At 62.8% G+C, this 56635-nt stretch carries 50 protein-coding genes and 1 pseudogene (1 of these 51 cut by a window edge); 24 read left to right on the top strand and 27 right to left on the bottom strand.

Annotation, left to right across the window (positions count from 1 at the left end; translation table 11 throughout):
- From AC0L3D_RS23195 to AC0L3D_RS23175, 5 genes are all read left to right on the top strand, one after another.
- Window positions 1–123: the end of a trimethylamine methyltransferase family protein gene (locus tag AC0L3D_RS23195; protein ID WP_023798939.1), read on the top strand. It extends 1452 nt beyond the left edge of the window; 123 of the gene's 1575 nt are visible here — the last part of the coding sequence; its start codon lies off the left edge, out of view; the stop codon is at window positions 121–123.
- An 89-nt stretch (window positions 124–212) separates the two neighbouring features.
- Complete coding sequence (locus AC0L3D_RS23190; protein WP_473645917.1) at window positions 213–902, top strand: hypothetical protein; 690 nt, start codon at window positions 213–215, stop codon at window positions 900–902.
- Between the two features lie 109 nt (window positions 903–1011).
- Window positions 1012–1572, top strand: coding sequence for an RNA polymerase sigma factor (locus AC0L3D_RS23185; protein ID WP_473627260.1), 561 nt, complete (start codon window positions 1012–1014; stop codon window positions 1570–1572).
- 2 nt (window positions 1573–1574) lie between these two features.
- Window positions 1575–1976 carry a hypothetical protein gene (locus AC0L3D_RS23180; RefSeq protein ID WP_473645915.1) on the top strand — a complete coding sequence of 134 codons (402 nt, stop codon included), beginning with the start codon at window positions 1575–1577 and terminating at the stop codon, window positions 1974–1976.
- A 99-nt stretch (window positions 1977–2075) separates the two neighbouring features.
- On the top strand, window positions 2076–3824 hold the full coding sequence (locus tag AC0L3D_RS23175; RefSeq protein WP_473645914.1) for a vWA domain-containing protein: 1749 nt from the start codon (window positions 2076–2078) through the stop codon (window positions 3822–3824).
- A 109-nt stretch (window positions 3825–3933) separates the two neighbouring features.
- On the opposite strand, the gene bmt is transcribed toward AC0L3D_RS23175, so the two are convergent.
- Complete coding sequence (gene bmt / locus AC0L3D_RS23170) at window positions 3934–4950, bottom strand: betaine--homocysteine S-methyltransferase (RefSeq protein WP_473627266.1); 1017 nt, start codon at window positions 4948–4950, stop codon at window positions 3934–3936.
- 83 nt (window positions 4951–5033) lie between these two features.
- Window positions 5034–5876, bottom strand: a complete 843-nt coding sequence (locus tag AC0L3D_RS23165) for a helix-turn-helix domain-containing protein (protein WP_027154489.1) — start codon at window positions 5874–5876, stop codon at window positions 5034–5036.
- A 228-nt stretch (window positions 5877–6104) separates the two neighbouring features.
- Between AC0L3D_RS23165 and AC0L3D_RS23160 the strand changes: the two genes are divergently transcribed.
- Together AC0L3D_RS23160 and AC0L3D_RS23155 are read left to right on the top strand one after the other, a co-directional pair.
- Window positions 6105–7115 carry a fatty acid desaturase gene (locus AC0L3D_RS23160; protein ID WP_473627267.1) on the top strand — a complete coding sequence of 337 codons (1011 nt, stop codon included), beginning with the start codon at window positions 6105–6107 and terminating at the stop codon, window positions 7113–7115.
- A gap of 85 nt (window positions 7116–7200) precedes the next feature.
- A complete protein-coding gene (locus AC0L3D_RS23155; protein WP_473645919.1) occupies window positions 7201–8001 on the top strand; it encodes a phosphate/phosphite/phosphonate ABC transporter substrate-binding protein in 801 nt (266 codons plus the stop codon).
- Window positions 8002–8007: 6 nt separating this feature from the next.
- On the opposite strand, the gene AC0L3D_RS23150 is transcribed toward AC0L3D_RS23155, so the two are convergent.
- The 3 genes from AC0L3D_RS23150 to AC0L3D_RS23140 form a co-directional block, all read right to left on the bottom strand.
- Complete coding sequence (locus AC0L3D_RS23150) at window positions 8008–9375, bottom strand: M24 family metallopeptidase (RefSeq protein ID WP_473627269.1); 1368 nt, start codon at window positions 9373–9375, stop codon at window positions 8008–8010.
- Window positions 9376–9445: 70 nt separating this feature from the next.
- A complete protein-coding gene (locus AC0L3D_RS23145) occupies window positions 9446–12031 on the bottom strand; it encodes a GcvT family protein (protein WP_473627270.1) in 2586 nt (861 codons plus the stop codon).
- 178 nt (window positions 12032–12209) lie between these two features.
- On the bottom strand, window positions 12210–13787 hold the full coding sequence (locus AC0L3D_RS23140) for a trimethylamine methyltransferase family protein (RefSeq protein ID WP_473627271.1): 1578 nt from the start codon (window positions 13785–13787) through the stop codon (window positions 12210–12212).
- A gap of 228 nt (window positions 13788–14015) precedes the next feature.
- Between AC0L3D_RS23140 and AC0L3D_RS23135 the strand changes: the two genes are divergently transcribed.
- Window positions 14016–15884: a phospholipase D-like domain-containing protein gene (locus AC0L3D_RS23135; RefSeq protein ID WP_473645912.1), complete on the top strand. Its 1869-nt coding sequence runs from the start codon at window positions 14016–14018 to the stop codon at window positions 15882–15884.
- Between the two features lie 124 nt (window positions 15885–16008).
- Window positions 16009–17169, top strand: coding sequence for an MFS transporter (locus AC0L3D_RS23130; protein WP_473627274.1), 1161 nt, complete (start codon window positions 16009–16011; stop codon window positions 17167–17169).
- On the opposite strand, the gene AC0L3D_RS23125 is transcribed toward AC0L3D_RS23130, so the two are convergent.
- Window positions 17166–17723 carry a hypothetical protein gene (locus AC0L3D_RS23125; protein WP_473645910.1) on the bottom strand — a complete coding sequence of 186 codons (558 nt, stop codon included), beginning with the start codon at window positions 17721–17723 and terminating at the stop codon, window positions 17166–17168. The two genes, AC0L3D_RS23130 and AC0L3D_RS23125, sit on opposite strands and share 4 nt — an antisense overlap.
- 141 nt (window positions 17724–17864) lie before the next feature.
- On the opposite strand from AC0L3D_RS23125, the gene AC0L3D_RS23120 reads away from it, so the two are divergent.
- The 3 genes from AC0L3D_RS23120 to AC0L3D_RS23110 are packed head-to-tail and all read left to right on the top strand — an operon-like array spanning window position 17865 to window position 21533.
- Window positions 17865–19934, top strand: coding sequence for a prolyl oligopeptidase family serine peptidase (locus AC0L3D_RS23120; protein WP_473645908.1), 2070 nt, complete (start codon window positions 17865–17867; stop codon window positions 19932–19934).
- Between the two features lie 45 nt (window positions 19935–19979).
- A complete protein-coding gene (locus tag AC0L3D_RS23115) occupies window positions 19980–20102 on the top strand; it encodes a capsid protein (protein ID WP_419693647.1) in 123 nt (40 codons plus the stop codon).
- A gap of 51 nt (window positions 20103–20153) precedes the next feature.
- Window positions 20154–21533 (top strand): aspartate aminotransferase family protein, encoded by a 1380-nt coding sequence (locus AC0L3D_RS23110; RefSeq protein ID WP_473627277.1) that lies wholly within the window; start codon window positions 20154–20156, stop codon window positions 21531–21533.
- 107 nt (window positions 21534–21640) lie between these two features.
- Here the strand turns inward: AC0L3D_RS23110 and AC0L3D_RS23105 are convergent, their stop codons facing one another.
- Window positions 21641–23665 (bottom strand): ABC transporter ATP-binding protein/permease, encoded by a 2025-nt coding sequence (locus AC0L3D_RS23105; RefSeq protein ID WP_473627309.1) that lies wholly within the window; start codon window positions 23663–23665, stop codon window positions 21641–21643.
- A 347-nt stretch (window positions 23666–24012) separates the two neighbouring features.
- On the opposite strand from AC0L3D_RS23105, the gene AC0L3D_RS23100 reads away from it, so the two are divergent.
- Entirely contained in the window at window positions 24013–24888 is an 876-nt protein-coding gene (locus tag AC0L3D_RS23100; RefSeq protein WP_128166855.1) for an SMP-30/gluconolactonase/LRE family protein, read from the top strand.
- A 414-nt stretch (window positions 24889–25302) separates the two neighbouring features.
- On the opposite strand, the gene mmsB is transcribed toward AC0L3D_RS23100, so the two are convergent.
- Both mmsB and AC0L3D_RS23090 read right to left on the bottom strand, forming a co-directional pair.
- Window positions 25303–26187 carry a 3-hydroxyisobutyrate dehydrogenase gene (mmsB, locus tag AC0L3D_RS23095; RefSeq protein WP_128173830.1) on the bottom strand — a complete coding sequence of 295 codons (885 nt, stop codon included), beginning with the start codon at window positions 26185–26187 and terminating at the stop codon, window positions 25303–25305.
- Between the two features lie 303 nt (window positions 26188–26490).
- Window positions 26491–27660: an isobutyryl-CoA dehydrogenase gene (locus tag AC0L3D_RS23090; protein ID WP_473645906.1), complete on the bottom strand. Its 1170-nt coding sequence runs from the start codon at window positions 27658–27660 to the stop codon at window positions 26491–26493.
- Between the two features lie 151 nt (window positions 27661–27811).
- Between AC0L3D_RS23090 and AC0L3D_RS23085 the strand changes: the two genes are divergently transcribed.
- Both AC0L3D_RS23085 and AC0L3D_RS23080 read left to right on the top strand, forming a co-directional pair.
- The gene (locus AC0L3D_RS23085; protein ID WP_473627278.1) at window positions 27812–28426 is read left to right on the top strand and encodes a dimethylsulfonioproprionate lyase family protein; all 615 of its coding nucleotides are present in this window, start codon (window positions 27812–27814) and stop codon (window positions 28424–28426) included.
- Window positions 28426–29898, top strand: a complete 1473-nt coding sequence (locus tag AC0L3D_RS23080; protein WP_473627280.1) for a cobyric acid synthase — start codon at window positions 28426–28428, stop codon at window positions 29896–29898. Before AC0L3D_RS23085 ends, AC0L3D_RS23080 begins: the two co-directional genes overlap by 1 nt.
- Here AC0L3D_RS23080 and AC0L3D_RS23075 read toward each other — a convergent pair.
- The 3 genes from AC0L3D_RS23075 to AC0L3D_RS23065 all read right to left on the bottom strand — a co-directional run bounded on the left by AC0L3D_RS23075 (window position 29895) and on the right by AC0L3D_RS23065 (window position 31506).
- Window positions 29895–30317 (bottom strand): VOC family protein, encoded by a 423-nt coding sequence (locus AC0L3D_RS23075; RefSeq protein WP_473627281.1) that lies wholly within the window; start codon window positions 30315–30317, stop codon window positions 29895–29897. The two genes, AC0L3D_RS23080 and AC0L3D_RS23075, sit on opposite strands and share 4 nt — an antisense overlap.
- Window positions 30318–30401: 84 nt before the next feature.
- Window positions 30402–31235 carry a helix-turn-helix domain-containing protein gene (locus tag AC0L3D_RS23070; RefSeq protein ID WP_473645904.1) on the bottom strand — a complete coding sequence of 278 codons (834 nt, stop codon included), beginning with the start codon at window positions 31233–31235 and terminating at the stop codon, window positions 30402–30404.
- 100 nt (window positions 31236–31335) lie between these two features.
- Window positions 31336–31506 carry a hypothetical protein gene (locus tag AC0L3D_RS23065; RefSeq protein ID WP_023798964.1) on the bottom strand — a complete coding sequence of 57 codons (171 nt, stop codon included), beginning with the start codon at window positions 31504–31506 and terminating at the stop codon, window positions 31336–31338.
- A 472-nt stretch (window positions 31507–31978) separates the two neighbouring features.
- On the opposite strand from AC0L3D_RS23065, the gene AC0L3D_RS23060 reads away from it, so the two are divergent.
- On the top strand, window positions 31979–32410 hold the full coding sequence (locus AC0L3D_RS23060) for a TerB family tellurite resistance protein (protein WP_023802995.1): 432 nt from the start codon (window positions 31979–31981) through the stop codon (window positions 32408–32410).
- A 22-nt stretch (window positions 32411–32432) separates the two neighbouring features.
- Here the strand turns inward: AC0L3D_RS23060 and AC0L3D_RS23055 are convergent, their stop codons facing one another.
- The 5 genes from AC0L3D_RS23055 to AC0L3D_RS23035 all read right to left on the bottom strand — a co-directional run bounded on the left by AC0L3D_RS23055 (window position 32433) and on the right by AC0L3D_RS23035 (window position 39026).
- Window positions 32433–34073 carry an ABC transporter ATP-binding protein gene (locus AC0L3D_RS23055; RefSeq protein WP_473627283.1) on the bottom strand — a complete coding sequence of 547 codons (1641 nt, stop codon included), beginning with the start codon at window positions 34071–34073 and terminating at the stop codon, window positions 32433–32435.
- Window positions 34070–34939: an ABC transporter permease gene (locus AC0L3D_RS23050; RefSeq protein ID WP_091598282.1), complete on the bottom strand. Its 870-nt coding sequence runs from the start codon at window positions 34937–34939 to the stop codon at window positions 34070–34072. Before AC0L3D_RS23050 ends, AC0L3D_RS23055 begins: the two co-directional genes overlap by 4 nt.
- Window positions 34936–35883, bottom strand: a complete 948-nt coding sequence (locus AC0L3D_RS23045; protein ID WP_128176797.1) for an ABC transporter permease — start codon at window positions 35881–35883, stop codon at window positions 34936–34938. The genes AC0L3D_RS23050 and AC0L3D_RS23045 overlap by 4 nt, the downstream gene beginning before the upstream one ends.
- A gap of 256 nt (window positions 35884–36139) precedes the next feature.
- Window positions 36140–37615: an ABC transporter substrate-binding protein gene (locus tag AC0L3D_RS23040; protein WP_473645902.1), complete on the bottom strand. Its 1476-nt coding sequence runs from the start codon at window positions 37613–37615 to the stop codon at window positions 36140–36142.
- Between the two features lie 130 nt (window positions 37616–37745).
- Window positions 37746–39026: an acetylornithine deacetylase/succinyl-diaminopimelate desuccinylase family protein gene (locus tag AC0L3D_RS23035; protein WP_473627286.1), complete on the bottom strand. Its 1281-nt coding sequence runs from the start codon at window positions 39024–39026 to the stop codon at window positions 37746–37748.
- A 229-nt stretch (window positions 39027–39255) separates the two neighbouring features.
- On the opposite strand from AC0L3D_RS23035, the gene AC0L3D_RS23030 reads away from it, so the two are divergent.
- Window positions 39256–39684 carry a L,D-transpeptidase gene (locus tag AC0L3D_RS23030; protein ID WP_023802989.1) on the top strand — a complete coding sequence of 143 codons (429 nt, stop codon included), beginning with the start codon at window positions 39256–39258 and terminating at the stop codon, window positions 39682–39684.
- Here the strand turns inward: AC0L3D_RS23030 and AC0L3D_RS23025 are convergent.
- Both AC0L3D_RS23025 and AC0L3D_RS23020 read right to left on the bottom strand, forming a co-directional pair.
- Window positions 39681–40343, bottom strand: a complete 663-nt coding sequence (locus tag AC0L3D_RS23025; RefSeq protein WP_473627287.1) for a hypothetical protein — start codon at window positions 40341–40343, stop codon at window positions 39681–39683. The two genes, AC0L3D_RS23030 and AC0L3D_RS23025, sit on opposite strands and share 4 nt — an antisense overlap.
- Window positions 40344–40346: 3 nt before the next feature.
- Window positions 40347–41750 (bottom strand): selenium-binding protein SBP56-related protein, encoded by a 1404-nt coding sequence (locus AC0L3D_RS23020; RefSeq protein WP_473627289.1) that lies wholly within the window; start codon window positions 41748–41750, stop codon window positions 40347–40349.
- A gap of 246 nt (window positions 41751–41996) precedes the next feature.
- On the opposite strand from AC0L3D_RS23020, the gene AC0L3D_RS23015 reads away from it, so the two are divergent.
- The 3 genes from AC0L3D_RS23015 to AC0L3D_RS23005 all read left to right on the top strand — a co-directional run bounded on the left by AC0L3D_RS23015 (window position 41997) and on the right by AC0L3D_RS23005 (window position 46193).
- A complete protein-coding gene (locus tag AC0L3D_RS23015) occupies window positions 41997–43079 on the top strand; it encodes a substrate-binding domain-containing protein (protein ID WP_091598261.1) in 1083 nt (360 codons plus the stop codon).
- A gap of 83 nt (window positions 43080–43162) precedes the next feature.
- A complete protein-coding gene (locus AC0L3D_RS23010) occupies window positions 43163–45418 on the top strand; it encodes an ABC transporter permease (protein ID WP_473627290.1) in 2256 nt (751 codons plus the stop codon).
- Complete coding sequence (locus tag AC0L3D_RS23005; protein ID WP_091598255.1) at window positions 45411–46193, top strand: ATP-binding cassette domain-containing protein; 783 nt, start codon at window positions 45411–45413, stop codon at window positions 46191–46193. The genes AC0L3D_RS23010 and AC0L3D_RS23005 overlap by 8 nt, the downstream gene beginning before the upstream one ends.
- 56 nt (window positions 46194–46249) lie before the next feature.
- Here the strand turns inward: AC0L3D_RS23005 and AC0L3D_RS23000 are convergent, their stop codons facing one another.
- Window positions 46250–46552, bottom strand: a complete 303-nt coding sequence (locus AC0L3D_RS23000; protein ID WP_091598252.1) for a LysR substrate-binding domain-containing protein — start codon at window positions 46550–46552, stop codon at window positions 46250–46252.
- Between the two features lie 103 nt (window positions 46553–46655).
- On the bottom strand, window positions 46656–47861 hold the full coding sequence (locus tag AC0L3D_RS22995; protein ID WP_473627291.1) for an MFS transporter: 1206 nt from the start codon (window positions 47859–47861) through the stop codon (window positions 46656–46658).
- Window positions 47862–47956: 95 nt separating this feature from the next.
- Between AC0L3D_RS22995 and AC0L3D_RS22990 the strand changes: the two are divergent.
- Window positions 47957–48852: pseudogene (locus tag AC0L3D_RS22990) on the top strand (LysR family transcriptional regulator).
- Between the two features lie 206 nt (window positions 48853–49058).
- Here the strand turns inward: AC0L3D_RS22990 and AC0L3D_RS22985 are convergent.
- Complete coding sequence (locus AC0L3D_RS22985; RefSeq protein ID WP_473627292.1) at window positions 49059–49652, bottom strand: SDR family NAD(P)-dependent oxidoreductase; 594 nt, start codon at window positions 49650–49652, stop codon at window positions 49059–49061.
- Between the two features lie 120 nt (window positions 49653–49772).
- Here AC0L3D_RS22985 and AC0L3D_RS22980 point away from each other — a divergent pair, with 120 nt between their 5' ends.
- Window positions 49773–50396 carry a TetR/AcrR family transcriptional regulator gene (locus tag AC0L3D_RS22980; RefSeq protein ID WP_473627294.1) on the top strand — a complete coding sequence of 208 codons (624 nt, stop codon included), beginning with the start codon at window positions 49773–49775 and terminating at the stop codon, window positions 50394–50396.
- Window positions 50397–50525: 129 nt separating this feature from the next.
- Here AC0L3D_RS22980 and AC0L3D_RS22975 read toward each other — a convergent pair whose 3' ends face one another.
- From AC0L3D_RS22975 to AC0L3D_RS22955, 5 genes are read right to left on the bottom strand one after another with little or no spacing between them, the layout of a single operon-like run.
- Entirely contained in the window at window positions 50526–51521 is a 996-nt protein-coding gene (locus AC0L3D_RS22975) for a lipid A biosynthesis lauroyl acyltransferase (RefSeq protein ID WP_473645900.1), read from the bottom strand.
- 38 nt (window positions 51522–51559) lie between these two features.
- Entirely contained in the window at window positions 51560–52588 is a 1029-nt protein-coding gene (locus tag AC0L3D_RS22970) for a zinc-binding dehydrogenase (protein ID WP_128166819.1), read from the bottom strand.
- 35 nt (window positions 52589–52623) lie between these two features.
- Window positions 52624–53895, bottom strand: coding sequence for a beta-ketoacyl-ACP synthase (locus AC0L3D_RS22965; protein ID WP_287257841.1), 1272 nt, complete (start codon window positions 53893–53895; stop codon window positions 52624–52626).
- 19 nt (window positions 53896–53914) lie between these two features.
- The gene (locus AC0L3D_RS22960; protein WP_473645898.1) at window positions 53915–55102 is read right to left on the bottom strand and encodes a beta-ketoacyl-ACP synthase; all 1188 of its coding nucleotides are present in this window, start codon (window positions 55100–55102) and stop codon (window positions 53915–53917) included.
- 53 nt (window positions 55103–55155) lie between these two features.
- Complete coding sequence (locus AC0L3D_RS22955; RefSeq protein WP_023802974.1) at window positions 55156–55437, bottom strand: acyl carrier protein; 282 nt, start codon at window positions 55435–55437, stop codon at window positions 55156–55158.
- A 216-nt stretch (window positions 55438–55653) separates the two neighbouring features.
- On the opposite strand from AC0L3D_RS22955, the gene AC0L3D_RS22950 reads away from it, so the two are divergent.
- Window positions 55654–55923, top strand: coding sequence for a hypothetical protein (locus AC0L3D_RS22950; RefSeq protein WP_287257844.1), 270 nt, complete (start codon window positions 55654–55656; stop codon window positions 55921–55923).
- Window positions 55907–56350 (top strand): hypothetical protein, encoded by a 444-nt coding sequence (locus AC0L3D_RS22945; protein WP_473645896.1) that lies wholly within the window; start codon window positions 55907–55909, stop codon window positions 56348–56350. The genes AC0L3D_RS22950 and AC0L3D_RS22945 overlap by 17 nt, the downstream gene beginning before the upstream one ends.
- Window positions 56351–56635 lie beyond the last annotated feature (285 nt).

Here is a 56635-nt window from a genome sequence, read left to right as displayed (position 1 = left end):
AACGAACTCGCTCGCCGCTGGCTGGAAAGCTACGAGGCGCCGCATCTCGATCAGGGCATCGACGATGGGCTGAAGGACTTCATCGCCAGCAAGAAGGCGTCGATGGCCGACGCCTTCACCTGAAAGGAGCCCGAGTCAGGCGGGGCTAAAGTCGCCAACATCATCCACAAGGAAGTCTGGCGGAGCGCCTTCTCCGAGCCGGACAGCAAGGGATGATCCTTGAGCGCAGCATGGTCGAAGATATAGCGGCGGCGCTTTCCGCCCACGGCCTCATCCTGCGCGGCGGCTTCAATTTTGCAGGCGGTGAGGAAACACCCTCCGGTCTCTCCGGCGCTGCCGCCAGATCCGTCCTGCTGGTGGGGCAGGCGGGCGCCGCGCCGTGGCCGCATTTTCTGCGCTGGCGGGAAGGCCAATCGCAAACTGTTGCGGATCCGCTCGATGCATGGTCGCGCGAAGTGATCGGCGCAGTGGCGAAGAAATTCGGCGCGCGCGCCGTGTCGCCGTCCGACACGCCTTATCTGCCGTTCCAGCAATGGGCGATGCAGGCGGAGGGTCTGAAACCGTCGCCGCTCGGCATCCTCATGCATCCGCAATACGGGCTGTGGCACGCCTATCGCGGCGCGCTGCTGTTCGAGGACGAGATTGCGTTTGGGGAAACTCGCGAAGTGGTTCACCTTTGCGATGCATGTGTCGACAAACCCTGCCTGAAATCCTGTCCGGTCGATGCCTATTCTGCGGATGGTTTTGCGCACAAGGCCTGTCTGGCGCATGTGCGTGGGCACAACGGCGCGCCGTGCCGAACCGGCGGCTGTCTCGACCGCAATGCCTGTCCCGACGGCGCGGCCTATCGCTATCCGCCACAGGTTCAAGCCTTCCACATGGCGGCGTTCGCGGGCCTGTAGCATCGCCGAATGCCGAACGAAACTTGAACACCGTAATTGCGACCGCCCTGCAAAAAATCTTTCCATCATCCCAAGGAATCGCCACTAGCCTTCGTCCAACAGGAAGATGATGGCGATGATGCTGGATGAAAGCGAAGCCTCCGACGCCGAACTGATCGGGCGTGCGCAGGGCGGAGACAGGGGGGCTTTCGGCACATTGCTCGAAAGGCACTATGACTTCGTCTATCGCGCCGCCTATCGCTGGTGCGGGAAAAAGGCCGACGCGGAGGATATAGCCCAGGAAGTCTGCGTCCGGCTCGGCCGGGCGATCCGCGATTATCATGGCAGCGGCGCCTTCACCACCTGGCTCTACGCCATGACGCTGAATGCGGCACGCGACATGATGCGCAAGACCGCCCGCGAGGCAATCAAGACCGAAGCCTACGGGGCTTACGAGCTGATCTCGGGAGAGGCCCCGGCCGAGCCCGAAGATCCAGCCGAGGCGCTTTGGGCGGCGGTGCGGATGCTGCCGGACAAGCAGCGCGACGCGGTGCTGCTCGTCTATGGCGAAGGGCTGAGCCACGCACTCGCTTCCGAGGCGATGGGCATCTCGGAGACGACGGTTTCCTGGCACATCCATGAAGCGAAGAAACGGTTGAAGGCGTTGATGCTTTCAGCCGGGGAAGTGTGATCATGGTCGACGACAACGAACTCACCAGGCTGCGCGACATCGCAGCACCGGCACCCGGTACCGCGGCGAAGGCGCGTGCCTTCGAGGCCGCCATGCGGGCTTACGACCTGGACGAAAAAACTTCACCTGCCGCCCAAGGAACGGCGAAAGGGCTTCGTCTCACAGAGCGAGCACAAAAGCTCTGGAGCGAAATCATGCAAAAGAAACTCTTCGCCACCCCGGCCATTGCCGGGCTCGTCGCCCTGCCGATCGCCGGATACGCCACGATCTATATGCTGCAGGAGCAGCCGTTCTATTCCGGTGGGGACGAGAAGATCGCTGAAACGCTGGCCGATAAACCAGCGGCCAAAGCGCCGGGGGCGGGGGGGGGGGGGGCGCGCGCCGCGGGCGGGAAGAGGGGGTGAAACCAGAACCCCCCCCCCCACCCCCGCCCCCCCCCCCCCCCCCCCGGGGGGGGGGGGGGGCGCGCCGCCCCCCCCCCCCCCCCCGAGGCCGATAAGCGGATGAAAGCCGATGCCGACGCCGAAAACCGCGTCGCAGCCGAGGCGCTTGTCGCGCCGGCATCGCCGCCGAAGCCACAATCGGCTGCCGGCGGCCTGGCGCAGCAGGACTCTCTGGCCCGCAATGCGGCGCCCGAGCCGGCACCTGCGACGAAAGGCGAGTTCGCAAGGGATGGTGGAACTGCGCCGACTGGCAGAGTGATGATGTCCATGTCTCCTCCGAAAGCCGACGGAGCCACGCAGGCTGGCCGCATGCCAGGCGCCGAATCCAAGCTGATGGTACAGCCGCAGGCCATGCCGGCCGACCAGATGCTGCCGGAGCAAAACCGCGACCGCATCGAGGATTTCAAGAGCAATCCGGTGCGTGCAGCACTTGAGGACCCGGTCTCGACCTTCTCGATCGATGTCGACACGGCCTCCTATTCCTTCGTGCGGCGTTCGCTCAGGGACGGTGTCGTGCCGCAGGCCGACACGGTCCGCGTCGAGGAGATGATCAACTACTTCCCCTATGACTGGAAAGGACCGGACGTTGCCTCGACGCCGTTCAACTCGACGGTCAGCGTCATGCCGACGCCGTGGAACGAGCACACCAGGCTGATGCATGTCGCCATCAAGGGTTTCGACGCCAAGCCGGCCGAGCAGCCCAAGGCCAATCTGGTCTTCCTGATCGACGTATCGGGCTCGATGAACGAGCAGGACAAGCTGCCGCTCCTGCAGTCCGCCTTCCGGCTTCTGGTCAATAAATTGAAGCCCGAGGACACCGTCTCGATCGTCACCTATGCGGGCGATGCCGGCACTGTCCTGGAGCCGACGAAGGTTTCGGAGAAGGACAAGATCCTCAATGCCATCGACACGTTGGCGCCCGGCGGCAGCACGGCCGGCGAGGCGGGTATCAGGCAAGCCTATCGGCTGGCGCAGAAATCCTTTGTCAACGACGGCATCAATCGCGTGATGCTCGCGACGGACGGCGACTTCAATGTCGGCCAGACCGACGATGACGATCTGAAGCGGTTGATCGAAAAGGAGCGCAAGACCGGGGTGTTCCTGTCGGTGTTCGGTTTCGGCCGCGGCAACCTGGACGATCAGATAATGCAGACCATCGCCCAGAACGGCAACGGCACCGCCGCCTATATCGACACTTTGGCCGAGGCCGAGAAGGTGCTGGTCGAGGATGCGTCCTCGACATTGTTCACCATCGCCAAGGACGTGAAGATCCAGGTCGAGTTCAACCCGCAAAAAGTCTCGGAATACCGGCTGATCGGCTACGAGACCCGGGCCTTGAACCGCGAGGATTTCAACAATGACCGCGTCGATGCCGGCGAGATCGGTTCGGGGCATTCGGTTACCGCGATCTACGAGATCAGGCCGAAGGACAGTGGCGGGGAGAAGATCGATCCGCTGCGCTACGGCCAGGCTGCAGTGAACAATGGCGGCGTCGCCAATGCCGACGAATATGCCTTCGTCAAGATCCGCTACAAGTTGCCGAACGAGGATGCCTCGAAGCTGATCACCACGCCGGTGACATCGGCCAACGAAGTGGCTGGTTTCGACCAGGCCAGCATCGACCAGCGATTCTCCGTTGCCGTCGCAGCTTTTGGCCAGAAGCTGCGCGACGAGGATGCGACCGCGAAGTTCGGCTACGACAAGATCATCGAGATTGCCACTGCCGCCCGTGGAGCCGACCCGTTCGGGTACCGGTCCGAGTTCCTCTCGCTGGTGCGCCTTGCCTCGGCGCTCGGCGGTAACCGGTAGTGGGTGTGACGGCCGGTTTTCCTCAGATGGGATCGTTCTGATACGGAAAACCACCGATGGGCGGTGAGGCAGGCCGGCAGGGAAAACCTTGCCGGCCTTTTCAATTGCGTCAGGCGCGGCTGCGCCGGCGCTCGCGGCGGGCTTCGCTGGTCTCGACGGTGTTGACCGTCGCCTGCTTGTTGCGCATCGGGCCGATGCGCTCGACAATTTTTTCGACGGTAGGGCGATCCGACCTTGTGTGCGCATCGAGTGCCTTGCGCATGGCGGCGAGGTGGGCGAACGAGGTGCCGCAGCAACCGCCGACGATCTTTGCGCCGGCATCGACGGCCAGCCTGACATAGTCGGCCATCAGCTCGGGCGTGCCGGAATAGTGGATTTCGGCGCCCCGAAATTCCGGAATGCCGCAATTGCCCTTGACGATCACCGTCGCCTCCGGCTTCGCCTCGGTCATGTCGAGCAGTGAAGCGAGGATGTCGGAGGCGCCGACGCCGCAATTGGCGCCGACACCGAGCGGCGCCTGCGACAAGCCATCGGTGACGCCGTGGATGTCCTTCGGCAACAGCCCCATCATGGTGCGGCCGGCGGTGTCGAAGGAGCCGGTATAGGTATAGGGCAGGCCGACGCGGATCGCGGCTTCGGCTGCGGCACGGATTTCGTCCGGCGCCGACATGGTCTCGATCCAGGCGACTTCGGCGCCGCCGGCCTTCAGGCCCTCTATCTGTTCGGCAAAGGCGTCGACCGCCTCGTCATAGGTCATGGCGCCGAGCGGCACCAGCAGCTCGCCGGTCGGGCCGACCGAGCCGGCGACGATGACCTTGCGGCCGGCCTTATCGGCGACAGCGCGGGCGATCTCGGCGGCGCGCTTGTTCAGCGCGTAAACCCGGTCCTGCGCATGGTGCAGCTTCAGCCGGTGGCGGGTGCCGCCGAAGGAGTTGGTCAGGATGATGTCGGCGCCGGCATCGACGAAGTTCTGGTGCAGACTGGTGATGGTGTCCGGCGCCGTCTCGTTCAGCAACTCTGGAGCCTCGCCGGCCTCCAGCCCCATGGCGAACAGATTGGTGCCGGTGGCGCCATCGGCGAGCAGAACGCCCTTTTCGGCAAGCAAAGCGTCGATTGGATTGGTCATTGGAAATCACGCCTTCCGGGATTCGTTGTCGGGATATAAAGAAATCTTTATATGACGTCAATGTCGGTGCAGGAAGCAAGCCGTCAAAATCGCATTTCCGCCAGCCTTTGGGTGAAGCTGGCTGCTTCGTGCGCATTGATGTCGGCGGCGCGGATCAGATTGTCGAAATGGCTGGTCAGCTTGCGGACCGGCTGGGTCGCGTTCAGCACCAGATACATGTCGCCGACATAGATGGCGGCGCGATAAGGCCCGAAGATGGTGTAGGGGATCGAATAACGCATCCGTCCGTCATAGAGAAACAGGCGGAAGGTGGGATAAAGGTCGTCGAGCAGCGTCGCCATATGAAGAAGCTGCTGGTGGCGGGCGGCCTCAGGGAAACGGTCCCAGACGCCCAGGCCGCGCGCAAAGATCTCCAGCGTATGGCGCGGCATGCAGACTTCCATGTCGGTTTCCGGCCGCCGGTTGTAGTCGATGCGGTACTGCGTCTCGCCGGCCTGGGCCTCACGGCTCTTGTTGGCGATACCGGCCTCGTAGTCGACGAGCGCTTCGGTGCGCAGAAGATCGGGAATGCCGGCCGGCACGTAACGGATTTTCGTGCCCGCGGCCTCGGCATGCCATCTGGCCAGCAGCGTGCGGTCGAAGCCGTCAGGCGCTTCCTCGATCTCCAGGCTCTCGCGGATTTCACCGGTGAGGCCTTCGTCCTGGCTGAGGCCGAGCAGCCAGTCGAGCGACACTTTGAATTCGGCGGCGATGTTGAGCAGCGTTTCGGCGCGGGGAAGGCGTGTCGAGGCGCCGGACAGCAGCTGCGAAAGCGCCGAACGGTCGATGCCCACCGCAGTCGCGAAAGCGGACTGGTTCAGATCGGATCGTGTCAGGAGCATTTTCAGGCGCTCCCGAAAGACCGTCGACAGGTCGCGTTTGTCCATATCGTCATTCCAGCCATTGGGAGAAAAAAAATTCGCCGAACCCGCCGACCTGGCACTTTGGGCGTAAATGAATCCTCAAGCCTGTTTACAATAGATAACACATGCAGCTGAAAATTCGCAATCGCAACATTTTGTGCGCTTTGTCGCGTTGCAGCATCACGACGCTCCTGACACAATGCTGTCAGGAATCAAAACGGTTCCGGCGACTGGAAGGGCAGTGGTCGATCGATGACAAGCAGGAATAACAGACGGCGCAATGCACCGGCCATCGAATGGCCGACGGTCTTCCTCGCGTTTTTCTGCTACGGCACCTGGCTTGCAGCCGGCCTGTTCCTGTGGCCGTCCTATCCGCTGCTGGCGCTCGTCGTCCTGGCCTTGATGGCGGCGCTGCAATCCTCGCTGGCGCATGAAGTCCTGCACGGCCATCCGACCCGCAATGCGCACATCAACGAAGCTTTCGTCTTCCTGCCGATTGGTCTCGTCTGGCCGTTCCGGCGGTTCAAGACCATTCATCTGCGCCATCATGCCGACGAACGGCTGACCGATCCGCTTGACGATCCTGAAAGCTACTACCGGGCGCTGTGGCACCATGACGAATTGCCGCCGGCGATGAAGTTCGTGCTGAAGATCAACAACACCATGATCGGCCGGCTCATTCTCGGTCCGTGGCTGTCATGCATCGGCTTCTTCATCGACGATGCCAGGCAGGTGCTCGCCGGCGACAAGGTGATCCGCAAGGCATGGCTGCTGCACGCCATCGGCCTCGCCGTGGTGCTGCCGGTCGTGCAGTTCGGCTTCGGCATCCCGCTATGGCTCTACATCCTGGTGCCGGTGTGGCTGGGCCAGTCGCTGATCTCGATCCGCACCTTCGCCGAGCATCAGTGGTCGGAGCATCCGGAAGGCCGTACGGTGATCGTCGAACGTTCGCCGCTGTCGTTCCTGTTCCTCAACAACAATCTGCATTTCGTTCATCACAAGAGCCCGACGGTGGCCTGGTACCGGCTGCCGAAGCTGTTTCGCGAGCGCCGTGACGAGTGGCTGCGGATGAACAATGGCTATGCCTATCCGAACTATTTCGCGCTGCTCAAGGCATATGCCTTCAAGGCCAAGGAGCCGATCGTCCACCCGGTGCTGCGGCGCACGCCGGAACCGGGCCGGGCGTTCAAGCCGCGCGTCAGGGCGCGCAGCCTCAATGGGCTTGGCAGTGCGCCGGTACCGGCCGAGCCGCCGAAAGAATGAATTTTTGGGTATTGCCGGCAGCGATGCCCAGGTGCGCGTCAATGGCCTCGTCAATTTTTCTCAGCGTAACGATCAAAGTCCCGGCATGAGCGAGTTCGTTGCCGGCTTGCCGATGTACGACTGGTCTGAAATGCGGAGCGAGGTCGACGCCCAATGGGCGCGGCTGCGTGATGCCTTCCGGCAAAAAGGCATCGACGCGCCGCAGACCATCGCTCGCGCCAATGCCGATCTGCGGCCTGTGGAAGGCGGCATCCGCGACGCCGCCGGAAAGGTCATGGCGCCCGATCCGGCGACGCTGCCGCCGGACGAGTTGGATTTTTTCGGCCTCTGGCTGCATCCGGCGCTGCTGCTCGCTCAGACCTGCTGGGGTCCGATGGAACTCGGGCTGGCGACGCACGTTCAACTGATCGGCCAGCCGCGTTACGACGCGTTCGAGGGCGGGCAGGGTGAACTCTATTCGAGCGCGCTGGTGATGCGTGCTGGTGAAGCGCCAACGGTTGCCTCACCGTCCGATGGCAGCCCGCTCATCCCCCTCGATGTCCTGCGTGACAAGCATTTTACCTTCAACAGCCTCGATTCCATGTCGGGCATTATCGCGCCGACGCGTGACCTGGAGGCGCTGGGCGAAAGCCTGGACATCTTCTCCGAGCGCAGCGAAAGCGGTGGCCACCGCGCCTCGATCGTCGCCATTGCCGAGGGCAAGGCCGATGTCGCGGCGATCGACTGCCAGAGCTGGGCCAATGCGCGGCGCTTCGAGCCGGCAGCGGAAGCGGTCACGGTCGTCGGCTGGACAAGGCGGCGCAAGGGCCTGCCGTTCATCACTGCCAGAACGACACCGGAAACGGTCGTGGAGGCGCTGCGCGAGGCGGTCGCGGCGACCGCATAAAGACAATCAGCCGCCGAGCAGCCGCTCATCGAGCGGGTAGGTCGAAAGCTGCTCGTTGCCGGTTTCGGTGATCAGGATCTGCTCCTCGATCTTGACGCCCTCGCGCCCGCCAAGCCGGCCGATATAGCTCTCGACGCAAAGCACCATGCCCGACACAAGCACGCCGTCGGGGGTGTCTTCGGTCCAGTCGATTGCATGCGGCAGCGTCGGGTATTCGTCGGCCAGGCCGACGCCGTGATAGAGCACGCCGTAACGCGCCGGGAAACAATCTGCGGGCGGCACCGCCGAGCGTTCGACAAGATCGCGGAACGATGTGCCCGGCTGCATCAGGCCGATGTTGTGGGCGATCTGATCGGCGGCGATGCGAAACAGCTCGCGTTGCTCGTTGGACGGCTCGGTCTCGCCGCAGAGCCAGGTGCGCGACAGGTCGGCGCAGAAACCGTAAGGGCCGATCAAATCGGTATCGAAAGCGACGAGGTCGCCGGCTGCGATCGCTCGCGACGAGCATTCCTGGAACCAGGGATTGGTGCGCGGGCCGGATGTCAACAGCCGGGTTTCGACCCATTCGCCGCCACGCGCGATGTTGCCGCGGTGGAGTTCGGCCCACAGTTCGTTTTCGGAAATTCCTGGCCTCAATGCTGCTTCCATCTCGCCCATCGCCGCCTCGCAGGCGACGATCGACCGGCGCATGGCCAGGATTTCGTCGGGCGATTTGATCAGGCGTGCATTTTCCATCAGCGCTTCGCCATTGCCGATCGAGATGCCGAGGCGGGCGAGCTCTCCGACGCCCTCGGGATTGATGTGATCGACGGCGATGCGGCCGATACCGCCACCATGCTGCTTGACCAGATCGGCGATCCCGGCGGCCCAGCGGCGGACTTTTTGCTCGGTGAGCTCGCCGCTGTAGAGATAGATCCACGACACTGCCGGCCGAACCTCGTCGACGACGCCGGAGTGGTCGGAAAGGTGCTCGCAGGAAAAATAGTCGAACAGCACCACCGGACCTTCGGTGGCAACGAAACAATGTCTTGTCGGATTGTGTGCGATCCAGAGCTGCATGTTGGTCGAGTCGGTCGCATAGCGGATGTTGATCGGATCGTAGAGCAAGGCTCCCGCATAGCCGCGGCGCTTCAGCTCGGCGCGGATGCGGTCGAGCCGGTATTGGCGCATGGCGGGCAGGTCGGGAGCAGCAATGCCGGCGGCGTGCCACTCGGCTTCCGCCAGTGCGCCGTAGCCAAGCACATGCTGGTTGAGTTCAGCGGCCTTCTGCCGCGATTTCAGGCGCAACGCATCGATTGAGCCTGCTTCGTCTGGCTCGAACGGGGCGATCCTGCGATGACGACCGAACCGTCGCTCGACCCTCGGATCGCTCATTTTCCTATCCTCCCGATATCAATCGGCCGCGCAGGTCAGGCCCAAGGGCGGGCCGTTGGGTCCAATGCTTTCAGGCCCGCATCTTTTCGCCGCTCGGGTCGAAAGGCGGCTCGACATTGATGCGGACTGGTCGTCGGCTTCCGAGGATCTCGATCTCGAACAGTCCGGCGCTTTCGTCCGCGGCCAAGGCCGCTGGCACATAGCCTTGCGCCATCGATTTCTTGATATAATGGGCATAGCCGCCGGAGGTGACCCAGCCGACCACGCGCCAGTCGCCGTCGACGATGCCGCGCACGGCCGAAGCGCCTTCCGCGGCGCTCGAGCCGCGCACTTCCTCGCCGTCCGCGTCGAAGCGCGGCGCGCCATAGCCGTGCGGCTTCTCCACTGTGCCGTAATCCTTGCCGCCGACCTTGGCCCAGATTGGTTCGTCGCCCATGACGTCGGCGTCTGCGGCATCGACGATGAAGGAGACACGGCGCAGTTTTGGCCCTTCTGCCTGCTCCCTGGCTGCCGCGTCGCGTCCGATGAAGTCGTTCTTCTCCAGCTTAACGAAGCGGTCCATCGCCCCCTCGAACGGCCCGTAGATCGGGCGCAGTTCGCGGAACCAGGTCGGAAAATTCTTTTCCAGGCGCATCGAGAGCAGGGCGCGCATGCCGAAATCGACCAGGCCAAACTCTTCGCCGGCATCCTTGATCGCCTTGTAGACCAGACGCTGGTAGGCCGGCGCCATCCAGATCTCGTAACCGAGGTCACCGGTATAGGTAATGCGATTGACCATGCAGGGCGCGCCGCCGACCGCCATCTCGCGAAAATCCATGAAGCGGAAGGCCTTTGTCGAGATGTCGGCGTCAACCAGTTTCTGCAGGAGGTCGCGTGATTTCGGCCCGGCGATCGACAAGCCGACCAGCGTCTGGTCGAAGCGGTGAATGCGGACCTGTGACGCCCCTGGACCATCCTTCGGCAGGTGCTTCTCGAACCAGCGCATATGATACTTCTGCGCCGCCGACGAGCTCCAGATCATGAAGCGCTCTTCGCCCGCCTTGGCGATGGTGAAGTCGCCGATCAGCCTGCCGAAATCGTTCAGCATAGGGGTCAGCACAATGCGGCCGGTCTTCGGCATGCGGTTGGTCATCAGCCGGTTGAGGAAATCTTCCGATCCCGGCCCGGAGACTTCGTATTTGGCGAAATTGGCGATCTCGGTGACGCCGACCTTCTCGCGGGTGGCGCGCACTTCCTCGCCGATCGGCCCGAAATCGTTGGAGCGATGGAAGGAAACGATGTCCTTCGGCTCGGTGCCTTTCGGTGCGAACCAGAGCGGGGTTTCAAGGCCCCAGCTATCGCCCATGACGGCGTTGTTGGCCAGCATCGTGTCGTAAAGCGGGGTCGTCTGGGCCGGGCGTGCCGCAGGCAGTTCCTCGTTGGGAAAGCGGATGGAAAAACGGCGCGAATAGTTTTCGCGCACCTTGGCATTGGTATAGCGCAGCGTCGCCCATTCGCCGAAGCGCGCGACGTCCATGCCCCAGACGTCGAAGCCGGGATCGCCATGGACCATCCAGTTCGACAATGCCAACCCGACGCCGCCGCCTTGCGAGAAACCGGCCATCACGGCGCAGGCGCACCAGAAATTGGTCAGGCCCTGCACCGGGCCGACCAGCGGATTGCCGTCCAGCGCGAAGGTGAAGGGACCGTTGATGATCTGCTTGATGCCGGCCTTCTCGATGCCGGGAAAATGCTTGAAGCCGATTTCCAGCGACGGCGCGATGCGGTCGATGTCGGGCTGCAGCAGCTCATGGCCGAAATCCCACGGCGTGTTGACCGGAGACCACGGCTTGCAGGCTTTTTCATAGGTGCCGAGCAGGATGCCGTTGCGTTCCTGGCGGGTGTAGATCTCGCCCTTGAAGTCCATAACGCCGATCATCTCGCGGCCGGTCGACTTGTTGAATTCCTCGACCTCCGGCATCGGCTCGGTCAAAAGGTACATATGCTCCATGGCCAGCAGCGGCAGCTCGACGCCGACCATGCGGCCGATCTCGCGCGCCCACAGGCCGCCGCAGTTGACGACATGCTCGGCCTTGACTGTGCCTTGCTCGGTTACGACGTTCCAGGTGCCGTCGACCTCCTGCGTCAGCTCGACGACGCGGTTGCGCAGCACGATCTCGGCGCCGAGCTTCCTGGCGGCCTTGGCGTAGGCGTGGGTGGTGCCGGAAGGATCGAGATGGCCTTCGACCGGATCCCACATGGCGCCGACGAAATTGGTCTCGTCCATCAGCGGGAACATCGCCTTGGCCTCTGACGGCGTGATCAGCTCGGTGTCCATGCCGAGATAGCGGCCTTTGGCGTGGGCAAGGCGCAGGAAGTCCATGCGCTCGGGCGTGTCGGCCATCATCACGCCGCCGGTCAGGTGCAGCGAGCAGGACTGGCCTGAAAGCGCTTCGATCTCCCTGTAGAGCTGCACCGTATAGGCCTGCAGCTTGGCGACATTGGGATCGCCATTGAGCGTATGGAAGCCGCCCGCCGCATGCCAGGACGAACCGGAAGTGAGCTCCGAACGCTCGATCAGCATGATGTCGGTCCAGCCCGCCTTGGCCAGATGGTAAAGCACCGAGCAGCCGACGACGCCGCCACCGATGACAACCGCTTTTGCATGAGATTTCATGAAGATAGTTCCGTTTTTGAAGAGATTGAATCGAGTGGGCGGGGCGTGAAAGCAAAGCGAGGAAGGGCGCTGGCTGGAATAATCTCACGCCCTTCCTCTACCCCGTCGATCGGGGGAGAGGTGTCGAGCGGAGCTCGACGGAGTGGGAGTCGCCTGTTCATCAAATCAATACAGATGATCAAAAATCAGTCGGCGCGCCGCCTTCAGACCGACGTTTGTCGACGAAGGCGTCGAGCTCCTCGCGGATAGCCGGGTCCATGTAGGGCTCTTCATAGGAGGCCAGCCGCTCCTTCCACACCCGATTGGCTTTTTCGATAGCTGTCGGCGATCCGGCTTCCGCCCAGGTCTCGAAATTGCGCCAGTCGGAGATGACAGGCGAATAGAAGGCGGTCTTGTAGCGGTCCTGAGTATGCTGGGTGCCGAAGAAATGGCCGCCGGGACCGACATCGCGGATGGCGTCGATAGCCAGTGCTTCCTCCGAAAGGTCGAGCGGGGTCAAAAATTCGGCCACCATCTGCAGCAGATCGATGTCCAGGATGGTCTTCTCGTAGGAGCAGCGCAGGCCGCCTTCCAGCCAGCCGGCCGCATGCATCATCAGATTGCCGCCGCCCTGTATGGCGCCCCACAGCGAGAACACGCTTTCATAGGCGGCCTGTGCGTCGACCGTGTTGGCGGCGCAGGTGTTGGAAGTGCGGTAGGGAATGTTGTAGCGGCGGGCGAGCTGGCCGCCGACCAATTGCGCCTTCATGTATTCCGGCGTGCCGAAGGCCGGCGCGCCGGACTTCATGTCGACGTTGGAGGTGAAGCCGCCATAGCCGACGGGCGCGCCCTTGCGCACCATCTGGGCGAAGGCAATGCCGGACAGTGCCTCGGCATTCTGCTGCACCAGCGCACCGGCGATGGTCACCGGCGCCATGGCGCCCGACAGGGTGAACGGCGTCACGATGACGACCTGGCCCTTGCTCGACATCTGGATGATGCCTTCCATCATCGGCACGTCGAGCTTGAGCGGCGAATTGGTGTTGATGATGGTGAACACCGACGGCTGTTCGAGAAGCTGTTCGGCGCTGATGCCGCGCGCGATCCTGGTGATCTCGATGCCGTCGACATTGCGCTCCTTGCCGAGCGAATAGATGTGGAACACCTTGTCGGTCAGCACGCTCAGATCGCGGATGCATTCGAGGTGCCGGACGGACGGATGGATATCGATCGGCTCGACCGGATAGCCGCCGGTGCAGTTCAGGATGTTGTGCATCTGCGCAAGCTTGAGGAAGTTGCGGTAGTCCTGCTGGTTGCCGGGGCGGCGGCCGCGGTCGATGTCGGAACAATTGGGCGCCGACGCCATCATCGAGATGATCAGGTTGTCGCCGCCGAAGCGGACATTGTGCGCCGGATTGCGGGCATGGATGGTGAATTCCGACGGGCAGTGCGAAACCAGCTCGAGGATCATGTCGCTGTCGAAGCGCACCCGCTCACTGCCTTCGCGGACATCTGCGCCATGCGCCTTCATGATGCGCCTTGCCTCGTCGTGCAGCACGTCGACGCCGATTTCCCTGAGAACGCGCAGCGAGGCGAGGTGGATCGATTCCAGTTCGTCGTCGGAGACCAGCCTGGTCGGCGTCAGCGGGATTTTCAGCTGACGGAAAGGCGGCTGCTCGAATGCCGCCGCTGCGCCGGCGCGCTTGCCCGCGCGGCCGCCGCGACGGGCGCGGTCGTTTGTCAATGCCGGTTCGGCGGGATGAAGGGCGGCGGTCATGATAGTCCTCGTACGCTGCGACGGTGCGGCGGCATAATGGACCGACCGCCGTCCCGCCATTGCGGAGGCGGCGACCACTAGGACGAGGGAAGCGACATGGACGTTCGCCAGCCGGACGCACCAGGGCGAATCCAGATCTGTGCCCGAACTGTGAAACATGTCACGTTGCGATCACGTCATATTGAGCAAGTACATTGAATACAAACCGTCCTGAGGGAGACTATTTCCGTGTCGGATGTTGTTAGCGTGCGTGCAGCGACCAACAACGAAGTCGCTTTCATTGCCTGGGATATTGACGGAATGATCGACGGCTGTCTCGGCTTCGAGATCGTCCGCATCTATCCCGGCACCGGCGAGGAACGCTGTCTGGCTTCCTGGGTGCCTTTCCGGGGGCAACGCAACAAGGACTGGATTCCGCAGGATACCGGCGTCTGGCCGGTGCAGAAGACATTCTGGCGCGATCTTACGGTGCGGCGGCGCCGCGACAGCGTCGAAATCAGGCCGGATGGCGAATTGGTCGCCTACCGGGTGCGTCCGGTCGGCGACATGCGGCCCGGCCTCGATCCAGTGCCGGTGCGCCCCGAGAAAGCCTATACCGGAGCGGCTCGGCCGCTCGGCTATCTCGGACAAGGCGCCGTCAGCCCGACCATCTTCCTGGGATCGATGTTCGGCAAGGCGCGGCTCGCCTTCACCAACGGTGTGCTCTCGACGCAATGGCTGTCGCGCGCGCTGGAAGACGCCGGCATCAAGGTCGGGCAGCGTGACAAGATCAGGGCCGAGCTTCAGCGTCCCGGCAGCAAGATCCGCGCCTATCTTCATGGCGAGGTTCCGGATGTACTCACCAGCCTGATGAAACGGGCCAAGGCCGAGGGCGGCACTGTCAGGCTTGCCCTCTACGAGCTTGGCGATGACGAGTTGTGCGACGCGATCATCGACGGCAAGGATGTCGTCGACGTCATTCTTTCGAATTCGGGCAGGGATGAACAAACGAAGGCGTGGGACGCGGGCAACGCGCCCTTCAGAAAGCGGCTGCGCGACGCCGGCGTCGTGCTGACCGATCGTCTGTTCAACAACAATCATATCGGCCACAACAAGTTTGCGGTCTACCGCGACGCCCAGGGCAATCCGCAGGCGGTCATGACCGGCAGCACCAACTGGACGTCGACCGGCATTTGCGGACAGTCCAACAACGCCTTCATCCGCGACGACCCTGCCATGGCCAAAGTGTTCGATGCCTATTGGGAGCGGATGAAGGCCGACGTGTTCCCGCCGCCGGCGAGCGATAGCGCCGCTGGACGTGTGGCGCAGAAGCAAGGCAGGCCGTTTCGCCTGAAGAATCGCACACCGAACCATGTCGATGGGACCACCATCTGGTTCTCGCCAAACGATCCCGACCGCAGCAAAAAGGACATCTCGGTGCGGCCTGTCGACCTCGAAGATGTCTTCGCACGAATCAAGGCGGCGAAGGAGGCGGTGCTCTTTCTCGTGTTCAATCCGTCGCGGCTTGGCAACAATTCGGTCATCGATCAGGCGGTCGCGGCGGCGACGGCGAATCCAAAGCTGATCGTGCAAGGCGCAATCAGCGATCACACCGCCATGCCCAACTATATTGCTCCGACCCGGGATCCAGTCACCAACAAATCGAACAAGGACGGCAAATCGCCATTCGTCTTTCCGGAGAAGGTCTGGGAGGCGCCGAACGTCTCCATCGTCAGGGCGGCCAACCTGACGGGGGCCTCGGTTGCGCGGGATTTCCAGGCGGAAGTGCTGACCGTCGGCCATGCGATCGTGCACGACAAGATCGTGATCATCGATCCGATGGCCGACAATGCGACCGTCATCGCCGGCAGCCACAACCTTGGCTACAAGGCGTCCTATGAAAACGACGAGAACATGGTGATCGTCGAAGGCGACAAGACGTTCGCTGCGGCCTTTGCGGTGCATATGCTCGACGTGTTCGACCACTACAAGTTCCGCGCCTGGCGCAGAACGATTGGAGTAGGACCGTCGGACAATGACGGGCTCTCCATCGACGACAAGTGGCTGAAGCCTTACGCGGAGGGCAGGAAGGGGGCGATTGCCCGGTATTTTCCGTAGTGGCCTGAATGGTGCCGCGGAGTCCTTAACAAGGCATGCTCTGGCTGGCGCAAGCGGTTCCTGCCGCCGGTGCTTCCCGGCACGCCCCCGAAACGCTAATCGTGCAGGTTTCGTGGTGCGAATCATGGACCGGGCGGAACAGAACAGCGACGAGACAATGCAGTGGGCGGCGATCACCGGCGTGATCGCCACCGTTTCGGTGTTCGCCATCGCGCAAGGGCTGAGCTACCCGCTGCTGAGCTTCATCCTGCAGCGCCAGGGCGTCTCGCCGGCCATGATCGGCCTGTCGGCGGCAATGACGCCGGTCGGCTTTATCGTCTCGTCGCCGCTCATCCCGGCGCTGGCGCGCCGGTTTGGGGCAGGGCGCACGGCGCTGACCTGCGCGGCCCTTTCCGCGATCATGCTGGCGCTGATCGGCTGGACGCAAAATGTCTATCTCTGGTTTCCACTGCGCTTCCTGATCGGCGTGGTGACCAATCCGCTCTATGTGCTGAGCGAGATCTGGGTGATCGCGCTGGCGCCTCCGGCGCGCCGCGGTCGCATGATGGGAATCTATTCTACAGTCATTTCGGCAGGTTTCGCGGCCGGCCCGCTGTGCCTGCTTGCGGTCGGCACCGAAGGATGGCCGCCGTTTCTCGTCGGCATCGCCGCATTCGTCTTTTGCGGCGCCTGCCTGGCGCTGGTGCTGGGACGGCTGCCAAAGGTCGATGAAGCCGGGCACCAGGTTTCGGTGATGGGTTTCATGCCGATGGCATGGTTGCTGCTGTCGGCGGTCGTGGTGGCCGCCGGTTTCGAACAGGGGGTGCTGGCACTGCTGCCGGTCTACGGAGCGCATTATGGCATCGCGGAGGCCCGCATGTCGGCGCTGCTGTCGATGATGATCGCCGGCAACATCGCCATGCAGGTGCCGCTCGGCCTGCTGGCGGAACGGCTGACAGCGCGTCCGGTGCGATTTATCTGTGTATCGCTAACGGTGCTCGGGTGTGTGCTGTTGCCGGTTCTCATAGAGACGCCGCTGATCTGGCCGTGCGTGTTCGTCTGGGGCGCGGTTTCCTACGGCATCTACACGATGTCGATCATCGAGCTCGGCGAGCGGTTTACCGGCTCGGCACTGGTCGCCGGCAACGCCGCCTTCTCGCTCATGTGGGGCGTCGGGGGCATCGCCGTGCCGCCGCTGGCGGGCGGCGCCATGGATATTCTCGGCGCGGACGGCCTGCCGATCACGCTTGGCGCCATTTGTCTGGCGTTGGCGGTCACAACCGTATTGCGGGGGCGAGCGGTCTAATACAATTGCGGGGTGCCTTCATTTCCGTGCCATCTGGAAATCGCCCATAAATCACATTCGGCATGGTGTTCAGAGGGATGCATCCTGCGTAGAAGGTTTCGAATTTCAACAGCACGATCAAAATCGGGTATCAATCCAACATCGGACAGTTCCGTGTTCGCAAACACGTCAGGAAATCCTCCGCAGTTGGTCAAAGCGCTTATGGAGACGTCTTTATCCAACAAGTCGTAGCCCAGGAAGGTAAATCCGTTCCAGTCGAGTGAACGCACGTCAACCGACGGTCTTCGTATCACATTGAGGACATTCAAATCGACCGGATCCGCCAACTCCGAAAGGAGGAAGTCCAGGTCCACAAAGAAATCGAGCATGTAGTCCTCGTTAACAATATGGGGCCAGTAGCTGTCCTTTACCTGTCCCAGCGCGACCGGCCCGAGCATTCCATCGAGTGAGACGACCTCGCTTAATTGGGTGAGGCCGGACCAGTTGATGTACATGGTCCACGCAGTGCCGCTGAAAGGACCGAACTTCTCTTTCGCAATGTACAGATGTTGCATGGAGTTCCCTCGTGGCCTGCGGGCGGCAGGCGGCCCCACCTTAGGAGGCCAACAGCGCAATGGCTCCTTTTGCGTTCCAAGTTGAATACCGATAGTGGCAAGACGACGTTGCCGAGCCTTGACGAATTTATCGGAGACCACATGACCAGTTCGAACACAAAGACGCGTCCCAATTCGGCGACTGAGGATCCCTTTCTCTGGCTGGAGGACAGAACGGGCAAGGAAACGCTCGACTGGGTTCACCGTCAGAACGAGATCACGGTCGCCGAGTTGCAGGGCGATCCATCCTACCAGACCTGCTTCCAAACCGCACTGGACCTGATGACGGCCGAAGACAACATTGCCGTCGGGTTTGCGCTCAACGGCCACGTCTATAATTTCTGGCAGGACAAGACCAACGTGCTCGGCCTCTGGCGGCGCACTCCGGTCGCTTCCTACAAGACCGATAAGCCGGAATGGGAGACGATCATCGACTTCGACAGTCTGTCAGCCAAGGAGGGTGTGAAATGGGTGTTCAGCGGCGCCAGCCGGCTTTACCCCGATTTCAGCCGCTGCCTGCTCAGCCTGTCGCCGGATGGCGGCGACGCCAGCGAAATGCGCGAATTCGACATCGACAGCAAGTCCTTTGTCGAGGACGGCTTTCGTGCTCCTGCCTCGAAGTCGGGCTTCAACTGGCTGGACAAGGACACGGTCATCGTCTCGGCTGCCTTCGAAGAGGACGAAAAAACCCAGTCCGGTTATCCGCGCGTGGTCAAGCTTTGGCAGCGCGGCACCAGGCTGGAGGATGCGACGCCGATTTTCGAGGCGCAGAAGCAGGATCTCGCCGCCGGCGGTTCCCTCGAATTCGACGGCGACAAGCGTCATCTCTTGCTGACCCGGACGCTCGATTTCTTTGCCTCGCACAGTTTTCTTCGTCTGCCCTCCGGTGAAAACAGGCGCATCCCGTTGCCGGACGACGTGACCGACGCGGTGCTGTTCAGGGATCAGTTCGTCTTTGGAGTGCGCAGCCCGTGGACGGCGCCGGACGGCACGCTGTGCAAGCCTGATGGCCTCTATTCGCTGGACTTCGCGCGCTGGATCGAGACCAATGCGCTCGCACCTGTCGAGACCGTGCTCGAGCCGGCGGATCGTGTCTCGATTGCCGGCATTGCCCGCACGCGGGACCGGTTGTTCATCAATCTGATGGACAATGTGCGCGGCAAGGTCGTCGCCTGCGATCGCCACGGCAGCGGCTGGTCGCTGCAGCCGGTGGCGCTACCCGAAAACGGCAGTGTCGGCATCAGCCATGCCGAGCGTTTCGGCTCCAGCGTGTCCTTCTCCTTCACCGATTTCCTGACGCCGAGCTCGATCATCTGGTCGGACGACAATGCAGCGATGCTGACAACCGTGAAATCGCAGCCGGCGCGTTTCGATGCATCGTCGCTGGTCTCGGAACAGTTCGAGGCACGCTCGAAGGACGGCACTAAAATCCCTTATTTCGTCGTCAGGCGGCGCGACCAGGACGGGCCGGTGCCGACGCTGCTTTACGGCTATGGCGGCTTCGAAGTGCCGCTGCTGCCCGGCTATGTCGGCGTGCGCGGCCGGCTGTGGCTGGAAAAGGGCAATGCCTATGTGCAGGCCAATATCCGCGGCGGCGGCGAGTTCGGTCCGAACTGGCATCAGGCCGCGCTCAAGGCCAATCGCCAGAACGCCTTCGACGATTTCGCCGCGGTCGCGCAAGACCTGGTGGAACGCGGCATCGCCACGCCGGCGACGCTTGGCATCCAGGGCGGCTCGAATGGCGGCTTGCTGACCGGCGTTTCGCTGACCCAGCATCCGGAGCTTTTCGGCGCGGTGATCATCGACGTGCCGCTGCTCGACATGCTGCGCTACACCGAACTGCCGCCCGGCGCATCCTGGATGGCCGAGTATGGCGATCCGGCGAAGCCGGAAGAGGCCGCGTCGCTGGCGGCTTACTCGCCTTATCAGCATGTCGAGACCGATGCCGCCTATCCGCCGGTGCTGCTGACGACATCGACCGCCGACGACCGCGTCCATCCCGGCCACGCGCGGAAGATGGCGGCACGGCTGCAGGCTGCCGGCCACGCGAAGACGCTGTTTTTCGAGGAGACCGAGGGCGGCCATGGCGGGCGCGGCGATCGCCGGCCGCAAGCGGCACAGGCGGCGATGAAGTATGTCTTCCTGCAACGGGCGCTGGCCGGAACGGCTTGAACGGAACGGCTTGAACTGATCGCATCAGACCGCCTAAGATGCTGCATGGCTCGGATAAAGGCATTATGCGCGTTTGGGGTGGCGGTGACGCCGTCGCCGCGCACGCTTCGCGCCGAGCTTTTGCGGCTTTGCGCCCGCATCGGCTATTCGCCGCCCGCCTTCCTCTGACGAATCCGCCCCGGCAGCAATTGCCGGATTGGTTCAAGAGGAAGATCAGACATGACCCATCAGAATTATTCGCTGAAGCAGCTTCAGCAGTTCGATGCTGCGCATCACCTCCATCCGTTTACCGACCACAAGGAGATGCGCGAGGCCGGCTCACGCATCATCACCCACGCCAACGGGCCGTTCATCTACGATTCCGAAGGCACGGAAATCCTCGACGGCATGGCCGGACTGTGGTGCGTCAACATCGGTTACGGCCGCGATGAGCTGGCCGACGCCGCTTACGCCCAGATGAAGGAACTGCCTTATTACAATTCCTTCTTCAAATGCTCGACCCCGACACCGGTGCTGCTGGCCAAAAAGCTGGCGGAACTGGCGCCAAAGCAAGTCAACCAGGTGTTCTACGGCTCGTCCGGTTCGGAGGCCAACGACACGGCGCTGCGCCTTGTGCGCCACTATTGGGCGTTGGAAAGCAAGCCGGAGAAGAACCGCATCATCTCGCGCAAGAGCGCATATCACGGCTCGACCATCGCCGGCACGTCGCTGGGCGGCATGGAGCCGATGCACAAGCAGCTCAACGGCGCGGTTCCCAACATCGTCCATGTGATGATGCCTTATGCCTATGAGCTGGCTCTGCCCGGCGAAAGCGACCATGATTTCGGCCTGCGCGCGGCCAAGGCCGTCGAGGATGCCATTCTCGAAGCCGGCGCCGACAAGGTCGCCGCCTTCATCGGCGAGCCGGTGATGGGAGCAGGCGGCGTGAAGATACCGCCGATGAGCTATTGGCCGGAAGTGCAGCGCATCTGCCGCAAATACGATATCCTGCTGATGCTGGACGAGGTCATCACCGGCTATGGCCGCACCGGCGAGTGGTTCGCAGCTCAGACCTTCGACATCGAGCCCGATACCATCACCACCGCCAAGGCGCTGACCTCCGGTTATCAGCCGCTGTCGGCACTGCTGGTCGGTGACCGCATCGCCGCGACGCTGGTCGAGAAGGGCGGCGAGTTCAATCACGGCTATACTTATGCCGGCCACCCCGTGGCCTGCGCCGTGGCGCTGAAAAACCTCGAGATCATCGAGCGGGAAGGTTTGGTCGATCGGGTCAAGAACGACACCGGACCCTATTTCGCCAAGGCGCTGCAGGAGCGCGTCGGCGGGCACAATCTGGTCGGCGAGGTGCGCTCGATCGGGCTGATGGCGGCGATCGAGATCGTCAGCGACAAGGCGACCAAGGAGCGCTTCCTGCCGGCCGGGAGCGCGGCCGTGACCGTCCGCGACCACGCAGTTGCCCAGGGCATGATGCTGCGCGCCACCGGCGATACGATGATCCTGTCGCCGCCGCTGATCTGGACGCGCGAGACGATCGACATGGCCTGCGGCCGCATCGCCAAGGCGCTTGACCTGGCGCAGGCGGATTTACGCAAGCGGTGAGATAAAACGGCGCCGGGCGTTCTGCAACCGGACGCCCGGCGTTTGAATGCCGGACTCTGCCAGCCGGAAAAGCCGCTCACCAAGAGCCGAGGCCCGATCGGCGGATTTCACTTTTTTGTCTCGGGCAGCGCCGCTTTGCTCAAGGCAGTGCTGCGCTTCGGTACGGCGCGCCGGCGCCGCATAAATCGATCAAGCAAGTTCCGTCTTCTCTTGCGCTGGACAAGATCGATATCGCTGACAAGCTTTGCGCCGCCCTCGCGCCGCTCCAATGTGATCTTGCGGCTATGAAAGGCTTCCAGCTCGGCGCGATGCGCTACGCTTACGATGGTGACCTTCGGCAATTCGTGAACGATCATCTCCATCATCTTGTCCTGGCTCTTTTCATCGAGTGCTGACGTTGCTTCATCCAGCACGATGATATCGGGGCTGTGCAGCAGAAGACGCGCGAAGGCGAGCCGCTGCTTTTCGCCACCCGACAAGGTCTGGTCCCATGGCGCGTCGTCCTCGATCTTGTCATTCAGATAATCGAGCCCGACCTTGTCGAGGGCAGCCTTGATCTCGTCCAGCGTCCAGCGATCGGCGGCGCCTGGATAGGCGACTGCGCGGCGAAGCGTCCCGGTGGGGACATAAGGCCGTTGCGGCAACATGAACAGCCGTCTGTCGGCGTGGATGTTGACGCTGCCGCCGCCCCACGGCCACAGACCTGCGACGGCCCGCACCAGCGTACTCTTGCCTGAGCCGGATTCGCCGGCGACGAGCACCCGCTCGCCTGATTCGATCACGACCTTGGTTTCCTTGACCACGGCGGTGCCGTCGTCGAGCGACACGGAGAGATTGTTCAGGCTGAGCATCGCATCGCCTGCAGCTTCGCCGCGCTTTATACGTCCGAGCGTGTTGCTCTGCTCCGCGCGCTCGAGCCCGTCGAGCGACATCATCAGCGAGGCGATGCGCCGTGCACAGGCGTTCCAATTGGCGAGACGGGGGTAGTTGTCGACCAGCCATCCGAACGCGCCCTGCACGATGGCAAAGGCAGAGGCAGCCTGCATGACCTGGCCAAGTGTCATGCCGCCTTCGAGAAACTTTGGAGCGCAAAGCAAAACCGGCACGACAGGCGCAAACAGACTCGCCCCCTGCGATACCAGCGCTGTGCGCATGTGCTGACCTGTAAGGAGCGCCCATTGCCTGAGCACATAGGCGAACGTCTTGTCGATGCCGCTACGCTCTTCCTCCTCGCCGCCGAGCAATGCGATACTCTCGCCGTTTTCCCGCACGCGGGTCAGCGTGTAGCGGAATTCGGCTTCCGCCTGATTTTTTTCCTCGGAGAGGTGGACGAAATGGCGGCCAATGACCGCCATCGAGGTGGATGTGATCGCGGCATAGAGCACCGCGGTGATGACGAGAAAGCCGGGAATGGTCACCGTCGAACCTGCGATCGTCAGAGTCAGGGCCCCGCCGATCGTCCAGAGCACCACGATGAAGGTCGAGGCCGACAGAAACGCGTTGATGACACCGGCGATGAAGTCGACCGGGGATTCGGTGGCGATCCGCAAATCCTCCGTGATGCGGGCTTCAGGGTTCTGGTGGTCGCCGCCGACGAGGTTCAACTGAAAGTAGCGGCCGCTTGCAAGCCACCGCGCGATGACCGCGTTGGTGAGCCAGGAACGCCAGCGGCGCTGCATCGTCATGCGAAGGAAGACCTGTGCAACGACAAGGCTTCCGCTGCCGAGCACGAGCGGCACGAAAACGGCGCTCAGGACATAGACGGTGCGCGCATTGCGTTGCTCAAGGGCATCGAAAATTGCGCGATTCCAGACATTGATCCCATACTGGAAGCCGACATTGATGACGATCAGGAGCAATAACCCGATCGTGTACGGCCAAGCCCGCCTATCGCCTCCGCGGCCCCAGTAACCGCGCGCGCTGATCCAGAAACGCCTCAGCAAGTATCTCTTGCGCGCCTGCTCGGCCTCCTCAGGGGTCAACTCCGGATCGGGTTCGACGAACTCCAGCGGCGGCCGGGCCGCGCCCACGATCTCAGACGCGGCTTCGACAGTCGATTGCTTCTCCTGGTGCGACTTCTCGGCATCGCGCGATTTGGAGACCGATTTCGGCTTGGATTTAGCCCCGGACATACCGGCGATAACGACTTGGAAATCAGAAGGTTTCAATGATGTCCGCTCAAGCCGCTTGATCTCCACGTCGGCACGGATGCGGTCGGCTTCGTTTCCTGGCGTCTTCCTTGATCTGCTGCCGCTTCGCGAGCGTGTCGACAATCTTTCGTCCGCAGTGCGGCTTCCAACGACAGGGGTGTTGGAACTGCCATTCATCTGGGGGATTGTAATGCTGGTTAAGCATAAGCCGCTTGGCACATAGGCTTGTCAGAGCAATCGATGCGTCAACTGTAAGTTTTGTAAGATCGACAACGCAATTTGTAGTTGCGTTTTACATAAACGCGTCAAAATAACATAGGGAGGCTATCATGATTAGGCTGCAGACAGTTCTATTTTCTATTCTGCTACTAGGAGTGACAGGGTTGCCGGCGACGGCGGAGGAGGTCTGGTCGCTTGACGGCTTCAAGGCCCCAGAGAGCGTCCTCTTCGATGCAAAGCGGAACGTCTTCTACGTCTCCAACATTGTCGGCGAGCCCGCCGGCAAGGATGGGGTTGGATACCTTTCGAAAGTTTCGCCTGACGGAAAATTGCAGGCAGCCGAATGGGTGACCGGCTTTAATGCGCCCAAGGGATTGGTGATGAAAGGCGATACGCTTTTCGTCACCGACATCGATCGGCTCATGGCTGTCGACGTCGAGAGCGGTCAGATCACTGGAACGTGGCCTGCAGAAGGCGCTCAATTCCTCAATGATCCCGCTATCGACGAGGCGGGTCGGGTCTTTGCTTCCGACATGCTGGCGAACAGGATTTATGTTCTGGACAATGATGCTCTCTCCGTCTGGCTCGAGAGCGAGGATCTCCTGCATCCGAATGGTCTGCGCGTCGAAGACGGTCGCCTCCTCGTCGCAGGTTGGGGTCGCGACATCCAGCCGGATTTTTCGTCCAAGACACCCGGCCATCTGATCGCGATCGACCTGAAGACGAAGGCCATCTCTGACATCGGGTCCGGCGAGCCTGTTGGAAATCTGGATGGTCTAGAATCAGACGGGGCAGGGAATTGGCTGGTTACGGATTGGGTCGCAGGGGCGCTCTTTCGCATTCATCCGGATGGAAAAGTCGAGCAGCTGATGGACCTCAATCAAGGCAGCGCCGATCTGGAATTCCTGGAAGAAAAGAAGCTGGCAATCATCCCCATGATGATGGACGGCAAGCTGGTCGCAACTCGATTGGATGGAGCAACTTGAGAAGAGGCTCGCATAGCCCTCTTCCCTTGGCCGCACGGGGTCGTGACTTGCACCACCGAGGGCCGCATCTGCCGCCCTTTTCACATCGGTGCCCGCTCTTGTGCGCGGTCCCGGCCCATTAATGCAAAAACCGCGCTCCATCGGGAACGCGGCTTTGCCAGATACGCATGGCGCTTCGCTGACTGAACACTTGGCGAAACTTACGGGCTCCGGGACGCGAGACCTGATCCGGAGCGCCGGGCGGTTGCGATAGGCCGCCTCGCACTCCGTTCTACAGGGACATCGTTACCGGGTGGTTATCGATAGTTTAAGCAAATCTAAATTTCCGATGTTTCTTGCCGGAAACCGAAAGCCCCTCGAGTTCGAGGCTGAAAGCGCGTCGCGCCTGAAGGGCAGGCTTTTGGGCGACATGCGTTACGCCGGGGTGCCGCGCAGGAAATTTATGATGCCGGAGAAGTCGGCAGCGGCATGCCCCTGGGCGTTGAACAGCGCATAAAGCTGGGCGGCCTCGGCGCCCAGCGGCGTCACCGCACCGGCGCTTTGCGCGGCTTCCTGCGACAGTTTCAGGTCTTTCAGCATCAGTGCCGCGGCAAACCCCGGCCTGTAGCCATTGTTGGCCGGCGATGTCGGCACCGGACCAGGGACCGGGCAGTAGGTGGTCAGCGACCAGCACTGGCCCGACGAGTTCGAGGCGACGTCGAACAGCGCCTGGTGCGACAGGCCGAGCTTTTCCGCCAGAACGAAGGCTTCGGCGACGCCGATCATCGAAATGCCCAAGATCATGTTGTTGCAGATCTTTGCCGCCTGTCCGGCGCCGTCATCACCGCAATGGACGATACGGCCGGCCATCGGCTTGAGGATTGGTTCGGCCTTGGCAAAAGCTTCCTTCGAGCCGCCGGCCATGAAGGTCAGCGTGCCGGCGGTGGCGCCGCCGGTGCCGCCGGAAACCGGCGCGTCGATCGACAGCAGCTTGTGTCTGGCGGCAATTGCGTGGGCTTTTCGTGCCGATTCGACGTCGATGGTCGAGGAATCGATGAACAGCGCGCCTTTTTTCGCCTTTGGCACGATGTCTTCATAGACCGACAGAACGTGTTTGCCGGCCGGCAGCATGGTGATGACCACGTCGGCCTCCTTCACCGCGGCAACGGCATTGGCCATGACGACGACCCCATGCTCCTTGGCGTTAGCGAGATTTTCCGGGATCAGGTCGAATCCGTGAACGGCATATCCAGCCTTGACGAGATTGGCTGCCATCGGATTGCCCATATTGCCGAGGCCGATGAAGGCGATGGTGGTCATGATGGCACTCCGTGGTTTGGGTAAGGCAGCAGTTAGGCAGTAGGGCAGTCGGGCAGTAGGGCAGTAGGGCAGTAGGGCAGTAGGGCAGTAGGGCAGTAGGGCAGTAGGGCAGTAGGGCAGTAGGGCAGCCTATTCGGGCGCTAGTTGCTTATAAGTTGCGAAGCATTTTCCTATGCCTAGGTCGCATGAGATAGAGCTTGATCATGCGCCAGATATCTCCCCTGCTGCCATACAATAAGGTCCTTGTAAGAATTGATCCTGCCGGTCACTACTACTGCCCTACTGCCCTACTGCCCTACTGCCCTACTGCCGCCCGATCAGCGCGCGTGCGATGATGACGCGCATGATCTCGTTGGTGCCTTCGAGAATCTGGTGAACGCGCAAATCCCGCACCAGCTTCTCGATGCCGTAATCGTGCAGATAGCCATAGCCGCCATGCAGTTGCAGCGCGTCGTTGGCAACGTTGAAGCCGACGTCGGTGACGAAGCGCTTCGCCATCGCCGACCATTTCGAGGCGTCCGGGGCCTTGCGGTCGAGCTTCGAGGCAGCGGCGTAAAGGAATATCCGTGCTGCCTGCAACTCGGTCTCCATGTCGGCCAGCTTGAATTGCAGCGCCTGGAACTGGTTGATCTTGGCTCCGAAGGCCTTGCGTTCGGCGGTGTAGGACAGCGCCTTGTCGAGCGCCGATTGCGCCCCGCCCAGCGAACAGGCGGCGATGTTGAGCCGGCCGCCGTCGAGCCCGGCCATGGCGATGCCGAAGCCGGCGCCTTCGTCCGAGAGCAGGTTTTCAACCGGCACCTTGCAGTCCTCGAAGACGACCTGGCGGGTCGACTGCATGTGCCAGCCCATCTTGTGCTCGTTGGCGCCGAAAGACAGGCCGGGCGCATCTTTCGGCACGACGAAGGTCGAAATGCCCTTCGGACCGTCGGCGCCGGTGCGCGCCATGACGATGTAGAGGTCGCTGTCGCCGGCGCCCGAAATGAACTGTTTGACGCCGTTCAGCACATAGTCGCCACCGCTCCTCACCGCGCGCGTCTTCAGCGCCGCGGCATCCGATCCCGAACCCGGCTCGGTCAGGCAATAGCTCGCCAGCCATTCCATCGAGGTCAGCTTCGGCAGGAAGTGCTGGCGCTGCTCGTCGCTGCCGAAGCGGTCGATCATCGAAGCCACCATGTTGTGGATCGAGATGAAGGAGGAGAAGGCCGGATCGGCGCGCGAAAGCGCCTCGAAGATCAGCACCGCGTCGAGCCGGCCGAGCGCCGAGCCGCCGACATCGTCACCGACAAAGATGCCGCCAAGCCCGAGCGGGCCAGTCTCGCGGATCACGTCCGCCGGAAAATGCTTGTTGCGGTCCCAGTCGAGCGCGTTCGGCGCAACGCGATCGGCAGCGAAGGCCTCGGCCATTTGCTGGATGGCGCGCTGGTCCTCGTTGAGTTCGAACTGGCTGGTGCCCGCATCGACAGCGGCGTCCATGGCGTGCTCCGTAATGTCTTCGGCCTCTTGGCCTGTCGTTTTTGGCTTTGCGCGCGGTTCAATCTAGACCAATGATGCCGCCGCGCAAGCCGACCATCTCCATTCCACCATCTGGGGGCGGCTGTATGAGAATGCGTGTCTGGAGCAGGGCGTGACGACAAATTTCGATGAGCTGCTTGAACGGTTCCACGCCACGCTCGAAACATTCGATGATGCGCTGGTGCGCGATGCGGTGGCCCGGATCGGCTGGGCCATGCCGGCGCGTCCGCTCGAGCCGCGTCCGCTTGCCTGCCTGCGCCAGCTCGACCGCATCGTCGAGCTCGCTCCGGCCAACGCCCAGCCGTTGGCGCGGCTGCTTGCGGAGCGTCGCGGCGAGCTGCGCTGGGGGCAGACCTACAGCGAGGCGGATCTCGGCAAGACATTCATCGACAAGTACGGCTGGCTGGAGGTCTTCGGCATGCGCGGCCATTTCGTCAACGACGAGGCCGCGGCCGGCTTGCTGATCCTCGGACCTGAAATCGTCTATCCCGACCACCATCATGTCGCCGAGGAGATCTACATTCCGCTGACCGGCGGCACCGAATGGCGCATGGACGAAGACGACTTTCGCAAGCGAGAGGCGGGTGAGGTGATCCACCATGCCTCTGATGTCACCCATGCCATGCGCACCGGCAAGGAGCCTCTGCTGGCGCTCTACATCTGGCGCGGCGGACCACTGGCCGCGAAATCCACGATCACCGGCAGCGTTTCACAGGGCAGGAATTAATGGCGGCCAAGGCGATCATGCTGCAGGGCACAGGCTCCGATGTCGGCAAGACGGTGCTGGTCGCGGGCCTCTGCCGCGTGGCGAAAAAGCGTGGGCTGAAGGTGCGGCCGTTCAAGCCGCAGAACATGTCGAACAACGCCGCCGTCGCCAATATACCGGGCGACAGACGCGGCGGCGAGATCGGCCGCGCCCAATGGCTGCAGGCGATCGCCTGTGGCGTTGCGCCCACCGTCCATATGAACCCGGTGCTGCTCAAGCCGCAGACCGATATCGGCGCCCAAGTGGTGGTGCAGGGCAAGGTGTTCGGCGAGGCGCGGGCACGCGACTACCAAGCGCTGAAAGCCCGGCTGATGGATGCCGTGCTCGACTCCTGGGCCAAGGTCGGCGAGGGTGCCGATCTCGTCATCGTCGAAGGTGCCGGCTCGCCGGCCGAGATCAATCTCAGGAGCCGCGACATTGCCAATATGGGCTTTGCGACGCGCGCCAACGTGCCGGTGATCCTGGTCGGCGACATCGACCGCGGCGGCGTCATCGCCTCGGTCGCCGGCACCCATCTGATCCTGCCGGAAGAGGACCGGCGCATGATCGTCGGCTATCTCATCAACAAGTTCCGCGGGGATGTCTCGCTGTTCGATGACGGCATCAAGGCGATCGAGAGCTTCACCGGCTGGCGCTGTTTTGGCGTCGTGCCGTGGCTGAAGGCGGCGGCGCGGCTGCCCTCGGAAGATTCGGTTGTGCTCGAACGCCTGGCGTCCGGCGAGAAGCGCGCGCTGAAGGTGGCCGTGCCGACGCTTTCGCGCATCGCCAATTTCGACGACCTCGACCCGCTCAAGGCCGAGCCGCAGGTCGAGGTCGTCTTCGTGCCGCCCGGCCAGCATTTGCCGGCCGACGCTGGGCTGGTGGTCATTCCGGGCTCGAAGTCGACGATTGGCGATCTGCTAAGATTCCGCGAGAATGGCTGGGACCGCGACCTTGTCGCCCACCGCAAGCGCGGCGGCCACGTCGTCGGCATCTGCGGCGGCTTCCAGATGCTCGGCCGTGTCGTGCGCGATCCCGACGGCATCGAGGGCAGCGCCACCGAGACCGAGGGGCTCGGCCTGCTCGACGTCGAAACGGTGATGCAACCGGAAAAGACGGTGCGCAATGTCAGCGCGCGTTCGGTCCAGTTCGACCTGCCGCTCGAGGGCTACGAGATCCATCTCGGCCGCACCACCGGTCCCGACACGCTGCGGCCGTCCGCCGTCATCAACGGCGCCGATGACGGCGCCGTCTCCGCCGACGGCAAGGTGTCGGGGACCTATCTGCACGGGCTGTTTTCCGCCGACGCTTTTCGGGCGAAATTCCTGGAAAATCTCGGCGTCAAAGGCGGCGGCATCGATTATCGCGCCGAGGTCGAACGGGCATTGGACGAGGTCGCAGCCGAACTGGAAACCCACCTCGACTGCGACGCCATCTTTGGTCTGGCGCGTTAGCTGGCGGGCTCACCGGCCTTTGGCCAATAGGTGCCGAACGACCAGACATTGCCTTCCGGATCGCGGCAGATGAACTCGCGGCTGCCATAGTCGCGGTCGGTGAGCTCTTCCAGTATTTCGGCGCCGGCCTTCTTGGCTCTGGCATAAGCGGCATCGGCATCGTCGACGGCAACATAGATCGATCTGCCGCCACCCGGGCCAGGCGCACCGACCATCTGGCCAAACTTGTCGTCGCGTGCAGTGCCCAGCATGATCATCGAAGAGCCGAAAGTCAGTTCGGCGTGTTGGACGATGTCGCCTTCGCCGTAGCGGGCACGAACGGCAAAGCCGAAGGCTTCACCCAGCCAGTCGATCATTTTCGCGGCATTGCGGTAGCGCAAGGTCGGATAGAGCCTGGGCGGTTCGACTGACATGGTCATGGCGATCTCCTTCAATTGGATTGGACGATAATCCAGTCTGGGCGAAGGCTTTTCCCACGTCTTGAAGAAATGTTACCTGCGCCTCTATGCCTGGGCGGCCAGCGCCGTCGGCGTTTCGCCGGCAAGGTCGCAGAATTCGCGCACCAGATGCGCCTGGTCGGCATAGCCGCAATCGGCGGCGATATCAGCCCAATCGGATTTGCCCTGCCTTGACAGGCCGAGCGCCCGGTTGAAGCGGACGATGCGCGACAGCGTCTTGGGGCCGACGCCGATCGCGTTGGAGAATTTTCCCGCGAGATGCTTGCGGCTCCAGCCCAGCCTGTCGGCGAGCGATGCGACGCGAATGCGGCCACCCGAGACGATGATCCGGTCATAGGCCCAGGCGATTTCGGCCCGCATTTCGCGGGCGTCGGTCAGCCGCGCGGCGACGAACGTCTCGACGATGGCAAAACGTGCGCTCCAGCCGTGCGCATTGCCAAGTCTTTCGCGCAGCGCGATGCCTTCGATCCCGAGCACATCGTCGAGGCCGACCATGCGGTCGGTCAGTTCGCTCATCGCAAGGCCGAAGAAGCGTCGGGCGCCGAGCGGGGTGAAATTGACCTGGATGCAGCAGGCGCCGCCGCGGGATTCGATCACCACCGGACCGGCATAGAGGCCGGCGGCGAAACTGGCGAAGCGGTCGTTGTCGCCCGGCTCCTTGCCGAGCCCGATGGCGAAGGGTTCGGCAAAGCTGATGACCAGCGGCACGGTCAGCGATGCGTATTCGACGTTGCGGAAACGGCCGGGCATGGTTTCGCGGTAGCCGCAGATGTCAGTGACTGAACCCTGGAGCCAAGGGCCAGGCGCACGCCGAACCATCTCGAACCGGTCGAGGCCAGGACTGTGCTGGTTGCTGCCGTCTTCGCTCTGGGCAGACATGAGCTTTCCTCCGCCCGCGGATGGTAGCAGACCAACCCTCAGAATCAAAAGTGCTCGGCTTGTGGCCGGGCGCTCCGAGTTGCCTGAGAGATCTGAGGGCTTAAGCGCCGCGAACCAGGCAGCCGCCGGCAAGCACGACATAAGCGATGAGGACGATCCACACCGCGGCCAGGGGAATGAACGCAAAAACGCCGAGAGCGGCGAGAAGACCGATGATGGCGATAACAAGGGATATGATGAAAATAAGCTGCGTAGGCGCACTGAGATTCATGTGTGGCTCCTCCGACATGATTCGTACAACCGCATCCTATCAGGCGCCCCGTTCACACACCAATCAGCGTGCGCAGCGGGTTCGCTGGATCGGCCGGTAGCTTGATGGAATGGCCAGAAACGATGCGGTGCAGGGCTATCTTAGCTGCGAATCCGAGGCTGCCGCTCTACGATGTACCCCCACCCCTAACCCCTCCCCACAAGGGGGAGGGAGACTTCCGTTGGCGCTGACTTTGGTAAATGGCCTCCCTCTCGGCGCAAAAGCGGGAGTTAAGCGCGGCAGCGTTCCCTCCCCCTTGTGGGGAGGGTTAGGGTGGGGGTCCCCCTTCGCAAGAATCCAAACGCGATTGCCCTGCCGTATAGTGATGGGAGAAGTGGTGGTGAAGCGATTGCCCCTGTCGAACCACAGCCGACCATTTGCGCAAGGCCGATTCCGCGCTACCTATTTGCAACGAATCGGAAAGGGGTCGCTGATGGCATTCGCATTGCTGGAGCAGATACGCTCGATCTTCGACGGCGACCCCGGCGTGCGCAAGGTCGCGGACGATCCGGTGCTGTCGGCGGAACTGCTGATGCTGTTTCGCATGATCTTGGCCGACGGCACGGTCAACGAGAGTGAAATGGCCGCCTTCAGGCGCATCTGCCGGGAAGCCTTCGGCATTCCGGAAGCCAGCATCGACAGCGTCATCGAGTATCTCAACGAGTTCGGCTACGAGACCAACGGCTCGCAAGCCATCGCGCAGTTCCGTGACCTCGACGTCGAGAGGCGCAGCCTGCTTGCCCGCCATATGGCCGAGATCGCCAAGGCCGATTCGCAACTTGCCGGGACAGAGATGCAGCTCTTGCGCCGCACCCTCGACTTGCTCGACATCAGCCCGGCCGATGTGGTGAAGGCCGAAGAGTAAGCCTCTCCCGACGGTCGGCTGTTCACCCCTGTTCCTGTAACCGCCGGGCAATCGCGCGGTGCAGATCCGGGGCCGCAGCGACCAGCGCCTTGGCGGCTTCGGACTGCGGATGGTCGAGAACCGCGCTCGTCCTGCCGCGCTCGACGATCTTGCCGGCATGCATGATCATCACTTGGTCGGTAATGGCGCGGGCAACGGTCAGATCGTGGGTGATGAACAGATAGGCAACGCCGAGCTTCTGGTTGAGCTCGGCGAACAGATCGAGAATCTGGGCGCGGATCGAGACGTCGAGCGCCGAGACCGGCTCGTCGGCGACGACCAGCTTGGGGCGGGTGATGATGGCGCGGGCGATCGACAGGCGCTGGCGCTGGCCGCCTGAAAATTCGTGCGGATATTTGTCCATGTCGCGTGGACCAAGGCCGACCTCGTGCAAGGCCTTTGCCACCATCTCGCGCCGCTCTGCATTCGTCGGCCTTTTGTCCAGGACATGCAGTGGCTCGGCGACCAGTTTTTCCACCTTCTGGCGCGGATCGAAGGAGCCGTATGGGTCCTGGAACACCACCTGCATGTCGCGGCGCGCCGGCTTGAGCTCCGCCTCGCTCTTGTCGGTGATGACTTCGCCGCGAAACCGGATCGTTCCCGATGTCGGCCCGTCCAGCGCCAGGACCATGCGGGCAAGCGTGGACTTGCCGCAACCGGAACGCCCGACCAGCGCCACAGACTGCCCAGGATCGATCGAGAACGAGACATCGTCGACGGCGCGGGTCGGAACCGCGCGCTTCAGCAGCGATTTGCGCCGTCCCGGATAGTCCCGCGTCACGCTTTCTACCTGAAGAAGAGGTTTGGCCTGGAGCATGGGGTTGTCTTGGCCGACCTCGTTTGTCCTGGCACGCGCCGGCACATGCATCGAGGCCTGCGCAAGTTGTCTTGTGTAGGGATGAAGCTGCTCGGATAGGGTGCGGGCCGTGTCGCCGGCCGCCATCACTTCGCCGTGGCGCAGGATGGTGATGCGCTCCGCCATTTCGGTCACCACCGCGAGGTCATGCGAGATCAACAGCAGACCCATGCGGTTTTCTGAAACCAGGTCACGCAACAGGTCGAGGATCTGCGCCTGCAGCACGACGTCGAGCGCCGTCGTCGGCTCGTCGGCGATCAGCAGTTTTGGTTTCAGCGCGCAGGCAATGGCGATGACGACGCGCTGGCGCTGGCCGCCGGAAAGCTCGTGCGGATAGCGCGACAGCGGAAATTGCGCTGCGGGCAAGCCGACCCGGTCGAGCATTTTTCGAGCGCGGTCCTCGGCGTCGGCGCGGCTTGCCCTGGTGTGCCAGCGGATGCCTTCGGCGACCTGCTCGCCAATGGTCTTGACCGGATTTAGCGCCGTCATCGGTTCCTGGAAAACCATGCCGATATCATCGCCGCGCAGCGCGCACATCTGGTCTTCGCTGGCAGCGAGGATGTCGATGCCGTCGAAGACGACGCGCCCGCTGGCGCGCGCCGCCCAGGGCAGAAGCCGCATCACCGTCAATGCCGTGATCGACTTGCCCGAGCCGGATTCGCCGACCAGCCCCATCACCTCGCCGGGCGCGACGGCGAGCTCGACATCCCTCAGGATCGGCGTGTCGCCGATCGTCAGCGACAATTTCTCGATTTCGAGCAGGCTCATCGCTGCCGCCGCGATTTTGGGTCGAGGATGTCGGCAATACCGTCACCGAGCAGGTTCAGTCCAAGCACGGTGACGACGATCGCCATGCCTGGAAAGATCGCCATCCACGGCGCCATCCCCATGCGCGTCTGGGCATCGAACAGCATCCGCCCCCAGCTCGGCATCGGCGGCTGTGTGCCGAGCCCGACATAGGAAAGCCCGGCTTCGGCCAGGATGCCGAGCGCGAACTGGATGGTGCCTTGCACCAGGAGCAAAGTAACGATGTTGGGCAGCACGTGTTCAATGGTGATCAGTGCTTTGCCTTTTCCGGCGGCACGCGCGGCGAGGATGAATTCGCGCGGCCAGATCGCCAGCGCGCCGGCCCGGGCGACGCGGGCGAAGACCGGGATGTTGAAAATGCCGATGGCGACGATGGCGTTGAGCGCGCCCGGGCCGAAGATGGCGGTGATCATGATCGCCGACAGCAGGGCAGGGAAGGCGAAGACGAGATCGTTCAGCCGCATCACCGCCTCGTCGACGACGCCGCCGCGCGCCGCGGCAAGGGCGCCGAGCGGCACGCCAACGCCCATGCCGATACCGACCGCCACCAGCGCCACCGCGATCGAATTGCGGGCGCCGACCATGATCATGGAAAAAATGTCGCGGCCGAAATGATCGGTGCCGAACCAGTGCGCCGGCGAGGGTGCCTGGGTCTTGTCGGCGATGATCAGCCTGGTGACGTCAAAAGGCGTCCAGAAGAACGAGACGATGGCGACCGCCGCCACAAGTGCAGTGATGACGAAGCCGGTGAGGAACGAGCGGTTGGTGAAAGCCTTGACGAGGATGTCGGCAAAATTTTCCTCGGGGATGTCGAAGCGCAGCGTCATTGGCGGCTTCTCAGCCGCGGATCGACGACCGCATAGGAGAGATCGACAAGCAGGTTGACGGCGATGACGGCGGCGACCAGCAGCATGACGACGCTTTCGACGACGATCAGGTCGCGCTGGGTGATCGCCTGGAACACCAGCCGGCCGAGGCCGGGGAGATAAAAGACGTTCTCGATGATGATGGTGCCGGCGAGCAGGAAGGCGAACTGCAGGCCGAGAATGGTCAGCACCGGGATCATTGCGTTGCGCAGCGCGTGCCGCCACAGCACCGCGCGATAGGGCAGACCCTTGGCGCGGGCAGTGCGGATATAGTCCTCGTTCAGCACTTCGATCAGCGCCGAGCGGGTGACTCGGGCGAGGATCGCCGCTTGCGGCAGAGCGAGCGCGATCGCCGGCAGGACCAGCGATTTCAGCGCCGGCCAGACGCCGGCGCTCCATCCCGGAAAGCCGCCGGCCGGCACCAGCCGCAGCCAGACGGCAAACAGGTAGATCAGCATCAGCGCAAACCAGAAGTTCGGCACGGCAACACCAAGCTGGGCGGCGCCCATCGCGATCGTGTCGCCGGCCCGCCCGTGCCGGCCGGCGGAAAACAGCCCGACCGGAATGGCGATGATGGTGGACAGCGCCAGCGCGATCAGGGCCAGCGGCAGCGAGACCACGATGCGCTCGCGGACCAGGTCGATGACTGGCACCGAATAGGTGTAGGAACGGCCGAAATCGAGGCTCAGCAAGCCGCCGGCCCAGTGCAGATAGCGCGCGGCGAGCGGCGCGTTGAGGCCCATCTGGTTGCGCAGCAACTCGACCTGGTCGGCGCTGGCATTCATGCCCAACATCAGCCGCGCCGGGTCGCCGGGAATGATCTCCAGCACGGCGAAGACCACCATCGAGGCCAGGACCAGCGTGATGAGCGCGATGGCAAGACGCTTGAGGAGATAGGCGGTCATGGGGGGAGGACCGCAGGTCCGTTCAGCACGGCAACTGGATGAAGGTTGCGTTCCCGCCAACCCCCCTCTGTCCTGCCGGACATCTCCCCCTCAAGGGGGGAGATTAAGCCCTCATTGATGCTTTCGCTAATCATCAGCGTTGCAGGGCTAGCACCGGCATGGCAACTGCCAATCTCCCCCCTTGAGGGGGAGATGTCCGGCAGGACAGAGGGGGGTGCCACCGGCTGCAAGCTTCGCCCCTTTGGCCAGCAGCCCCTCACTCCGTCCACTTCACCTTGGTCAAATCATTGGCCTGGATCGGCGCATTTGCCCAAAAACCCTCGAGCTTGGCGTCCCAGACGCCGACTTTCGGCAGTTCGTAGAGGAAGCCGACCACGGCATCGTCGGCCAGTATCTTCTGCGCCTCGCCGAGCAGCGTCATGCGCTTGGCCTCATCGGAGGTGAGGTTCAGATCGGCGATGATCTTGTCGAAGGTCGGGTTGTCGTAGTTGAAGTAATAATCCTTGCGCGAATAGATATCGATGTCGTTGGGTTCGGTATGTGAAACGATGGTCAGGTCGTAGTCCTTCTTGGTGAAGACCTGGTCCAGCCACTGCGCCCATTCCACCGGCACGATCTGCAGATCGATGCCGACATCGCGAAGCTGCGACGCGATGATCTCGCCGCCAAGTCGCGCATAGGGGGGTGGTGGCAGTTTCAGCGTCGCCTTGAAGCCGTTCTCCAGGCCGGCTTCCTTCAAGAGTTCCCTGGCCTTCTCGACATTGTGCGGATAGAGACCGGTGAGGTCGACATAGGCCTTGTTGGCGGGCGACATGTGCGAGCCGATCGGCACGCCAAGGCCGGCCGAGGCGCCGTCGATGATCGCTTTGCGGTCGAGCGCAAACGAAATCGCCTGCCTGACCTGCAGCCGGTCGAAAGGCGGCTTCTTGTTGTTCATCGAAAGGATGGTCTCACCCTCGGTCGCGCCGATCACCACCTTGAAGCGCGGGTCGCCCTGGATCTGGGCGACGCTGTCGGGATCGAAGAACGGGAAGGCCTGAACATCGCCGGAAAGCAGCGCCGGAACGGCGGCTGCGGCATCCGTGACGATGCGGAACTCGGCCTTGTCGAGGGAGACCGGGGCACCCCAGTAAGCGTCGGACCTGATCAGCGTGATCGACGAGCCCTTGGCCCAGTTCTGGAACTTGAACGGGCCGGTGCCGACAGGGGTTTCCTTGTTGGTGTCGGCTGTCTCCGGCGCGACGATGACCGCGTCGCCCCAGCCCATATTGTAGAGGAACGAACTTTGCGGGTTCTTCAGCGTGATCCTGACCGTCGCCGGATCGACCATTTCGACCGTATCGATGGCGGCGAACAGGCCCTTTTGTGCGTTCACGGAGTTGTCGGCACGGGCGCGATCGAGCGAGAATTTGACGTCGTCGGCATTGAAGTCGGTGCCGTCATGGAATTTCACACCGCTATGCAGCTTGAAGGTGTAGACCTTGCCGTCGTCGGAAACGGTCCAGCTTTCGGCGAGAGCCGGCAGCACCTCGCCGTTCGGGCCAATGCGGGTCAGCCCCTCGAACACATTGGCGTAAAGCACCTCGTCGATCGCCGCCGCAGCACCTGCGGTCGGATCGAGATGCGGAGGTTCGAGCGTGATGCCGATGACCAGATCGCGCGCGGCAAATGCCGATGTTTCGGCAGACAGCACCAGGGCCGCAGCGGTGAGAATGGTTTTCCACAATTTCATCGTGCAACTCCCGATATGCTCAAAAACATGCTCGAAACCCGGTGGATAGAAGCGTGATTTCACCAAGGAGTAAATTGCGTTTCGTGCTTTCCGGCGGCGCCGGCAGGAATGTTTTTCCGCCCATCACCGGCTACCGAGCGCCCGCGCCCCTCAGCAGCACGTTGAGCCCGATCGCCATCACCTTGGCCGATTCGACCATGTCTGATATCCCCACCCATTCGTCGGGCCTGTGGGCGAGGTCGAGAATGCCCGGGCCATAGGCGATGCAGTCGTAGATGTGGCCGATGCGGGCAATGTGCTTCTGGTCGTAGGTGCCGGGCGAGATCACGTAGTCGGGCTCGCGGTCGAATACCTCCATGATGCCCCGCGCCACCGCCTTGACCACCGGCGCATCGCGCTCGGTCATCAGCGGCAGCACCTCCATGAGATCGCGGATCTCGTAGTCGAATTTCTTGCGCTCGCGCTTCAGCCGGTCGAGGATATCGGTCACCTCGCGCTTGACCGTGCCAAGATCCTCTTCGAGCAGGAAGCGGCGGTCGATGGCCAGCCGGCAGGAATCGGGGACATTGGGCGAGGGCAGGCCAGGCCGGAAATCCTCGGTCTGGCCGCCATGGATCGAGTTGATGTTCATGGTCGAGCGCTTGGCCCCGTCGGGCACGACCGGCATGCGCGTCACCTTGCGGTCGAGCGCCGGGAACAGATCGTCCTCGAAAGCCCTTAGCAGGGCGCCCATATGGCGCACCGCATTGTCGCCGAGGAACGGCATCGAGCCGTGCGCGATCTCGCCCTTGGTCTCGATCTCCGCCCACCAGACGCCGCGATGGCCAAGGCAGATGCGATCCTTGTTCAACGGCTCGGGGATGATGACGTGGTCGACCTTCGGCTTGGAGAAATAGCCGAGCTTTGCCAGATGGGCGACGCCGCCGAAGCCGCCGGACTCCTCGTCGACCGTGCCCGAAATCTCGATGGCGCCCGGGAAGTCGGGGAAAACCTCCATGAAGGCCTCGGCGGCGATGATCGAGGAGGCCAGGCCGCCCTTCATGTCGCAGGCGCCGCGGCCATGGACCTTGCCATCCCTGACGATGCCGGCGAAGGGATCGAGGCTCCAGCCGTCGCCGGCTTCGACCACGTCGATATGCGAGTTGAAATGCACGCAGGCGCCGGGCGAGCGGCCATCGAAGCGGGCGACCACGTTGACGCGCGGGTAGCGGTCGGTGTCGCCGGGCGTGCCTTCGGCGCGGATGAATTCGACTTCGAAGCCGCGCTTTTTCAGCCGCGCTCCGACGTATTCGGCGCATGGCCGATAGGCCTCGCCGGGCGGGTTGATGGTCGGAAAGCGGATCAGGTCCGCGGTCAGCGCGACCAGGTCGTCGACCCGATCATCGACCGCTTTCAGCAGGAGTTCGTTCATTCGACGAATTGAGCAGCCAACGGTGCGTTTTGGCAAGCCTGTTGGCGGGTCGCGCCCTAGTTATGTGGTTACATGTCGCCACGGCAACTATCGCGGGAGATCGTTCAAATTCGCTGCTTTGGATTGGTGAATTCGTCAGAGGTGTGTGGTTACCTCATTCACTTGCGATTAAAGGATGAAGAATAGCGTGAAGGCAGGCAGGCAAGGGCAATCAAAGGGGTTTGATCGCATGAAAAAGACCGTTCTCATGGCAGCGGCACTGGCAACGATGCTGTTCGGTTCTTCGGTCGAGGGCTGGGCAGCCAAGCTGGTTGCAAGGATCGACGTGTCATCGCAGACGATGACTGTAAGATACGGCCGGGCGGTTTACCGATGGCGCGTATCCACGGCGCGCAAAGGCTATATCACGCCGCGCGGCAGCTACCGGCCGCAACGAACGGCACGGATGTGGTATTCGCGCAAATACGACATGTCGCCGATGCCTCATTCGGTGTTCTACCGCGGCGGCTATGCCATCCATGGCACAGGCGCAGTAAAATCTCTCGGGCGCCCAGCGTCGCATGGCTGCGTGCGACTGCACCCGTCCAATGCCGCCGCCTTCTATTCGATGGTGCGGCAAGCCGGCTTTCGCAACACACGGATCGTGGTGACCAACTAGAGCGCGGAAAACACGCCGATCGCCCCGACCAGAACCAGGCTTAGCGCCCAGATCACAGCCAGATCAAACCAGCTTTTCGAAAGAAACCTCAATCCCAGCCACCGATAGACGCCGAAGGCCAAAGCGCCGCCCGCAGTGATCATCGCGCCGGTGTGGACCGCTGCCACGCCGATCGAGAGCGCTGCAGTTCGTGCAATGAGGGCGGTCGCGGCACGGTGCCCGGCATCCGTTTCAACGACGCCGCACAGGCCGAGGTAGATCGGCACCAGCATCAGGCCTGCGCCATGCGCGACGGCGACGAGAAAGGACCAGAGCGCCAGTCGCGACGGCGGCACGCGCGCCAGAAATCTAGGATGCCGCCGGTTGAAGAGCAGCCAGACTCCGAGCGCGACGACAATTAGACCTGCGCCAACGCGGATCTCGGTTTGCCAATCAACCAGCATGGTCATCAGCGCGAAGGGCAAGAGGACCACCGTCATGGCGACAAGATGCCCGAACGCCAGCGCCAGGAGTGCGCCCGGCAGCGCATAGGCTCGCCGTTCCATCAGGGCGGCCGAAACAGCAAGCGGCCACCCCATACCCGGGTTTACGCCATGGTAAATCCCGCTGGCGACCACAGCGAACCAGAGGCCGGCTGTGGTCGAAAGGAGTTCGGGCAACACCTAGGCCGAAGGGTAGCAGAAACTGTCGGTAGAGCAGTCGCCGCCTTCAAGCCGGATCTGGTGCGTTCGATAGCCTTTGGGGAACTCGACGAAGAAGTTGGTGTCGAGCGTCAGGCCACCATTGGCGCCAACATCGGCCTTCACCATCGCCCCGCCGCGCTCACCGGGATAGAACTGATCGTCCCAGGTCGAGTAGAGCGAATTGGTCCAATAGACACGCTTGCCGTTGCGGCTAATCTCGACCATCTGTGGCCCATAGCCGAAGACCTTGCCACAGGGGTGCTTGGTCTTCTTGACGATCCCACCCAGTTCGACCTTGCCCGCCAGAACCGGCTTCATCGGGTCGCTGACATCGTATTGATGCATTTCACCCGTACCCCAACAAGCCACATAGAGATACTTGTCGTCGAGGCTGAGGTCGATGTCGGTGACCAGAGGGGGCACCGCCGAGAAACCCTTCAGAAGGTCCGGCAGATCGTCGGCATTGGCCGGTTGAGGCGGGATGACCGCCGTCTTCTTGGCCTGGAACTTGCCATCTGCGTCGCGCCACCAAGTCCAGATCGAGCCTTCGAGATTGGTGGTATCGACCACAACGCCGCAGAAGCCGTATTGCTGGACTGGATCATGCGCCGGGCGGATTTCGAGCGCCATTTGGTGATTGGCGCCCAGATCGATCGTCTGAATGTTCTTACGCGCACGCAGATCCCAGAAATGCATGCGGTGGCCGTACTTGTTGGACAGTAGATCCTCAGGGACGATGCCGTTTTCGAACTGCGGCGGCAGGGCCCATTCGGAACTGACCATGTAGTCGCGCGGCAGGTTCCACCAGAAATCGTAGTGCTTGTCCTGGGCGCCACGATCTATCTCATAGCGGCCAATGACATCGAAGGTCTGGCAATCCATGATGAAAATGCCCGGAGGACCGTCGGTACCGTCCTTGCCGCCGCCGCCGAGGGTCGAGACATAGATGCCCTCGGGTCCGCAGTGGATCGTATGCGGGCGGGAATAGCCCGTCTTGGCAAAGACTTCTGCGGGTTCGATGATCTTGTGAATCTTGGCGGTTGTCGGCCCGCCCTTCACATCAATTATGTAGATGCGCGACGAACGAATGCCCGGAATGATCAGATAACGACGCTCCAAAAAGGCGTGGCCAGTCAGTGGTGATAGCGCCGAAGAACACGCATTCCAGCCGAAGTGATGAAACTCATCGCCTTTGTTTGGCATGATCACAGTGTGGACGATCTTGCCGAAATCCGGCGAATTTGGATCGACATTCACCACAGCCAAACCGTCGGGTTGCGAGAAGTCCGGGCTAAGCATCAACGTGTAGGCCAGAGTTTCCGGCGGCCCTTCCATAGCCAGCTTAGGTGACGGATAGAATGTGGGGTCTGGTCGCAGATTCATCGCGGTATCCTCCCTACGCGTTTGTGAAACTTTTTTTGGTGCTCTCCGTGTCGCTCCCTTTTGAAATGCGGCCCAGGTAGGGATCACAATACACCAAGTCTCCTCGTCTGTCTGACACCGCGTCGCGCTAGCACTATTTACGTGGGCAGACTTTGGGCAGAATATACGGGGTGGGAGGGAGCATTCGGAATCCTGAATAAATGCGCCCGAACGGCTTCCGACCGTTGGTTGCAAGGGAGGATAATCATGAAACGTATTTTCTCGCTCGCGGCATGTGCCGCGGCGTTATCGCTCGGCGTATCGAACGCCTACGCACAATCGGGCGGCGTCGACAAGGCGGTCGGCGGCTACAGCTTCGAAGAAGCCGCAAAGGAGGCCCCCGGTACCAAGGACTTCCATTCGGCCGATGGTCACCTCACATTCGCTATCGTGACACACACTGCCGGCAATGGCTTCTTCGATCCGGTCTACGTCGGCGCGACCGTCGCCGGCAACCTGATCGGCGCCAAGGTCCTGCTGCTCGGCTCGGAATCGCCGACTGACGACCCTGCCCGCGAGATCGAAATCCTGAACCAGATCGTGCAGGATCCGACGATCGATGGGCTGATCATGACAACGCCCCAGGTCGGCGCCTACAACGACATCGTCAAGGCCGCCGAGGCGAAGGGCATACCGGTCGCTACGACCAATTCCTTTGACGGCACGCTCCTCAACCGCAGCGGCATCGGCCACACCGGCCAGGACGCCTCCGCTGCCGCAATCGCCGGCGAGGCGCTCGTCAAGTGCCTCGCGGACAAGGGTATCGAGAAGGGTTCGATCGTCCTGCCGTCGTCGACCGCAATGGGCAACATCGAGGTGAACAACCGCGTCACTTCGGCTTTCAACGCCATCGTCAAGGGCTTGAAGGATGCCGGCAAGCTTGATGCCTTCAAGGTCGACGCGGGTCCGGAGAACACCGGTATAGACACCAATCCGAATGACCCGGTGAACGGCATCGTGACGCTGTTTGAATCGCGCGGCGACGTCGTTGGCGCGTTCGCCGGCAACAACGTGTTTACGCCGGCGCTTGCCAAGGCCGTCGCTCAGACCGGACTGACCGGCAAGATCTGCGCCTACGGTTTCGACCTCGGCCCGGCCCAGCAGGACGCGATGAAGAGCGGCGATCTGACCGGCGCGCTCGGGCAGCAGCCCTTCTTGCAGGGCTTCTGGCCGGTCATGCAGCTCTATCTGGAGATCGACCGCGGCATCGCGGCGGCCAACCTCGACACACGCGCCCAGCTGGTGACGAAGGAGACCGTCGAGGATGTCGGCAAGCGCTTCGAGAACTGAGTCCACTCGAAACGTCTGAAATCATTGCGGGAGAGCGCAGGCTCTCCCGCAATGCGGCAGCAGGAAATCGACCAGAAGAGACCATGGCGCTTACCGCGACCACATCGCTCGGCCGTGCGCCGTCCCAGATTGTCGGCGGCTGGGAGGTGGGGCTCGTTGCCTTGCTTTTGCTGCTCTATCTCGGCGGCGCTCTCGTCAATCCCGCGTTCTTCGGGTCAACAGGAGCGTTTCACTCGCTGCTCCGCGACACCTCGCGGGTTGCCATCATCGCGGTCGGAGTGACCTTCGTCATCGTCAACAAGGACCTCGATCTTTCGGTCGGTTCAACTTACGGCCTAGTCGCCGTCGTCTTCGCCAGGCTGTTCGCGCCGAACTTCCTTGACCTCGGCGTCGTCACGTCGGTGATCCTCTGCCTGCTGCTCGGCACGCTTATCGGGCTGATCAACGGCGTGCTCGTCACCATCCTGAAGGTGCCGGCGTTCATCGCCACGCTGACCGTCCTCTTCATCGGCCGCGGCTTCGTGCTGGCGCTCACTCACGGCCAAGCGATCTACTACCCTGCCAAGGCGACCGGCTATCCGGTTTTTTTTCACCTCGGCGAGACCAACCTCCTCGGCTTCAACAACCAGATCGTGATCTTCCTCGTTGTCGCCGTGATCGGCGCCTATGTGCTTGCCAAGACGCGCTGGGGCTACGAGACCTTCGCCACCGGCGGCAACGAGCAGGCGGCGTCCTATGCCGGCATCCCGACCAACTGGGTGCGCATCCGAGCCTTCCTGATCTCCTCGCTCTGCGCGGCGCTGGCCGGCTTGATGTCAGCTGCGCAGGACAAGGGCGTGACGCCGCTCTACGGCGTCAGCGGTGAGCTGACCGTCATTGCCGCCGTGATCATCGGCGGCGCCTCGATCCTCGGCGGCCGCGGCCGGGTCGCCGGATCCTGCCTTGGCGCCCTTCTGGTGGTGCTGCTCGACAAGGTATTGCGCGAGGGCTGGCCGATCACGCGCATCATCAAGATCGGCGACGAGGAGATCACGGTCAACGCCGTTTTCTCGCTACCGGTCGGCGCGGTGCCGGTGTTCCTCGGGCTGCTACTCGTCGTCGCTGTGCTCATCGAGCCCTATCTCATCCGCCGCCAGGTGGCAGGCCGCCTCTGGGCCTGGCTCCGCGGCCGGCCGCCGCCACCGGCCTACGAGATCGGCGGCATCGCGATCGAGGGGGTGCAGACCAAGGGCGCGATGGCGACCGACATGGCGTTGTCGGCCACCGGGTTCGGCAAGTTCCTCGCCCGGCGCGACGCGCTCGCCATCATCCTGACCGCGCTCCTGTGGCTGACCGGCCTCGCGCTCCGGCCGGACTACTGGTGGAACCTGTCCAACAGCTTCGCTATCTTGCTCAACTACACCGAGCTTGCGCTGATCACCATCGGGCTCACCTACGTCATCGCCGCCGGCGATATCGACCTCTCCGTCGGGGCGGTGCTTGCCCTCGCCGGCAGCACAGCCGCCTATTTCCTCAAGGTCCTCGGCGCCGACCCCGTGACCGCCGTGGCGATGGGCCTGCTGGCGGGCATGTGCGCCGGCCTCGTCAACGCGATCGTCACCGTCGGCTTCAAGCTGCCGGCCTTCATCGCCACGCTCGGCATGTTCTACATCGCCCGCGGCCTCGCCGCCTGGTTCGTCGCCGGGCAGCAGCTCACCGGCTGGCCCGAGGGCTACAACCTGCTTGGCCGCAAGGTGAACGACATCCTGCTGCACTACCGCATCTCGCTGCCGGACGGGCTGCTGCGCTCGATCGCCGAGGTGGTGAGCGTCCAGACCATCTGGATGCTGTTGGTCGCCCTCATTGCCGGCGTCGTGCTCGCCTACATGCCGTTCGGGCAGAAGGTCTATGCGACCGGCGGCAACATTCGCGCCGCCGCTTATGCCGGGATCAACACCAACCGGGTGCGGTTCTTCGCGCTCATGCTGGCGGCGCTCTGCGCGACAATGGCCGGGATCATCAACGTCGCCTACTTCCGCAGCTTCAACCCGGTGGCCGGCCAGTTCCGCGAGCTCGACGCCATCGCTTCGGTGATCATCGGCGGCGGTTCGATCTTCGGCGGCTACGGCACCGTGATCGGGGCGCTCGCCGGGGCGGCGGTGATCACCCTGATCCGGGCGCTGCTGCAGCTCAACGTCCAGGGCTTTACCATGCCGCAGCACTGGATCAACGTCTTCATCGGTGGCATCCTGATCGTGGCGGTGCTGATCGACATCTGGGTGCGCCAGGCCAACATCTTCGGCCGCCTGCGGGCGCGCCTCGCGCGGCGCACAAGGACGGCGGAAACGACCCATGCGTGACGCGACCAGGCCTGCACCGATCGTAGAAATGCGGGGCATCGAAAAAGCCTTCGGTGCGGTGCAAGCGCTCCGCAATGTCGACCTCGTGCTCTATCCCGGCGAGATCCTGGGCCTCGTCGGCGACAACTCGGCCGGCAAGTCGACGCTGATGAAGATCCTGACCGGCGCCTACCAGCGCGACGCGGGCGGCGAGATCTTCGTCGCCGGGCAGCCGGTGCACTTCAAGAGCCCGCACGAAAGCCGCGACGCCGGCATCGAGATGATCTACCAGGATTTCGCTCTTTGCGGGAATATGGATGTCGGTCAGAATATCTTTCTTGGCCGTTGGCCGCGCAGGGGCCTTTTCGTCAATCGGCGGAAAATGTACGCGGAAGCCGACAGTGTGCTGAAGCGGCTCAAGGTCGACGTGAACTCCGTCTATCAAAAGGTCGAGAGCCTTTCGGGCGGCCGCCAGCAATCGGTGGCGATTGCCCGCGCTATCTCCTTTCAGCCGCGCGTGGTGATACTCGACGAGCCGACCGCCAATCTCTCGGTGATGGCGACCGAGCGGCTGCTCGAAACCATGCTGGAACTGAAAAAGCAGGGCGTTGCCCAGATCATCATCTCCCACCGCCTCGTTGACATCTTCGCTGTGGGCGACCGCGTGATGGTGCTTAAGCGCGGCGAGAACGTCGGCGATCGCTACATCAAAAACACCGACGAGCATGAGGTCCTGGAGATCATCGTCTCCGGCACGCGAGAGCATGCACTTACGGCCGATGAGGCAATGCTTTGACCGATCAGGATCACTTTTCTCCTGGCGTCGCAGAAATGCGGCTAAAACCACCCGCTCTAAGTCCATCGAGATTGTGGCCCGAGATGGCGAAGGGACCGGTGTTGGCTGCGCTTTCTCGCCGTTGCGCCGCGATCACCACCCGAAGGTCGCATTGATTGCACCCAACGGGCGCCGAACCATTCGATGAGGATGTCAATCAGCGCACGCACCTTTCTGGGCGCAATCCCGCCAGGTGGCCGCACCACATAGATCCCCGCCTCTGGCGAGGGATAATCCGCCATCACTTGTCTCAATGTACCCTCCGCGATCGGCACGTCGGTAAGGAAGTCGGGCAGCGCAGCAATGCCCAGCCCAGCCAAGAATGCGGCGGTTCAGAATAAAAGCGCTCTGTAGTGATCCTTCGCGCCCCCGTCTGTCCTGCCGGACAGAGGGGGGCGCTGTCCGGGCGCTGTCCCTCCGCGATCAAAGGTTCTGCACCGCAGCAGCGCGAGGGCTGGCGGCAGCGGCGAGCAGGGCTGAGCCCGCCAGCAGGGCGGCGGCGAGCAGGAAGGCGCTCCACCAGCCGGCAGTGTCGAACAGCATGCCGCCCGCGGAAGCGCCGCCGGCGATGGCGAACTGGATCAATGCGACCTGCAACCCGCCTCCAGCTTCAAGATCGTCGGGAATGATCTGAGCCATCCATGTACCCCACGCCGCCGGAATCGGGGTGTTGAACAGCCCCCAAAGAACCAGAAGCGCAGCCGTGGCCCAAAGCACCGGTCCCACTGCGATCAGGAGCAGGGCGAGGAGCGCAAGCGCGCTCGGCAGCCCGATCAGCACGGCGGTGAGGTTTCGCCGGAGAACAAAGCCGGCGATGGACAGTCCCGCCAGGCCTCCTAGGCCGAGGCCCAGCAGCACCAGCGACAGGACGTTCACGTCGAGGCCGGTGACGCTTTCAAGGAATGGGCGCAGATAGATCGACAGCGAATTCATTCCCATGAATGCGAGTCCAGTTGCGGCCATGCCGATGGTGAATGTCCGATTGCGCAGCAGACGGAACATGCTGGATACCGAAACGGCCTCCATCGGCGGCATCTTCGGCAGAAGGGCCAGTTGCCAGACGAGCGCCGCGACGCCGACCGGGACTGTGACGAAGAAGGTGCCCCGCCACCCGATCAGTTCGCCGAGGAAGCTGCCGAGCGGTGCGGCGATGACGATCGCCAATGCGGTTCCGCCCTGCAGCAGGGCGATCGCCTTGGGCAGGTCGGAGCCTGGGGCCAGGCGCGCCAAAATGGCCGTGGAGAGCGACCAGAAGCCGCCGATCGCGATCCCGACCAGGGCCCGTCCGGCCAGAAACACCAGGAAGTTGGGAGCGAGGGCAACAGCCAAACTCGATGCGACCAGCACTGCCGTGTACAGCAGGACGACCGTTCTCCGGTCGAACCTGGCCAGGAGTGCGTTGCCGAACAGGCTGGTGATCACGGCAAAGAGCCCCGACACGGCGATCGCCTGTCCGGCCTGGCCTTCCGAGATGGCCAGGTCCTGCGCAATCGGAGTCAACAGGCTCACCGGCATAAACTCCAGGCCGACGAGGAGAAAGGTCAAAAGCGAGAGGCAGGTGACGGCGGCCCATGGCGTTACCGCCCCTTCAACCGCCAGCGTGTCATCCAGTGTCAGTTCGATAGCCATTCGTGCGCTCCTGTCCGTCGCCAGACTAGGTAGCCGGGCTGGTCTTGTCAGACTAGCGGCTATAATCTGCATGTCGTAGTGAACGGAGCTCACCAATGCCGCGTGACGAGTTCAGTGAGATGCGAGCCTTCCTTGAGGTCGCTCGGCAGCGCAGTTTTACGCGAGCGGCGGCCAAATTGGGTGTCACCCGATCGGCCCTCAGCCATACGATCAGGTCAATGGAGGAACGGCTTGGCGTCCGTCTGCTCTCTCGCACGACCCGCGATGTGGCGCCCACGGCGACCGGAGAACGCCTCGTCGAAAGCATCGAGCCGCATTTCGAAAGCATTGCCGCCGGGATCAGCGCGATCAACGCCCTGCGCGGCCAGCCCTCGGGCCAGATCCGTATCGTGTGCCCCGATGATGCCGTCAATTTGGTCTTTCGCCCCAGGCTGCCAGCGTTCCTGCGAAACTACCCGGACATCAATGTGGAGCTCATTGTCGACAACGGCTTCACCAACATCGTCGAGCGTCAGTTCGATGCCGGTGTTCGACTTGGCGAGGCAATCGCCCGCGACATGGTGGCCGTTCGCATTGGTCCCGATGTCGGCTATTGCGTCGCCGGCTCACCCGATTATTTCGCTCGTCGGGCTGCGCCGAAAAGCCCTCAGGACTTGACCGACCACAACTGCATCAACCTGCGGCTTCCCAGCTCAGGCGCGATATATGCCTGGGAATTCAGGAAGAACGGACGCGAGTTCAGCGTCCGTGTGGACGGCCAGCTGACCCTGAACAATATCGCGCCGGCACTTGACGCGGCCCTCGACGGCATCGGTTTGGCCTATGCGCCGAAGGCTCTTGTTCAACCCCATGTTGAGGGTGGTCGGCTCGAGGAAGTCCTTGCCGACTGGTGCCCGACCTTTCGAGGCTATCATCTTTACTATCCCAGCCGACGCAATCAATCGCCGGCGTTTGCAGCCTTTGTCGCGGCTTCCGGTATCAATCTCGATAGACCCTTTCGACCCGCCCCAAGATCGCAGATCACGACGTGGGCTCGATCGGCACCGGAGCCAGGGTGCGCCGCCACTCTCCCGGCGCCTTGGCCCTTGAATGGCGGTCAGTGCACTGCCGGGTCAAACTCCACGCGATCGGGACGAGATCACCACGGGAACGGCACGTCCTCGGACCGTTCGCGTCGAGGAGCGTGGGGCGAAGGGCTCACGCGGCCCGTTCGGCCGTGCCCTCGAATTTGTTGAGGTTCGTCGAAGTGAAGCCGGGGCAGGCAGCGTCGGCGCCGGCGTCCTCAAATTCGATGGCGAAGGCGAGCGTCGTCGCATCGAGGGCAGTCTCCGAGGGGCTGTAAACAGGGCCGAACAACGCGCGCTGTGGACTGGACGGGTCGACGCTGACGATGCGTGCCGCCGGCGCTTCACCAAGCAGCCGCAACATCGCCTGCGTGACGGCGACGACGCCGAACACGTTGGTCTCGAACACCGCGCTTCCCTCGAGGGGCGCCGCATGCGAGATGCCCTGCTTTCCCGCATCGGAAGTGCCTGCATTGTTCACCAGGACGTCGAGGCGACCGAACTCGTTACGGATGCGCTTTGCCGCGGCGGCAATCGAGGCCTGTGTCGTGACATCGAGTTGGACGGCGCGGGCATCCGCGCCGATGCTGTTTGCAGCCGTCTCCGCATGCTCGAGCTTGCGCGACCCTACGAGCACGGTGAGGCCGTGCGTCGCCAGATCCCTGGCGATTTGGAGTCCGATTCCCTTGTTGGCCGCAGTGACCAGGGCAATAGGTTTGACCCGCATGGTGATCTCCTCTTTTTGCATTGACGTGTAGGCAACGGCGCCATGCTGTGCTAATTTTCCCAATCGGAACTGCATTCCGTTTTATACGGAACATCGTTCCGTTTATCAAGTGGAAAAATCATGGACGACAAATCGGAGGAGCGGGGTGGTGGCTTGGAGCCCGTAAACTCGACGGATCGGCGCGTGCGTGCGGACGCGCAACGCAACTCCAAGGCGCTGCTCGAAGCCGCAATGGCAGTGTTTGCGGCTTCGGGGGTCGATGCTCCGGTGCGAGAGATCGCCGATAAGGCCGGCGTTGGCGTGGGTACGCTCTATCGGCATTTTCCGCAGCGTTCGGACCTGATCGTGGCGGTCTTCCGTAACGAAGTGGATGCCTGCGCAAATGCTGCATCTGCCATTGCCGCCGAACATGAACCCGGCGAAGCGCTCGCCCGATGGATGCAGCGTTACGTGGACTTTATCGCTGCCAAGCGTGGACTCGCCGCGGCCTTCTCCTCCGGCGATCCGGCATATGAGTCCTTGCCGCTGTATTTTCTTGAGAAACTTCGGCCCGCGCTGCAGACCTTGCTGGATGCCGCGACCGAAGCGGGCGACGTTCGCTCGGACGTTGATGCGAAAGAACTATTGTTCGCGATTGCCAGGCTCTGCTCACCAGACCGCTATGGCGGAGGCCCCGACCAGGCACGACGGATGGTTGGCTTGCTGGTGGATGGGCTTCGCTATGGCGCCCCTTCGGTCGGCTGATTGGTCTTGCCAGGACAGGCCACCGAGCGATCGGTGACCAAACAAAAACCCACCTCGGTAACCGGGCGGGGTCGGTGGCGCAATTAGCACATTGCCAACAATAGCATAATTGCTGTCACTCACTTCTACTCAGGCGGCTTCGCCGCGGTTCCTCGCCCGCTTGTGCTTCCCGCGCGGGCCGCTGATTTCCCATCTTTTGTGGAACCACATCCACTGGCCGGGATCCTCGCGCACCCAGCGCTCGACCACGTCGTTGAGCAGCTGAGTGGTGCCATGGACGTCGACACTGCCGCCGGCGGTGCGCGGCAAGATCAGTTTGTCCTCGATCTCGAGCCGGAAGCGGTTGCCCGGCAGGCGCACGCAGCGCGCCGGATAGACATCGCAGTCATAGTGCCGCGCCAGGGTGCCCAGGACCCGGTTGCTTTCGCATGGGCGGCCGAAAAAAGTCGTTTCGAGCCCGCTCGAGAATTTCTGGTCGACGAGCACGCCGATATTGCCGCCTTTCTCCAGGATGGCCGCCAGCGCGAACGAAGCGCCGGTCGCGGAGGGCAGGAGCGAGCCCATGGTCGAGCGGCGCGTCGAGAGGATGTAGTCGGCAAGGTAGGGGTTGTTGGGCGGACGAAACAGCGCCGTGATGTTCATGCCGAAAGTGGCTGCCGCCACCGGAAGCAGCTCGAAATTGCCGAGATGCCCGGTGAAGATGATATGCGGTTTTTGCTCGCCGGCGATTTGCACGAAGTGCTCGACCCCCTTGACCTCGATGCGCCCCGGTTTCGTCGCGGCGGGATCGTAGTCGAACAGGGCATCGAGAAAGACGTATTCCGCGGCAAGGCGAGCCATGTTGCCCCACATGTCGGAGGCGATGGCCTGGATCTCCTTGTCGCTCTTTTCCGGATAAGCCTTGCGCAGATTGGCGATGGCGACGTTATGGCGCCCCACCCAAGGGCCAATGCGGCGGGCGGCGCGGTCGGCGAAATTGAGCGCGCTGTCGACCGGCAGCCGACGCAGCAGCCAAATCATCGTCATCGCGAGGCGCGCAAGCAGCCAGTAGTTGAACTGGCGCAGCCGCCTGCCGTAGCGGAACGCCAGGTCCCGGCGGAGCTTCTTGAAGGCGTTGCCGACCATTCCTAGACCATGATGTTTTCAGACAGCAGCATCATGGTCTAGCCGACGCGCAGGATGATCTTGCCGAACACGTCGCGGCCTTCCATGCGCTTCAGCGCGGCGTCGATGCCGTCGAAGCCGACTTCGGTGTCGATAACCGGAGAAACCAGCCCCGCCGCCATTTTCTGCATGGCGTCGGCCATGTTTTGCATGCGGCAGCCGAACGAGCCGAGCAGCTTCAGCTGCTGCTGGAACAATTGCATCAGGTTGATCTGCGTCGATACGCCCGAGGTCGAGCCGCAGGTCACCAGGCGGCCGCCGCGTTTCAGGCACAGCATCGAGGCGGCAAAGGTGTCGGCGCCGACATGCTCGAAGACGACGTCGACGCCCTTCTTCTTCGTCAGCTTGCGCACGACGCCTTCGAAACGGTCGTCGCGGTAGTTGATGACGTGATCGGCGCCAAGCGCCTTCGCCTTGTCGATCTTGTCGTTCGAGCCAACCGTGGTGATCACGGTGCAGCCCATTTTCTTCGCCAGCTGGATCGCGGCGGAGCCGATTCCCGAGCCGCCGGCATGGATCAGGATGGTTTCGCCGGCCTGCAGCCTGGCATTGTCGAACAGCATGTGCTCGACCGTGCCGAAGGTGACGGGCGCGACGGCGGCGCCGACGTCGGTCACGCCAGGCGGGGCAGGGACCAGCAGGCGCGCCGGCAGGTTTATCTTCTCTTGCGCAAAGCCGTCGAGATGGAAGCCGTGAACGCCCGAGACATGCTCGCAGAGGTTGTCGCGGCCTTCGCGGCAGGCGCGGCAAAGCCCGCAGGTGCGCGCGCCGTAGATCGATACAAGCTGCCCCGGCACAAGGCTGGAGACGCCGGGGCCGACCGCCTCGACCTCGCCCGAGGCTTCGGCGCCGACGACCAGCGGCAGCTTGCGCTTGGCGAAGGCCATGCCGCGCCAGCCCCAGACGTCGATATGATTGAGCGCCACGGCCTTGATGCGCAGCGTCACCTCGCCCAGCGCAGGCTGCGGCGGAAGCGGCAGGTCCACCGTTTCAAGGCGGCGGTCCTCGATAAGTTGCAAAGCGCGCATTGGGCCTGTCGGTTCTGTTGACGAAGAACGGTCGCTTAGACTGGTTCCCGCGCCATGACAAGGCAGGTGTTCTGGCCGCCGAAGCCGAAGGAGTTCGACAGCACCGTGCCGACCTCGGCGTTGCGCTTCTGGTTCGGCACCACGTCGAGCACGATCGCCGGATCGGGATTGTCGTAATTGATGGTCGGCGGGATGACGCTTTCGCGCATGGTCATCAGCGAAAACGCCGCCTCGACGGCGCCGGCGGCCGACAGCGTGTGGCCGATCATCGACTTGTTCGATGAGATCGGCATCGAGCCGATCCGCTCGCCGAACACGGTCGACAGCGACAAATGCTCCATCTTGTCGTTTTCCGGCGTCGAGGTGCCATGGGCATTGACATAATCGATCTCGTCCTCGCCCAAGCCGGCATCGGCGAGCGCGGCGCGAACCGCCGCGATCGCCGGCGAGCCGTCCGGCTTCGAGCGGGTGCGGTGGAAATCGTCGGCCTTCTCGCCGCAGCCGCGCAGGATGCCGAGGATGTTTGCACCACGGGCGAGTGCCGCCTCCAGCGATTCCAATACCAGCGCGCCAGAACCCTCAGCGAGGACAAAACCGTCGCGATCCCTGGAAAACGGTTTTGACGCCTTTTCGGGGATGTCGTTGTGGGTGGAGAGTGCGGAAAGCAGCGAGAAACGGATCAGCGCCTCGGCGGTCGCCGAGCCGTCGGCGCCGATCGACAGTGCCCGGTCGCATTCGCCGCGGCGGATCGCCTCGACGCCGAGCTGGATCGAGGTGGCGCCAGAGGCGCAGGCCGTCGACAGCGTGATCGGCAGGCCGCGCGTGCCAAAACGGTCGGCGAGCCGGTCGGCGATCGAACCGAATTGGGTGGTCTCGAAAACATCGAACCCCTTCAAGCCGCGCGCCACCCGAAGCAGCCGTTCGGCGCCGACGTCGTGCTTGTCGGAATTGTACAGCGAAAAGCGCTCGCTCCAGTCGAGCTCGACCGGCGGCGAGGCGAGGAAAAGCGGCCCGCCGAAATCGCCCGAATCGAGGCCGGCTTCGGCCACAGCTTCCTGCGCGGCTATCTCGGCGAGGTCGTAGGTAAGAAGGGAAGCGCCCTTGGAGCTCGACGGCAGGAAATCGACCGTGCCGGAGATGCGGGTGTTCAGATGGTCGACCGGAAAGCGGGTTATCGGATGGATGCCGGACGTGCCCGCGGTGAGCGCTGCCCAATTGTCGGCCTTGCCGACGCCCAGCGACGTCACCACGCCGATGCCGGTGACGGCAACGATCGGCCTGCCCATGTGGTCGTTCAGATTGGCCATGTTTTTGTCCCAAAACCCTCTAGGCGGCGTTGACCAACGCCATGCCCTCGAATTGGTGATAGCCGATCGCCGTTGCAAGCACGGTCCTGGGAATGCCGTTGAACGGCTTCTCGGTGGCGGCGTCAAAAGCCGGGTAGGCGGCCTTGCGTTCGACAGCCAATGCAGCCAGCGCCACGGCGAAGGGAAACTGCGCTTCCTTCATGTGGCCGGTCAGCGTCGAAAAACCGCGTGCGGCAATCGCCGGATTGGCGTCGAGCGCCGATTTCTCGGCAGCAGTCGCGGCATGGGCTCCCGAAGCGCCTGAAATCGTCAGTAGCTCGCCGTTCGGCAATGCCGCCTGGCTGAGCAGCGCGGCAATCTCGGCATCGAGCTCGCCCTGCCGGCGTATGGCGCGTCCGGATACGACCGGGCCGAGTTCGGCATAGATCTTTCGCCCGCGGCTGATCGCGTGCTCGCGCTGTTCCAGGACGAGAAACGCACTGCCTGATCCAGTCACCACGCCGCCGCCGTCCAGGCCCTGTCTCTGCCAGACCGGTCTCCAGCGGCCGCGATGCAGGTAGCCGGCCAACTCATAGCCAAGCAGCATGTCGGAATGTTCGGTCTGGAACGCGCCGCCGACCAGGATGTGCGTCGATTGGCCGGAGCGGATGCGCGCGGCGGCTGTCTCGACAGCGGCGACGCCGGCACCTTCCTCGCCCATGAAAGTGCGCGACGAGCCGGTCACCTTGTGGACGATCGAGATGTTGCCGGCGAGCAGGTTGGAAAGCTGCGCCAGAAACAGCGTCGGCCGCAATTCGGTGGTCAGTTTCTCGTTGAGCAGCACGTCGCGGTCGTTGCGGCTTTCCGAAGCGGCGAGAATGTCGGCGTCGACCGCCTCGTCGCGCTCGCCGCCGCCGGCAGCCACCACCATGTCCATCGTCGTGCAGAGATCGTCATTGCCCTTGATGCCGGCGTCGTCCAGCGCCATGCCGGCGGCATAGGTGCCGAGCCGCTGCCAGGTTTCCATCTGCCGCTGGTCGCCGCGCTTGGCGATCTGCAGGTTCCAGTCGATCTCCGGCAGCGGGTGGACGGTGTAGGGCGAGAAGCGGGCGGCTTCGAGCACCGGCTCCAGGCCGGGCTGGACGAGCTTGCGCCAATGCGCATCCGGGCCTTCTCCCAGCGAAGAGACAAGGCCGATGCCTGATATGACGACGTCGTGGGAGCTCATGGGCGAGGGTTCATGGGGCGGCTGTTGTGGGTCAGGCTAGAAGACAAGCCATTTCAGGCGTTCTTTGCCATGACCAGGGCGTCGATCTTGGCGCACAGGTTCTTCATGACGAAGTAATCGTCGGTCGAGGCCTTGCCGTCATTGACCTCCTGCGTCCACTTTTCCAGCGGCACCTTGATGCCGAATTCCTTGTCGATGGCAAAGACGATGTCGAGGAAGTCGAGGCTGTCGATGCCGAGATCGTCGATGGTGTGGCTTTCAGGGGTGATCGTGTCGATATCGATCTCACTGGTGTCGGCGATGATCTTGGCGACTTTGTCGAACGTGGTGGACAAGGGCTTTTCCTTCGGTTGCGGGCGGAATCTGTCCGCTGGTGTTTGCGCGCTGTCTAATCGGTTTTTCCGGGCAGGAAAAGGCCTGAACGCCGGGCGCAGATGGGATACCCACTCCGTAAACGCAAGAAGAGCCGTTGGCGACCCTCCCGGTGATATGCCGCAACCACCCCATCTCTGGTCATTGCATGTACCAGTGTACCGTGGTACGGAAATCCTATGACCACCATTGAACGCGTGCAGACCGGGGTTCGCCTGGAAAAACGATTGGTGAAGGTGCTCAAGGCCTTGGCCGAGCATCGCGACATGAGCTTGGGTGAACTCATCGAGGGCATCGTGCTGCATGCCTTCGAAGGCCAGACGCCGTTTTCCCCGACGACCCTGGAAACAATCGGCCAATTGAAGCGCATCTACGGAATGGAGCTTGGCGCAGCGGACAGCCACCGTCTGGTGGAAATCGCCGGGGAGGGGGATGACCAACCATCTTGAGCGCAGCCACAGCATCGTGCTTTCGGGGCCGATCGACCGCGTCTTTCCGCTGTTCACGCCGACTGGGGAGACCCTGTGGGTGGACGGCTGGGATCCGGAGTTTCTGCATCCACAAGACGAGGAGACGCGCCAGGGCATGGTCTTCAGGACCGCTCACGGTGATGAGACCACGCTCTGGGCCTGCACGGACTGGGACCCCGTGGCGCATCGCATCCGCTATGTCCGGGTGACGCCGGATACGCGTTTCGGATTTGTCGAGGTGGCCTGCCGCCCGACCGCTGACGGAGGCACGGAGGCGTCGATTGCCTACACGTTCACTGCCCTGAACGCGGCAGGAAGCTCGTATCTGTCCGAGCTGACGGAGGACGCGTTCGCGCAGATGATCGAGGGATGGAAGCTCCGTATCGAAGTGTGGCTGCAAGTGTGAAACATCTAACGCCAGGTGCCTTAAACTAACTGCCGCTAAGGGTGGAACTTTACCCTTCGCTTCGTCTCCCGGAACAGCGCCGCGCCAGAAGCTGTCCTTGCCAAGCTGATCGAGAAATGTCGCCTCTTGGGGCCGGCAGCGGGCTGGCAGCTTTGGCCCTCGGATCTTCAATAGCTGACCTTCAAGTCGGTGCGAGTAACGTCGTGACGTGACCCACAGCGGACTCTCGCTTTCTTCTGAAGCAGAGTCAGACTACGCAGCCATCTGTGCCCGCCGTATGTCGCG

It is taken from the genome of Mesorhizobium sp. WSM4837, assembly GCF_055811435.1.
This window is presented reverse-complemented; position numbering and strand designations above follow the sequence as displayed.

Coding starts and splice junctions, on each gene's coding strand:
- AC0L3D_RS23190 (WP_473645917.1), top strand. CDS start 213: ATGATCCTTGAGCGCAGCATGGTCGAAGATATAGCGGCGGCGCTTTCC.
- AC0L3D_RS23185 (WP_473627260.1), top strand. CDS start 1,012: ATGGCGATGATGCTGGATGAAAGCGAAGCCTCCGACGCCGAACTGATC.
- AC0L3D_RS23180 (WP_473645915.1), top strand. CDS start 1,575: ATGGTCGACGACAACGAACTCACCAGGCTGCGCGACATCGCAGCACCG.
- AC0L3D_RS23175 (WP_473645914.1), top strand. CDS start 2,076: ATGAAAGCCGATGCCGACGCCGAAAACCGCGTCGCAGCCGAGGCGCTT.
- bmt (WP_473627266.1), bottom strand. CDS start 4,950: ATGACCAATCCAATCGACGCTTTGCTTGCCGAAAAGGGCGTTCTGCTC.
- AC0L3D_RS23165 (WP_027154489.1), bottom strand. CDS start 5,876: ATGGACAAACGCGACCTGTCGACGGTCTTTCGGGAGCGCCTGAAAATG.
- AC0L3D_RS23160 (WP_473627267.1), top strand. CDS start 6,105: ATGACAAGCAGGAATAACAGACGGCGCAATGCACCGGCCATCGAATGG.
- AC0L3D_RS23155 (WP_473645919.1), top strand. CDS start 7,201: ATGAGCGAGTTCGTTGCCGGCTTGCCGATGTACGACTGGTCTGAAATG.
- AC0L3D_RS23150 (WP_473627269.1), bottom strand. CDS start 9,375: ATGAGCGATCCGAGGGTCGAGCGACGGTTCGGTCGTCATCGCAGGATC.
- AC0L3D_RS23145 (WP_473627270.1), bottom strand. CDS start 12,031: ATGAAATCTCATGCAAAAGCGGTTGTCATCGGTGGCGGCGTCGTCGGC.
- AC0L3D_RS23140 (WP_473627271.1), bottom strand. CDS start 13,787: ATGACCGCCGCCCTTCATCCCGCCGAACCGGCATTGACAAACGACCGC.
- AC0L3D_RS23130 (WP_473627274.1), top strand. CDS start 16,009: ATGGACCGGGCGGAACAGAACAGCGACGAGACAATGCAGTGGGCGGCG.
- AC0L3D_RS23125 (WP_473645910.1), bottom strand. CDS start 17,723: ATGCAACATCTGTACATTGCGAAAGAGAAGTTCGGTCCTTTCAGCGGC.
- AC0L3D_RS23120 (WP_473645908.1), top strand. CDS start 17,865: ATGACCAGTTCGAACACAAAGACGCGTCCCAATTCGGCGACTGAGGAT.
- AC0L3D_RS23115 (WP_419693647.1), top strand. CDS start 19,980: ATGGCTCGGATAAAGGCATTATGCGCGTTTGGGGTGGCGGTGACGCCG.
- AC0L3D_RS23110 (WP_473627277.1), top strand. CDS start 20,154: ATGACCCATCAGAATTATTCGCTGAAGCAGCTTCAGCAGTTCGATGCT.
- AC0L3D_RS23105 (WP_473627309.1), bottom strand. CDS start 23,665: ATGTCCGGGGCTAAATCCAAGCCGAAATCGGTCTCCAAATCGCGCGAT.
- AC0L3D_RS23100 (WP_128166855.1), top strand. CDS start 24,013: ATGATTAGGCTGCAGACAGTTCTATTTTCTATTCTGCTACTAGGAGTG.
- mmsB (WP_128173830.1), bottom strand. CDS start 26,187: ATGACCACCATCGCCTTCATCGGCCTCGGCAATATGGGCAATCCGATG.
- AC0L3D_RS23090 (WP_473645906.1), bottom strand. CDS start 27,660: ATGGACGCCGCTGTCGATGCGGGCACCAGCCAGTTCGAACTCAACGAG.
- AC0L3D_RS23080 (WP_473627280.1), top strand. CDS start 28,426: ATGGCGGCCAAGGCGATCATGCTGCAGGGCACAGGCTCCGATGTCGGC.
- AC0L3D_RS23075 (WP_473627281.1), bottom strand. CDS start 30,317: ATGACCATGTCAGTCGAACCGCCCAGGCTCTATCCGACCTTGCGCTAC.
- AC0L3D_RS23070 (WP_473645904.1), bottom strand. CDS start 31,235: ATGTCTGCCCAGAGCGAAGACGGCAGCAACCAGCACAGTCCTGGCCTC.
- AC0L3D_RS23065 (WP_023798964.1), bottom strand. CDS start 31,506: ATGAATCTCAGTGCGCCTACGCAGCTTATTTTCATCATATCCCTTGTT.
- AC0L3D_RS23060 (WP_023802995.1), top strand. CDS start 31,979: ATGGCATTCGCATTGCTGGAGCAGATACGCTCGATCTTCGACGGCGAC.
- AC0L3D_RS23055 (WP_473627283.1), bottom strand. CDS start 34,073: ATGAGCCTGCTCGAAATCGAGAAATTGTCGCTGACGATCGGCGACACG.
- AC0L3D_RS23050 (WP_091598282.1), bottom strand. CDS start 34,939: ATGACGCTGCGCTTCGACATCCCCGAGGAAAATTTTGCCGACATCCTC.
- AC0L3D_RS23045 (WP_128176797.1), bottom strand. CDS start 35,883: ATGACCGCCTATCTCCTCAAGCGTCTTGCCATCGCGCTCATCACGCTG.
- AC0L3D_RS23040 (WP_473645902.1), bottom strand. CDS start 37,615: ATGAAATTGTGGAAAACCATTCTCACCGCTGCGGCCCTGGTGCTGTCT.
- AC0L3D_RS23035 (WP_473627286.1), bottom strand. CDS start 39,026: ATGAACGAACTCCTGCTGAAAGCGGTCGATGATCGGGTCGACGACCTG.
- AC0L3D_RS23030 (WP_023802989.1), top strand. CDS start 39,256: ATGAAAAAGACCGTTCTCATGGCAGCGGCACTGGCAACGATGCTGTTC.
- AC0L3D_RS23020 (WP_473627289.1), bottom strand. CDS start 41,750: ATGAATCTGCGACCAGACCCCACATTCTATCCGTCACCTAAGCTGGCT.
- AC0L3D_RS23015 (WP_091598261.1), top strand. CDS start 41,997: ATGAAACGTATTTTCTCGCTCGCGGCATGTGCCGCGGCGTTATCGCTC.
- AC0L3D_RS23010 (WP_473627290.1), top strand. CDS start 43,163: ATGGCGCTTACCGCGACCACATCGCTCGGCCGTGCGCCGTCCCAGATT.
- AC0L3D_RS23005 (WP_091598255.1), top strand. CDS start 45,411: ATGCGTGACGCGACCAGGCCTGCACCGATCGTAGAAATGCGGGGCATC.
- AC0L3D_RS22995 (WP_473627291.1), bottom strand. CDS start 47,861: ATGGCTATCGAACTGACACTGGATGACACGCTGGCGGTTGAAGGGGCG.
- AC0L3D_RS22985 (WP_473627292.1), bottom strand. CDS start 49,652: ATGCGGGTCAAACCTATTGCCCTGGTCACTGCGGCCAACAAGGGAATC.
- AC0L3D_RS22980 (WP_473627294.1), top strand. CDS start 49,773: ATGGACGACAAATCGGAGGAGCGGGGTGGTGGCTTGGAGCCCGTAAAC.
- AC0L3D_RS22975 (WP_473645900.1), bottom strand. CDS start 51,521: ATGGTCGGCAACGCCTTCAAGAAGCTCCGCCGGGACCTGGCGTTCCGC.
- AC0L3D_RS22970 (WP_128166819.1), bottom strand. CDS start 52,588: ATGCGCGCTTTGCAACTTATCGAGGACCGCCGCCTTGAAACGGTGGAC.
- AC0L3D_RS22965 (WP_287257841.1), bottom strand. CDS start 53,895: ATGGCCAATCTGAACGACCACATGGGCAGGCCGATCGTTGCCGTCACC.
- AC0L3D_RS22960 (WP_473645898.1), bottom strand. CDS start 55,102: ATGAGCTCCCACGACGTCGTCATATCAGGCATCGGCCTTGTCTCTTCG.
- AC0L3D_RS22950 (WP_287257844.1), top strand. CDS start 55,654: ATGACCACCATTGAACGCGTGCAGACCGGGGTTCGCCTGGAAAAACGA.
- AC0L3D_RS22945 (WP_473645896.1), top strand. CDS start 55,907: ATGACCAACCATCTTGAGCGCAGCCACAGCATCGTGCTTTCGGGGCCG.